44 protein-coding genes and 2 tRNA genes are annotated in these 47,444 nt (G+C 54.6%); 31 read left to right on the top strand and 15 right to left on the bottom strand.

Features of this window, described 5'->3' with window-relative positions; translation table 11 throughout:
• The first annotated feature begins 68 nt into the window (after positions 1–68).
• Positions 69–1,049, top strand: coding sequence for an IS5-like element ISEc68 family transposase (locus tag OGW13_RS23855; protein WP_000082736.1), 981 nt, complete (start codon positions 69–71; stop codon positions 1,047–1,049).
• Positions 1,050–1,535: 486 nt separating this feature from the next.
• A complete protein-coding gene (locus OGW13_RS23860) occupies positions 1,536–1,892 on the top strand; it encodes a KPN_00521 family repetitive protein (RefSeq protein WP_156595857.1) in 357 nt (118 codons plus the stop codon).
• Between the two features lie 76 nt (positions 1,893–1,968).
• On the opposite strand, the gene OGW13_RS23865 is transcribed toward OGW13_RS23860, so the two are convergent.
• The 3 genes from OGW13_RS23865 to tctD form a co-directional block, all read right to left on the bottom strand.
• Entirely contained in the window at positions 1,969–6,615 is a 4,647-nt protein-coding gene (locus OGW13_RS23865) for an autotransporter outer membrane beta-barrel domain-containing protein (RefSeq protein ID WP_287116568.1), read from the bottom strand.
• A 756-nt stretch (positions 6,616–7,371) separates the two neighbouring features.
• Positions 7,372–8,799 (bottom strand): sensor histidine kinase, encoded by a 1,428-nt coding sequence (locus OGW13_RS23870; protein WP_058586987.1) that lies wholly within the window; start codon positions 8,797–8,799, stop codon positions 7,372–7,374.
• Positions 8,786–9,460 carry a transcriptional regulator TctD gene (gene tctD / locus OGW13_RS23875; protein ID WP_044255134.1) on the bottom strand — a complete coding sequence of 225 codons (675 nt, stop codon included), beginning with the start codon at positions 9,458–9,460 and terminating at the stop codon, positions 8,786–8,788. The genes OGW13_RS23870 and tctD overlap by 14 nt, the downstream gene beginning before the upstream one ends.
• A gap of 152 nt (positions 9,461–9,612) precedes the next feature.
• Here tctD and OGW13_RS23880 point away from each other — a divergent pair, with 152 nt between their 5' ends.
• Genes OGW13_RS23880 through OGW13_RS23890 form a run of 3 tightly spaced genes read left to right on the top strand, consistent with a single transcriptional unit; the run spans position 9,613 to position 12,561 of the window.
• Positions 9,613–10,590 (top strand): Bug family tripartite tricarboxylate transporter substrate binding protein, encoded by a 978-nt coding sequence (locus OGW13_RS23880; protein ID WP_054176932.1) that lies wholly within the window; start codon positions 9,613–9,615, stop codon positions 10,588–10,590.
• A gap of 14 nt (positions 10,591–10,604) precedes the next feature.
• Positions 10,605–11,036, top strand: a complete 432-nt coding sequence (locus tag OGW13_RS23885; RefSeq protein ID WP_042999651.1) for a tripartite tricarboxylate transporter TctB family protein — start codon at positions 10,605–10,607, stop codon at positions 11,034–11,036.
• A 10-nt stretch (positions 11,037–11,046) separates the two neighbouring features.
• Positions 11,047–12,561 carry a tripartite tricarboxylate transporter permease gene (locus tag OGW13_RS23890; RefSeq protein WP_042999650.1) on the top strand — a complete coding sequence of 505 codons (1,515 nt, stop codon included), beginning with the start codon at positions 11,047–11,049 and terminating at the stop codon, positions 12,559–12,561.
• An 86-nt stretch (positions 12,562–12,647) separates the two neighbouring features.
• Here OGW13_RS23890 and OGW13_RS23895 read toward each other — a convergent pair whose 3' ends face one another.
• The gene (locus tag OGW13_RS23895; RefSeq protein WP_287116569.1) at positions 12,648–14,147 is read right to left on the bottom strand and encodes an alpha/beta hydrolase; all 1,500 of its coding nucleotides are present in this window, start codon (positions 14,145–14,147) and stop codon (positions 12,648–12,650) included.
• A gap of 273 nt (positions 14,148–14,420) precedes the next feature.
• Between OGW13_RS23895 and glaH the strand changes: the two genes are divergently transcribed.
• The 6 genes from glaH to csiR all read left to right on the top strand — a co-directional run bounded on the left by glaH (position 14,421) and on the right by csiR (position 21,735).
• Positions 14,421–15,398: a glutarate dioxygenase GlaH gene (gene glaH, locus OGW13_RS23900; RefSeq protein ID WP_042999649.1), complete on the top strand. Its 978-nt coding sequence runs from the start codon at positions 14,421–14,423 to the stop codon at positions 15,396–15,398.
• An 18-nt stretch (positions 15,399–15,416) separates the two neighbouring features.
• The gene (gene lhgD, locus OGW13_RS23905) at positions 15,417–16,685 is read left to right on the top strand and encodes an L-2-hydroxyglutarate dehydrogenase (RefSeq protein ID WP_042999648.1); all 1,269 of its coding nucleotides are present in this window, start codon (positions 15,417–15,419) and stop codon (positions 16,683–16,685) included.
• Between the two features lie 24 nt (positions 16,686–16,709).
• Positions 16,710–18,161: an NADP-dependent succinate-semialdehyde dehydrogenase gene (gabD, locus tag OGW13_RS23910; protein WP_042999647.1), complete on the top strand. Its 1,452-nt coding sequence runs from the start codon at positions 16,710–16,712 to the stop codon at positions 18,159–18,161.
• A 22-nt stretch (positions 18,162–18,183) separates the two neighbouring features.
• Complete coding sequence (gabT, locus tag OGW13_RS23915; RefSeq protein ID WP_125339070.1) at positions 18,184–19,467, top strand: 4-aminobutyrate--2-oxoglutarate transaminase; 1,284 nt, start codon at positions 18,184–18,186, stop codon at positions 19,465–19,467.
• A 129-nt stretch (positions 19,468–19,596) separates the two neighbouring features.
• Complete coding sequence (gene gabP / locus OGW13_RS23920) at positions 19,597–20,997, top strand: GABA permease (protein WP_044327460.1); 1,401 nt, start codon at positions 19,597–19,599, stop codon at positions 20,995–20,997.
• 45 nt (positions 20,998–21,042) lie between these two features.
• Positions 21,043–21,735 (top strand): DNA-binding transcriptional regulator CsiR, encoded by a 693-nt coding sequence (gene csiR, locus OGW13_RS23925; RefSeq protein WP_042999644.1) that lies wholly within the window; start codon positions 21,043–21,045, stop codon positions 21,733–21,735.
• Between the two features lie 6 nt (positions 21,736–21,741).
• Here csiR and lysM read toward each other — a convergent pair whose 3' ends face one another.
• Positions 21,742–22,191: a peptidoglycan-binding protein LysM gene (gene lysM, locus OGW13_RS23930; RefSeq protein ID WP_042999643.1), complete on the bottom strand. Its 450-nt coding sequence runs from the start codon at positions 22,189–22,191 to the stop codon at positions 21,742–21,744.
• A gap of 123 nt (positions 22,192–22,314) precedes the next feature.
• Positions 22,315–22,485 carry a YqaE/Pmp3 family membrane protein gene (locus tag OGW13_RS23935; protein ID WP_042999642.1) on the bottom strand — a complete coding sequence of 57 codons (171 nt, stop codon included), beginning with the start codon at positions 22,483–22,485 and terminating at the stop codon, positions 22,315–22,317.
• 180 nt (positions 22,486–22,665) lie between these two features.
• Here OGW13_RS23935 and OGW13_RS23940 point away from each other — a divergent pair, with 180 nt between their 5' ends.
• Together OGW13_RS23940 and OGW13_RS23945 are read left to right on the top strand one after the other, a co-directional pair.
• Positions 22,666–22,965 (top strand): ArsR/SmtB family transcription factor, encoded by a 300-nt coding sequence (locus OGW13_RS23940; protein WP_042999641.1) that lies wholly within the window; start codon positions 22,666–22,668, stop codon positions 22,963–22,965.
• A 9-nt stretch (positions 22,966–22,974) separates the two neighbouring features.
• A complete protein-coding gene (locus OGW13_RS23945) occupies positions 22,975–23,502 on the top strand; it encodes a rhodanese family protein (RefSeq protein ID WP_042999640.1) in 528 nt (175 codons plus the stop codon).
• Positions 23,503–23,545: 43 nt separating this feature from the next.
• Here OGW13_RS23945 and stpA read toward each other — a convergent pair whose 3' ends face one another.
• Positions 23,546–23,947 carry a DNA-binding protein StpA gene (gene stpA / locus OGW13_RS23950; RefSeq protein ID WP_042999639.1) on the bottom strand — a complete coding sequence of 134 codons (402 nt, stop codon included), beginning with the start codon at positions 23,945–23,947 and terminating at the stop codon, positions 23,546–23,548.
• A gap of 473 nt (positions 23,948–24,420) precedes the next feature.
• Here stpA and alaE point away from each other — a divergent pair, with 473 nt between their 5' ends.
• Complete coding sequence (gene alaE / locus OGW13_RS23955) at positions 24,421–24,870, top strand: L-alanine exporter AlaE (protein WP_042999638.1); 450 nt, start codon at positions 24,421–24,423, stop codon at positions 24,868–24,870.
• A gap of 34 nt (positions 24,871–24,904) precedes the next feature.
• On the opposite strand, the gene OGW13_RS23960 is transcribed toward alaE, so the two are convergent.
• Positions 24,905–25,249, bottom strand: a complete 345-nt coding sequence (locus tag OGW13_RS23960) for a DUF2002 family protein (protein WP_042999637.1) — start codon at positions 25,247–25,249, stop codon at positions 24,905–24,907.
• Positions 25,250–25,410: 161 nt separating this feature from the next.
• Here OGW13_RS23960 and OGW13_RS23965 point away from each other — a divergent pair, with 161 nt between their 5' ends.
• Positions 25,411–25,737 (top strand): ElaB/YgaM/YqjD family protein, encoded by a 327-nt coding sequence (locus tag OGW13_RS23965; protein WP_042999636.1) that lies wholly within the window; start codon positions 25,411–25,413, stop codon positions 25,735–25,737.
• A 55-nt stretch (positions 25,738–25,792) separates the two neighbouring features.
• Here the strand turns inward: OGW13_RS23965 and pdxR are convergent, their stop codons facing one another.
• Positions 25,793–27,136: a MocR-like pyridoxine biosynthesis transcription factor PdxR gene (pdxR, locus tag OGW13_RS23970; RefSeq protein WP_287116571.1), complete on the bottom strand. Its 1,344-nt coding sequence runs from the start codon at positions 27,134–27,136 to the stop codon at positions 25,793–25,795.
• Positions 27,137–27,224: 88 nt separating this feature from the next.
• Here pdxR and OGW13_RS23975 point away from each other — a divergent pair, with 88 nt between their 5' ends.
• The 16 genes from OGW13_RS23975 (at position 27,225) to OGW13_RS24050 (ending at position 43,384) form a co-directional block, all read left to right on the top strand.
• A complete protein-coding gene (locus OGW13_RS23975) occupies positions 27,225–27,656 on the top strand; it encodes a carboxymuconolactone decarboxylase family protein (RefSeq protein WP_287116572.1) in 432 nt (143 codons plus the stop codon).
• A 190-nt stretch (positions 27,657–27,846) separates the two neighbouring features.
• Positions 27,847–28,092, top strand: a complete 246-nt coding sequence (nrdH, locus tag OGW13_RS23980) for a glutaredoxin-like protein NrdH (RefSeq protein WP_042999633.1) — start codon at positions 27,847–27,849, stop codon at positions 28,090–28,092.
• On the top strand, positions 28,089–28,499 hold the full coding sequence (nrdI, locus tag OGW13_RS23985) for a class Ib ribonucleoside-diphosphate reductase assembly flavoprotein NrdI (RefSeq protein ID WP_042999632.1): 411 nt from the start codon (positions 28,089–28,091) through the stop codon (positions 28,497–28,499). Before nrdH ends, nrdI begins: the two co-directional genes overlap by 4 nt.
• Positions 28,472–30,616 (top strand): class 1b ribonucleoside-diphosphate reductase subunit alpha, encoded by a 2,145-nt coding sequence (nrdE, locus tag OGW13_RS23990; protein ID WP_287116574.1) that lies wholly within the window; start codon positions 28,472–28,474, stop codon positions 30,614–30,616. Before nrdI ends, nrdE begins: the two co-directional genes overlap by 28 nt.
• Positions 30,617–30,626: 10 nt before the next feature.
• Positions 30,627–31,586: a class 1b ribonucleoside-diphosphate reductase subunit beta gene (gene nrdF / locus OGW13_RS23995; RefSeq protein WP_042999630.1), complete on the top strand. Its 960-nt coding sequence runs from the start codon at positions 30,627–30,629 to the stop codon at positions 31,584–31,586.
• 355 nt (positions 31,587–31,941) lie between these two features.
• Positions 31,942–33,144, top strand: a complete 1,203-nt coding sequence (gene proV, locus OGW13_RS24000; RefSeq protein WP_042999629.1) for a glycine betaine/L-proline ABC transporter ATP-binding protein ProV — start codon at positions 31,942–31,944, stop codon at positions 33,142–33,144.
• A complete protein-coding gene (gene proW / locus OGW13_RS24005) occupies positions 33,137–34,201 on the top strand; it encodes a glycine betaine/L-proline ABC transporter permease ProW (RefSeq protein WP_042999628.1) in 1,065 nt (354 codons plus the stop codon). Before proV ends, proW begins: the two co-directional genes overlap by 8 nt.
• A 68-nt stretch (positions 34,202–34,269) precedes the next feature.
• Positions 34,270–35,265 carry a glycine betaine/L-proline ABC transporter substrate-binding protein ProX gene (gene proX / locus OGW13_RS24010; protein WP_042999627.1) on the top strand — a complete coding sequence of 332 codons (996 nt, stop codon included), beginning with the start codon at positions 34,270–34,272 and terminating at the stop codon, positions 35,263–35,265.
• A 195-nt stretch (positions 35,266–35,460) separates the two neighbouring features.
• On the top strand, positions 35,461–36,645 hold the full coding sequence (locus OGW13_RS24015; protein WP_042999626.1) for an MFS transporter: 1,185 nt from the start codon (positions 35,461–35,463) through the stop codon (positions 36,643–36,645).
• Positions 36,646–36,759: 114 nt separating this feature from the next.
• Complete coding sequence (locus tag OGW13_RS24020) at positions 36,760–37,497, top strand: AzlC family ABC transporter permease (RefSeq protein ID WP_058588281.1); 738 nt, start codon at positions 36,760–36,762, stop codon at positions 37,495–37,497.
• Positions 37,487–37,822, top strand: a complete 336-nt coding sequence (gene ygaH / locus OGW13_RS24025; RefSeq protein WP_042326037.1) for an L-valine transporter subunit YgaH — start codon at positions 37,487–37,489, stop codon at positions 37,820–37,822. The genes OGW13_RS24020 and ygaH overlap by 11 nt, the downstream gene beginning before the upstream one ends.
• A gap of 90 nt (positions 37,823–37,912) precedes the next feature.
• Positions 37,913–38,443 carry a transcriptional repressor MprA gene (gene mprA / locus OGW13_RS24030; protein WP_044326893.1) on the top strand — a complete coding sequence of 177 codons (531 nt, stop codon included), beginning with the start codon at positions 37,913–37,915 and terminating at the stop codon, positions 38,441–38,443.
• A 124-nt stretch (positions 38,444–38,567) separates the two neighbouring features.
• The gene (gene emrA, locus OGW13_RS24035; protein WP_044266594.1) at positions 38,568–39,740 is read left to right on the top strand and encodes a multidrug efflux MFS transporter periplasmic adaptor subunit EmrA; all 1,173 of its coding nucleotides are present in this window, start codon (positions 38,568–38,570) and stop codon (positions 39,738–39,740) included.
• A 15-nt stretch (positions 39,741–39,755) separates the two neighbouring features.
• On the top strand, positions 39,756–41,294 hold the full coding sequence (emrB, locus tag OGW13_RS24040) for a multidrug efflux MFS transporter permease subunit EmrB (protein ID WP_042999623.1): 1,539 nt from the start codon (positions 39,756–39,758) through the stop codon (positions 41,292–41,294).
• Between the two features lie 270 nt (positions 41,295–41,564).
• On the top strand, positions 41,565–42,272 hold the full coding sequence (locus tag OGW13_RS24045) for an RNA ligase family protein (RefSeq protein WP_042999622.1): 708 nt from the start codon (positions 41,565–41,567) through the stop codon (positions 42,270–42,272).
• Positions 42,269–43,384 (top strand): AAA family ATPase, encoded by a 1,116-nt coding sequence (locus OGW13_RS24050; protein ID WP_042999621.1) that lies wholly within the window; start codon positions 42,269–42,271, stop codon positions 43,382–43,384. Before OGW13_RS24045 ends, OGW13_RS24050 begins: the two co-directional genes overlap by 4 nt.
• A gap of 41 nt (positions 43,385–43,425) precedes the next feature.
• Here OGW13_RS24050 and luxS read toward each other — a convergent pair whose 3' ends face one another.
• From luxS to OGW13_RS24080, 6 genes are all read right to left on the bottom strand, one after another.
• The gene (luxS, locus tag OGW13_RS24055; RefSeq protein ID WP_003037312.1) at positions 43,426–43,941 is read right to left on the bottom strand and encodes an S-ribosylhomocysteine lyase; all 516 of its coding nucleotides are present in this window, start codon (positions 43,939–43,941) and stop codon (positions 43,426–43,428) included.
• A gap of 148 nt (positions 43,942–44,089) precedes the next feature.
• A complete protein-coding gene (gene gshA / locus OGW13_RS24060) occupies positions 44,090–45,649 on the bottom strand; it encodes a glutamate--cysteine ligase (protein WP_042999620.1) in 1,560 nt (519 codons plus the stop codon).
• A gap of 78 nt (positions 45,650–45,727) precedes the next feature.
• Positions 45,728–46,156 carry a YqaA family protein gene (locus OGW13_RS24065; RefSeq protein ID WP_042999619.1) on the bottom strand — a complete coding sequence of 143 codons (429 nt, stop codon included), beginning with the start codon at positions 46,154–46,156 and terminating at the stop codon, positions 45,728–45,730.
• The gene (gene yqaB / locus OGW13_RS24070; protein WP_042999618.1) at positions 46,153–46,719 is read right to left on the bottom strand and encodes a fructose-1-phosphate/6-phosphogluconate phosphatase; all 567 of its coding nucleotides are present in this window, start codon (positions 46,717–46,719) and stop codon (positions 46,153–46,155) included. Before yqaB ends, OGW13_RS24065 begins: the two co-directional genes overlap by 4 nt.
• Positions 46,720–46,972: 253 nt before the next feature.
• A tRNA-Arg gene (locus OGW13_RS24075) sits at positions 46,973–47,049 on the bottom strand.
• A gap of 192 nt (positions 47,050–47,241) precedes the next feature.
• A tRNA-Arg gene (locus tag OGW13_RS24080) sits at positions 47,242–47,318 on the bottom strand.
• Between the last annotated feature and the right edge of the window lie 126 nt (positions 47,319–47,444).

Consider the following 47,444-nt stretch of genomic DNA (forward strand, 5'->3'; position numbering starts at 1 on the left):
GGAAGGTGCGAATAAGTCCGAGATGTGAGATCATCGTGTTGTAACCTGAACCCAGAATGAGTAACCGGATGAGCCAGCAACTGACTTTTGCCGACAGTGAGTTTTCCAGTAAACGCCGCCAGACCCGCAAAGAAGTTTTCCTTGGCAGAATGGATGACTTGCTTCCCTGGGACAAATTACTTGGCGTTATCGAGCCTGTGTATCCCAAGGCCGGTAATGGTCGCAGGCCCTATCCGCTGGAAACCATGCTGCGTATTCACTGCATGCAGCAATGGTACAACCTGAGCGATGAGGCCATGGAAGATGCCCTCTATGAAATCGCCTCCATGCGCCAATTTGCTCGCCTGTCACTGGATAAAGCCATTCCAGACCGCACTACCATCATGAATTTCCGGCATTTGCTGGAGCAGCATGAACTGGCCCGCAAAATCTTCAGTACCGTTAATCACTGGCTAGCAGAGTGTGGCGTTCTAATGACCCAGGGCACCTTGGTGGATGCCACCATCATTCAAGCCCCCAGCTCTACCAAAAACAAACACAACAGCCGTGATGAAGACATGCACCAGACCAAGAAAGGTAACCAGTGGTACTTCGGCATGAAAGCGCACATTGGCGTGGACGCCAAAAGTGGCCTGACCCACAGTCTGGTGACCACGGCGGCTAACGAGCACGACCTCAATCAGGTTGGCAAGTTACTGCATGGCGATGAAGAATTTATCTCAGCCGATGCTGGTTATCAGGGGGCCGAAAAGCGCGATGAGCTCAGCGATGTCAGCGCAGACTGGCTTATCGCCAAGCGTCCCGGCAAAGTGAATGCATTGAAGCAACACCCGCGCAAGAACAAGCTGGCCATCCGTTACGAATACCTGAAAGCGAGTATCCGAGCGAAGGTTGAGCATCCATTTCGGATAGTAAAATGTCAGTTTGGTTTCGTCAAAGCCAGGTACAAGGGGCTGGCTAAAAATGACAGTCAACTGGCGATGTTATTCACCCTGGCGAACCTGGTTCGAGTTGACCAATTGATACGGGCACAGGCGAGATCTACCTGAAATGAGGAAATTAGCCTGAAACAGGGCCAAAATCAGCCACGAAGAGACGATTTTGGGCTGAAAATTGGAAAATTGAGCCACAGGACGTCGATAAAGGACGGTTTGGGGCGTCATATCGGGAGCTGCGGACCACTTAATCGCAACTTCCTTAAAACAGAAACACCGAAAATAAAGAGCAACACAGAAACAATAATAGGGAGAAGAGTGTTACGCATTGTCAGCCCCGGGCGAAAGAAAAGTTATTATTTTGTCGTTGACTCGCTTAACGCCACGAATCTAAAAAGCATGGTAGAAAGAACGATAAATAACCATAGTCATGTCGATATTTATTTGTCGCCGTCAACGCCAATCAGCATGACGCGCTCCTGACGTAACACATGGAAAAAAATCGATATTTCCCGCTTACAGTTTTTTCCTAAAGCCAGCGCTTCGTTTAGATGCCATGCTTAATCACGCTAATAACTTATAACGTAAAGCGAGGACATGATGAAAAAGACTCTAATCGCATTATCTGCACTTCTGCTGGCTTCTCCTGTTTTTGCCGCTACGACACACGCAACCGATAATGATGTCGCTGCCGCACATGAAAACGCAAATACAGCGAAAGAGAAATTACACCAGGCGCAGAATCAGGGTGAAGAGCAAAAACTGAAAGCAGAACACCACGCCGAAGGTAAACAGGATAATATCAGCAGCAAAGTTAGCGAAGGCTCGCAAGAAACCTGGCATAAAACCAAAGAAGGTACTGAAAAAGGCTGGAACGCCACGAAAGAAAGTGCTGAGCAGGGCTGGAATAAAACCAAAGAAGGCGCAGCCAGCGTAGAGAAGAAAATCAGCGAATAAATCTTTCGCCCTGATCATTAAAGAATAAAAAAGCCGCTTACGCGGCTTTTTTATTTCTGCTTTTCCCCGTCTGAACTTACCAGCTGTATTTCACTCCCAGCATGCCCTGGGTATCGCTGTAGCCTTTATCACCCAGTTGCACACCGACATTCCCCCAGACGCTTAAACGGTTATTCAGTTTACCTTCCACCCCGGTACGCACTTCACCCAGATTGCGCGCGCCGTCACGGCTGATTTTCACGCCATCCATCTTCACGCCGAAGGATTCGGTATTGTGGATCCAGTTCACTTCGACATAGGGCTGGAACTCACGCTGCTGTCCGTCATCCATTTTGTGATGACTGTTGAGGTACGTTTTCACCCCAAGACGCGTCTGAATGTTGCCATCACCTTCTGTTTCAATGCGCGTACCATCATGCCGGGTATGCGAATCCGATTTCACGCCCATCCAGGTGACCTGTGCCTGCGGCTGGATGTACCAGGTGTTCAGAGAACCCTGGCTGCCGCTGAACGTACCGGCTTTCAGGGTGTAACCCGCTTCCAGCGAGGCCGTCAGCCCTTTAGAGTCATAGCTGTCGCTCTCACGCTCGTCCGCATCCACCGTGTTGTCGAACCAGTTGTACAGCAACCAGCTATCAACATACGCCCCCGTGTTATCCACGGCATTCTGATACCAGGTTCCGTACAGACCGGCGCTGTAGCCGCTGGTACGTCCGTCTGAACCGTATCCTGCACGGTTACTCTGGGTGTTGCTGTGCTCATTGGCGTAACCGCCCATCACGCCGAGATGCCAGCGGTCCAGCCCATCCATACTCCACTGTGCAATGTCGCCGCCCAGTTGCAGCACGTAGCGATTGCTCTGTGTTTTCAGTTGGCCGTCCCCCGCCGAGGAACGTTCATGCCCGCCGACGTGGCGCATCCACATGCTGCCAGCCAGCCCTTCATCCTGGAGCGCATTGCTGTACTGCGGCTCGCCGAGACGATCGTGCAGACGGTGAGCAAACAGCGTGTTCGCAGCAGAAATATTGCTGGTATAGCTACCCGCTTCCGGTCGCAGAACATCCACCGTCCGCGGATCAACAACCGGCGGGTTGTCCGAATCAATCACACCATTCCATTTGCTGGTCAGATACCAGTTTTTCGCCGCCTCGCCGGTTCCCTTCGCCAGCGTGTAGACATACGCACCGGCCTCCACGGAGCCACGGGTCAGGGCGAATTGACCGGCTGAATTGCCCTCCACTTGCACCAGTTCAATGCCGTTGCGGGTCTGCGCGCCAATACCGCCGACATTATTGACGTCCACCCGCGTGTTACCGGAGGTATCGCCATGTACGGTCAGTTTGTCCGTGGCGGAATCATCACCGCCGAGGGCTGTGTTAAATACCATCAGACCGTCATTACCGTGGTAGTTACCGTTCACATCCAGGTGATTACCCGGCTGCATACCCGAACGCCCCAGGATCACAGTGCCGCTGTGAGTCAGATTGCCGCCGACTGTAAAGTCGGACACCTGCATCGTCCCGCCGCTCATCACATCCACATCCCCGGCGGTACGACCATACCCCGACAGGGTAGCGCCATCGTGAATATTTACCTGCTGGTTAGCCATATCGACGGCAGAATCGGCATCGCTACCCAGCGCAATCTCACCGTCGAGAATATCGGTGGTGCCCGTCCAGGAGGCCAAATCCTGTTTCAGTGTCAACACGCCGCTACCGGTCTTGGTCAGATTGCCTGTGCCGCTAATGGCATTGTCCAGCGTCCAGTCCGTGTCCGTCGCTACCGTCAACAGGCCGTTATCCGTCACAGAAGCAGTGCCAAGGTTCTGCTGTTCACTGACGGTCAGTTTGTTGTCTGTGTCGATATTGAACAGGCCGCTAAAACCGCTGTTATCCCCGCTGACGACCACATCTGACATGTTTGCCACATCAATGCCGCCCGCTCCGCTGAGGGTGTTCGTCAGCGTGCCGACAACGCCATTCAGGGTTAATGTCCCGCCGTCGACGATATCGCCGCTGCCTGCACCCAGCACATCATTTACGCTCACTTCCGCCCCGCTGCTGATGGTCGTTTTGGCCGTCAGGGCGGCGTTAGCACCATCAATCGTTAACAGGCCGCCGTTAACATTCAGCGCGCCGCTGCCGGTCAGACTTCCCTCGCTAAGCCCACCGTTCGACAGGGTCAGCGAGCCGCCATTTAGTGCTAAGGTAGAGTTTGACTGTCCTGTCAACGTACCCGCCGTCTGGGTTGTACCATTGAGATCGGCGGTCGCTCCACTACTGATGTGCAATTCGCTGGTCTCGCCCAACGCGCCATCGGCGTCGGTGCGCAACGTCCCTGCCTGTACCTGCGTGGCACCACTGTAGTCGTTCAGGCCGTTGGAGAGCGACACGACATCAGCCGTATTCACCGCCAGATTGCCGCTGCCGGAGATCGTCGCCGACATATCAGCGCCCGCACCCGTCGCCCCCGCATACGGCGACAGCACCAACGTTTGTCCGGAGAGAATATCCAACGCCTTCAGACCGTAGTTTACATACAGGCCATTACCCGGTGCAGTGGTCAGGCGAAAACCATACTGCCCGTTCGCCACGGTCGTCCCGTTCTGCGCTATCTGAAGGGTTTTATCTGCCGCAATCGGCGCACCGTTTTGATCGGCAAGCGTCAGTGAACCACCCGACCCAAGCACAATCGACGCTTTCACCAGCTGTACGCCAATCCCGGTGTCATCCTGCTGGAGCAGGTTTGCGGTAGTATCTGGATTCGCCGCCGCGCCAGTATCGTTCCAGGGATCGGCAAGGTTTACTTTCACCGTGCCGGTACCGTCTGCCTGGTGTTCGCGTCCGTTGTACATTACCCCCGCTGCGCCGGCAACCAGGGTATTGACCGACACCAGACTGTCGGAGATCGTTGACCCCGGAAGCGTAACGTCAAAAGCCAGCGTGCCCCCATTAAAAAGTAGCCCCGTAAGATCCTGCGTACCGCTGACGGTTGTGGTGTTCCCCGCACTGCTGATTAACAGCGATTGTGCCAATGACGAAGCGTTATTCCCGGAAAGCGCAAATGTGCTATTTCGCAACTCAACCGCTCCGCGAAAACTGTTGCCGACGGCAGGCGTAAAGGAAAAGACATCATCTCCAGCGTGCAGATTGACAGACATCAACCCCGTGCCGTTCAACACATTGCTAAAAGCAAAGTCATTAGTGCTGGTGTCGGTGGCACCGACAATTTCGAGCGTGCCATCACTGCCAATCGTCACTTCACTGCTGCCAAGGCCGGTTCTGTTAGCGCTAGATTGCTGAGCCGAGGTGAGCGTGCCGCCATTGACCAGGGTCTTCCCGCTGTAGGTATTGTCCCCCGTCAGTACGGTATGCCCGGCCTGATGAACAATCGTTCCCTGGCCGGTAATCGGCATAGCGAGCTGATATCCTCCCGCGGTGGAGGGATCGTTGGTGGTGTGATTGAGCACAAGAGAACCGGTACCCGAGCCAAACGTCACGCCGGTCACGCCGGAAATCACGCCCGCTCCGGCGGCGGCCTGTCCCTGAGCCGCGCCAATGTTCACTACGCCGGTGCTTGAGGCATTCTGCGCAATGAACAGTTTGCCATTCAGGTTAAGCGCGCCGCTGTTACTCAGGTTGAGAGTACCGTCGCCCACGGCGCCGACGGTGGCTGACGTCGCATCCAGACGCGATCCGGCGCCATTGATATTCACCGTCCCCTCGCCGCCATTTGCCGCCAGGCTCACCGCGCTGGCAACCACTTTCCCACCCGACTGAATATCCAGTATCCCTGTCGCGGAATGACCCACGTTGAGTTTTTTGGTGACGTCACTGGCGTCAGCGATCCGCCATTCCCCGCCGTTACTGATATTCACTCGCCCGTAACCAGCAGGCGAACGTCCCAGCATACTGTCGGCGCTACTGCGTACAATGGCAGAGTCAGAGATATTCAGCGTTCCCGAACCATAATCCCCGACCCGCAGCGCGCCGGTGCTCATTGTTGAATTCTGACCGCTAACGCTGACGGTTCCGACCCCGGCCTCAAAACTGCCAATCGTTGTCATACCGGCGTTCAGCGCACCGCCCTCTTCAATGTTAATCACTCCTGTGCCGCCATAACCAATATTCAGGTCCTGGAGCGCCCCCGAAGAATTCACTAAATTCCACAGTCCACCCGAACGGATCGTAGCGGACCCGTGACTGCCATTTGATCCGCCCAACACGCCCAACCCTGAAGTATTCACCACCGCAGCGTTGGAGATGGTCATGGTGCCGACACCGTACTCGGCAATGGTCATCGCTCCTGAACGTAACGAAGAGCCGGAACCATCGACGTTCACCGTACCGTTCGCCTGGGTGTTATCGCCGATAATGAGCTTGTAGACATCCGATCCTGCCACCACACCGCCCGCGAGAATATTCAGTGTGCCCACGCCGTTCATGCCGATGAAAGTGTAGTAATCCAGTGAATATCCCGTCGCCACGTTGACCACCTCGCCATTATCAATAATGGCCGAATAGGCGGGCAGAGAGGCCAGCAGCAGCAGTGACAGGGCACTACGTTTAAAAAGCGGTTGCAAAGCATGATGTTGTTGCGCGGAAGAGGACGTTGTTTTCAAAGATGAATGGGTTGATGACTGGCTTTTCCCTCTCACCAACTCGGAACAAACCTGAAATACCTTCAGAACTTCATTCCATATAACGCGATAATTTGTGTTCATAAAAAATGCTCATAATCTGATAAAATGTTTATATGCGGTGTAATTGTTTTTAATACGCAACATAGAATCGATAAGCTTCCCTCACCTGGAAATGGGAAATAGAGGGCTATTCAGAAATGAATTCTGAACAGTCTTAAATTAAATAATCTATTGGTGGTGTTATAATGATTTCACATATTGTCTCCGACAATAGTATCCATGCATGAGTAAATAACGAACATCCAGGTTCCACGATTTACTCTCCGGAGAGGGCGTTAATGAATCACAGACCATCGTCAGAAATAAAAAACAATATTATGCAAATATATAACGCGTATCCCTGTACAAAACATCCACTCATGCCAGTTGGTGACTGACAACACACGATAAATTCAGACCTTCTGGTGACGACCCGGGATCGGTTCGGCGGCAGCCATTGCGGCTTGCTGTTTGGTTAATAATGTTTATGTAATTCTTGCGCTCAGTTTTACACTCGCCTAAAAAGCTGTCAATACGCCCCCGGACTATTAGCCTGAACATTAATATCAGAAAATAATAATTAGTGAGCATAAATTCCTGGGAAGGACAGATGACGAAATTCTATTTTTCCGTATCATGAAAGGGGAAATAGAGAGGAACCCAGGATTTTTATATTGCGTAATAAGATTTTTAACATTTTGCCAGCGTGTAAAAACTACCTTTGAAAAGCACTTTTTGCTAAAAGCTTTTATGGCCCAATGTGGTAATTCCGGCTATCTGATTGTCTATAAAGAATATTTATGTTTTCATCGGGATGTGAGCGACCACTAAAAAGCGAACCCGAACATGTAAACCGCCTAACGTATTACTGCGTGAAAGATGAGGATGGGTGCGATGCAAACGGGCAATATCAGAAACCAGCGCCAGGCCAATGCCTGCTCCGGCTTCCGTTCCGGCATTTTCAAGACGATGGAACGGCAGCATTGCCTGATGAATCTGTTCATCTTCGATGCCAGGACCACTGTCTTCGACCTCCAGCACCACGGCCTCACCTTCCCGACGTAACCTGGCGGTCACCGTCCCTTGCGCCGGGGTATATTTCAGGGCGTTATCCAGCAAATTACCGCACAATTCCCCCAGCAGGACATCATCACCGTCTATCCATATCGCCTCCAGCACGCCTTCATAACCCAGGTCGATGCCTTTACTGCGCGCCTGCGCCAGTCGCGTGAAACAGCTCGTCTGCACCACCTCGAACAGATTGACCGGTGAAAACTGCCGCTCCCCCTGCTCTTTTCGCTTCACCGCTGAAAGCTGTAACAACCTTTCCGTCAGCAGGATGGTGTTGTCCAGCGTCGTACTCATCGCCCGTAAACTCTCGTGCCACTGCTGAGGCTGTTCGCTGGCAAGCGCCACGGCGGCCTGCGTTTTCAACACGGCCAGCGGGGTTTTCAGTTGATGAGAGGCATCGGCGCTAAACCGTTCCTGCCGGGAGATCAGCGCGCGCAGGCGATCGAGATAGCGGTTAAACGCGACGATCAGCAACCGCGTCTCCGACCAGGGCAGCAGTTCAGGTAACGGTGTCAGGAGTTCCGGTTCACGTCGCACCATCAGTGAGGAGAGCTGACGCATCGGCCGCAGCACGCGGCGCAGCAGCCAGCCGACCAGCACCAGCGTCAGCAGCACCAACAAACCCTGCGTTACCGATGACGAAAACAGCAGTTGTCCTGCCAGGTAACGCCGCGATTGTAGCGTCTCTGCGACGTAGATCTCCGCCATCCCGACAATGCCGCCCTCGTTTACCGGCTGCAACAGGCGCGCCACGCGAATGGCCTGCCCCTGATATTGCGTATGATAAAACCAGGCCAGCGCAGGGTAGAGTTGCGTGCGAGAGGTGGAAGGCGGCATTGCCGGCAGGTCGTCGTAACCCGAAATCACCTTCCCCGACGGGTCCACCACTTTATAGTACAGCCGGTCGTTCATGTTCAGTTCAAAGCTGTCCAGCACCACCCACGGAACATTGACCTCCAGCGTTGCATTGCGGACCACCAGCCGCTCCGCCACCGTGCGGGCAGACGACAGCAGCGTGCGGTCATAGGCCTGCGTTGCCGCCTGCAGGGCGCTGACGTAGCTGTTAAACGCCGACAGTCCCCACAGCAGAATCAACGGTAGACCAAGAAACAGCATCAATTGCAGGTATAACGACTGGGGTTTAACCCACCTCATTGCCGCACTCCAGCACGTATCCCAGCCCGCGGAGCGTGGTGATCCGCACATTGCTGCCCTGTAATTTTTTCCGCAGACGATGAATGTACAGTTCGATACTTTCGGGGCTGACCTCATCGTTCAGGCTGAAGACCTGTTCGAACAACTGCTGGCGCGATACCGGACGGGTTCTGCGATACATCAGCACCGTCAATAGCGCCAGTTCACGCGGGGTGAGCGCCAACGGTTGCTGCTGAAGCAAGAAATATCCTTCGTCATGGAATGCCAGATCGCCCAGTTGCTGAAGCTCCTGTACCTGTCCCGCACTGCGCCGGAGCAAAGCCCGCAGCCGGGCGTCCAGTTCCTCAAGTTCGAAGGGCTTGGGCAGATAATCATCCGCTCCGGCATTGAGTCCTTTTACCCGATCCGCCACCGCGCTACGCGCTGTCAGCAGCAGCACCGGCAGCGTCTGCGCACGCTTACGCAGACGCTGCACCACTTCCAGTCCGTCGATCCCAGGCATATTGATATCCAGAACCGCCAGCGCATAGGTTTCGCTATGCAGAAGATGGTCGGCAGCCAGTCCGTCGAACACACAGTCCACGGCGAATCCGTTCTGCACCAGCGCTTTTTCCAGCCAGTGAGCCAGCTCACGGTTATCTTCCGCCAATAAGAGACGCATATCACATCCTGTAAAGTTTCTGCCGCATTGAAAGGGAAATGAAAGGTTAATGTTTTAACAATCACGCAACTGAACCGCTACATGTTGGTTCACATAATCAAAAAATAATCTTCCGAACCCTACCATCCGGTTCTCCGGCGTGAGGATAAATAATGAAAAAACAGTTCGTTCGTACCCTTGCTGCAAGCGTTTTACTGATGAGCACCTCTGTCCTGGCGCAAGAAGCGCCGTCGCGTACCGAATGTATCGCCCCGGCGAAACCGGGCGGCGGCTTTGACCTTACCTGCAAACTGATTCAGGTAAGCATGATGGAAACCGGCGCTATCGAGAAACCGATGCGCGTCACCTACATGCCAGGCGGCGTGGGCGCAGTCGCCTATAACGCGATCGTCGCGCAACGGCCCGCCGAAGCGGGGACGGTCGTGGCGTTCTCCGGCGGTTCGCTGTTGAACCTGTCGCAGGGTAAATTTGGTCGTTACGGCGTGGATGATGTGCGCTGGCTGGCGAGCGTCGGTACGGACTACGGCATGATCGCCGTGCGCGCCGACTCACCGTGGAAGTCACTGAAAGATCTGCTCACCGCGATGGAAAAAGATCCCAACAGCGTGGTGATTGGCGCCGGGGCCTCTATTGGCAGCCAGGACTGGATGAAGTCGGCGCTACTGGCGCAACAGGCTCACGTCGATCCGCACAAGATGCGCTATGTCGCCTTTGAAGGCGGCGGCGAACCAGTCACCGCACTGATGGGCAATCATGTACAGGTGGTTTCCGGCGATCTCAGTGAGATGGTGCCCTATCTGAGCGGCGATAAAATCCGCGTCCTCGCCGTCTTCTCTGAAAACCGTCTGCCCGGACAACTCGCCAATGTGCCTACCGCCAAAGAGCAGGGTTACGACCTGGTCTGGCCCATCATTCGCGGCTTTTATGTCGGCCCGAAAGTCAGTGATGCCGAGTATCAATGGTGGGTGCAGGCATTTGAAAAACTCCAGCAGACCGACGCGTTCAAAAAGCAGCGCGACCTGCGCGGCCTGTTCGAATTCAATATGACGGGTCAACAGCTTGATGAGTATGTCAAAAAACAGGTGACCGGTTACCGCGAGCAGGCGAAAGCCTTTGGCCTGGCGAAATAAAGATGGAGGCTCCGATGAGCGATCGTATTTTCGCCGGTATCTGGCTGTTGCTGTGTATCGCCGGGCTGTTTATCGCCTGGCAAATTCAGAGTGAATACAGTTACGAACCGGTCGGCCCGCGTCCGTTTCCGCTGGGGATTATCGCCCTGATGGCGCTGTGCGCGCTGGCACTCCTGTTACGCCATCCAGATGTTGTGGACTGGCCGCGCCGGCACGTCCTGCAAAAACTGTTAACCATGGTGATCGTCCTGTTGATGTACGCCTGGGGCTTTGAGTGGCTGGGCTTCCCTGTCGCCACCGCCATTCTGACGCTGGTGATTGGCATTCTGTTTGGCGCCACATTACCCGCCGCGGGCATTTCCGGCGCGATCCTCGGCGTCGCCCTGTGGTATGCCTTCGACCGCCTGCTTGATGTCACCTTACCGCTCGGCGCCTGGCTGAGTTAACGGAGAAACGATGGATACCTGGATATATCTTTCTCAGGGTTTTGCGGTGGCGATGACGCCGGAAAACCTGGTGATCGCGCTGATCGGCTGCTTCGTCGGCACCATTGTCGGTCTGCTGCCGGGTCTGGGGCCGATCAACGGCGTGGCGATCCTGTTGCCACTGGCCTTTGCTTTGCATCTGCCAGCGGAATCGGCGCTAATCCTGCTGGCAACGGTTTACATTGGTTGCGAATACGGCGGACGCATTTCGTCGATTTTGCTCAACGTGCCCGGCGATGCGGCGGCAATTATGACCGCGCTGGACGGCTACCCGATGGCGCAACAGGGGCGCGGCGGCGTCGCGCTCTCTATTTCAGCGGTCAGTTCCTTCTTTGGCTCACTGATCGCCATCGGCGGAATCATTCTGTTCGCCCCCTTACTGGCGCAATGGTCGCTGGCGTTTGGTCCGGCAGAGTACTTCGCGCTCATGGTTTTTGCGATTGCCTGTCTTGGCAGCATGATGGCGCAAAATCCGCTGAAATCGTTTCTGGCGGCGCTGATTGGTCTGGGACTGGCGACCGTCGGCGTTGACGCCAACACCGGGGTGTATCGCTTTACCTTTGACAGCGTGCATCTTTCTGACGGCGTGCAGTTTATCGTCGTGGTGATCGGCCTGTTCTCGGTTTCTGAAATCCTGCTGATGCTGGAACATACCAGCAGCGGGCAGAAACTGGTACGCAAAACAGGGCGCATGCTGTTCAACGCCAAAGAAGGCGCGCAGTGCGTCGGCGCGACGCTGCGCTCGTCGGTGATTGGCTTCTTCGTCGGCGTGCTGCCGGGCGCGGGTGCCACCATCGCCAGCGCCATCACCTACATGACCGAGAAAAAAATCAGCGGCAACAGCGACAGCTTCGGCAAAGGCGATATTCGTGGGGTTGCCGCACCAGAAGCGGCGAATAACGCGTCGGCCTGTGGCTCGTTTATTCCGATGCTGACGCTGGGCGTGCCGGGTTCCGGCACCACGGCCGTGATGATGGGTGCCCTAACCCTGTACAACATCACGCCGGGACCGGCGATGTTTACCGAACAACCGGATATCGTCTGGGGATTGATTGCGGCTCTGCTGATTGCCAACGTGATGCTGCTGGTGATGAACATTCCGCTGATCGGCCTGTTCACCCGGATGCTGACCATCCCACTGTGGTTCCTGGTACCGGCTATCGCGGCGGTTTCCGCTGTCGGGGTGTACGCCGTACACAGTACAACCTTCGATCTGGTGCTGATGGTCGCGCTCGGCGTGCTGGGCTACGTTCTGCGCAAAATGCACTTCCCGATGTCGCCGCTGATCTTAGGCTTTGTGCTGGGCGAAATGCTCGAACAAAACCTGCGCCGTGCGCTGTCGATCAGCAACGGCAATATGGCGATTCTGTGGGAAAGTAGCGTCACCAAAGTGCTGCTGGTGATGGCGGTGGCAGTCATTGTGATCCCGCCGCTGTTACGGATCCTCCGTAAGCGCCACACCAAACCGCAGGTGGATGTCGGGTAATGCCTCGCCGGATGGCGCTTCGCTTATCCGGCCTACCCGCAACCCAGGCCGCATAAAACACGCCGCGTTGTCATCCGGCAACAGTCTCAATTCTTAACATTCCTTCCGATAACCGCCTCAATCCGTTCCTTCATATAGGGAAAGAACGGATTCGAGGTGACACGCATTAACGTATCCAGCCCCACCAGCAGCGTGGAGGTCTCTCCGCGCAGCGCAATCGTGCCAATGCTCAGCCCATAGCGATTCAACACATCCGGCTCCAACCCATACAACGAATCGGTCAGTGGAAAGGGCACCGCCACATGCGACAACGAATACATCTCCTGCGGCCAGGCCTCCTGTAACGGCTGAACCTGCACATCACGCGTTCCGGCGAGGGTGTCACGCGCCACCACGGCCAGCGTTTCTGCCGTGGCATTAGTGACCACCGTTGTGCGGTAAGCTCGCGGTACGGAGGGCAGCAACGTCGCGGCGGCGGTATAAGAAGATGTCCGCAGCAGAGGGCGCAGGTTAGCCGCCTGATTGATATCAAACAGCACCAGTTCGCTGCCGTTAGGTCCCAGATAGCGATACAACGACTCCACTACCGCCTGGGTGCTGACGGTGGAATCCATTACCGACTGGAAGGTCAGCACCGGCGGCAGATCGTGAAGTCGCATAGTCTGCGCATCCTGCACAATTTGCTGCTGTAGCGCTTTGGTCAGCAGATAAGACTGCCGCGCCGCATTGACAGGAAACGAATTGTATTTGAAGGGGTTAAATTCTGGCGTGACGTTGAGCCACGCGGCTTTGGCAAACGCGGGAAACAGCGCCGGCAGTCCCGCCAGCCCGGCAAAACGGGCGAAGGAGGTGACGCCAATCATCGGCGACAGCAACACCACCTGACGCGGACGTCGCAGCGTGGCGTCGTCCAGACTGTCCAGCGTGTATTTCAGCGCCAGCGCGCCGCCGTTAGAGTACCCCACCAGATGCAGCGGCACCTCGTTACCCGCCAGTCTCGTCGCCTCACGCACCGCCAGACGTGTCGCGGCCAGCCACGCTTCCCAGTCGACCGCCGTTAACGCGCCTGGCGCGGTACCGTGTCCGGGCAGGCGTGGCACCACGGCGATAAATCCCTGCTGCTGGTAGATCCGGGCGATATCTTTCAGGCTGTAGGGCGAGTCTGTCAGGCCGTGGAGCATCACGGCAACGCCGCGCGGTTTGCCTTGCGGCATCAACACGAATGAGCGGTTCCAGTTGGGGGTAAATTGCGCCGGAGCAACCCGACTGCCCAACCAGAAACGGTTGATCGGCGTCTGCTCATCCGGGCTCAGCGTATCGCCCACCTGTTTTTGTAGATCGGCAAACAGCGCCGCTTCCCGTACCTGATACTGCGCAAAGGTGGCGTTATCCAGCGCCGCCGCGCTCATTTCATTCCCGTGCCAGGTATGCCAGGAATGAAGATCAGGCCCACTCTCTGTCTGATACACCCGCACGCCGAGAAAAATAATCAGTACCACCAGCAGCGTCAGCACCACGTGTTTGATCAGCGCCAACAGGCCGGAACTGACCCACTTCACCCGACGGAAGAGGTTTTTAAGCAACATGTTTATCCCGAACCTCGCTCATCAGACACACCGCAACCGGCGTTAGTGTAGGCTAACCGGCGGTTTCCTCAACCTTTTCCGCCCTTTTCTCCCGATACGCATGCATTTATCCCTGCATTTAATAATGTTAAGTATTTGTTGTTTTTGATCACAAAAAAGAAACAAAAAGTTCATTTTGTGCGCGTTTTATAAAAATGTAGATATTTTTAATTTATGGCTACGAAATGAGCTTCGCCATGTCTCCCTGACCATCTACTGAGAGGATCGATTCTGATGAATGCACTGACTGCCGTTAAACCAAACGCTGAAGATCCAGGCCAACCTGGCAACGGATTTACGCTGAAACCGTCAGCCCAATCCCCACGTCTGCTGGAGCTGACCTTTTCCGCCCGGACGACAGAACACTTTCTTCGGCAGGTCGCGCAATGGCCGGTGCAGGCACTGGAATACAAATCGTTCCTGCGCTTCAAAGTGGGCAAGATCCTTGACGATCTGTGCGACAACCAGCTGCAGCCGCTGCTGCTGAAAACGCTGCTGGATCGCGCAAAGGGCGCGTTGCTGATCAACGCAGAAGGCATCGATAACGTGGCGCAGGCTGACGATATGGTCAAACTGGCAACCGCGGTGGCCCATCTGGTTGGACGCTCCAACTTTGATGCCATGAGCGGTCAGTATTATGCGCGCTTTGTGGTAAAAAACGTCGATAACTCAGACAGCTATCTGCGTCAGCCACACCGCGTAATGGAGTTGCATAACGACGGCACCTACGTCGAAGAGATCACCGATTACGTGCTGATGATGAAAATCGACGAGCAAAACATGACCGGCGGCAACTCGCTGCTGCTGCATCTTGACGACTGGGAACATCTTGACGAGTACTTCAGCCACCCACTGGCGCGCCGTCCGATGCGCTTCGCTGCGCCGCCCAGCAAGAACGTCAGTCATGATGTGTACCACCCGGTATTTGACGTCGACCAACAGGGCCGCCCGGTTATGCGCTACATCGACCAGTTTGTGCAGCCAAAAGATTTTGAAGAAGGTGTCTGGCTGAGCGAGCTGTCTGATGCGCTGGAAACCAGCAAAAGCATCCTGTCCGTTCCGGTTTCGGTGGGTAAATTCCTGTTGATCAACAACCTGTTCTGGCTACACGGTCGCGATCGTTTTACCTCGCACCCGGACCTGCGCCGCGAACTCATGCGTCAGCGCGGCTACTTCGCTTATTCCACCCACCACTACCAGACGCATCAGTAAGCGTGAAGGAACAAGCGGATGTATGATTTTGTGATTATTGGCGGCGGCATTATTGGCATGTCGACCGCCATGCAGTTAAGTGAGGTCTATCCGGACGCTCGCATCGCGCTGCTGGAAAAAGAGTCCGGCCCGGCCTGTCATCAGACGGGCCACAACAGCGGCGTGATCCATGCCGGGGTCTATTACACTCCCGGCAGTCTTAAAGCGCAGTTTTGTCTCGTCGGTAACCGTGCGACCAAAGCCTTTTGCGATCAAAACAGCATCCGCTACGACACCTGCGGCAAGATGTTGGTCGCCACCTCTGAACAGGAAATGGAACGGATGCGCGCCCTGTGGGATCGCACCGCCGCGAATGGCTTAGAACGCGAGTGGCTGAATGCGCAGGAATTGCGCGAGCGCGAACCAAACATCACCGGACTCGGCGGCATTTTTGTGCCGTCCAGCGGGATCGTCAGCTACCGGGAGGTCACGGCGGCGATGGCGAAAATCTTCCAGGCCAGAGGCGGCGAAATTATCTACAACGCCGACGTCAGCGCTCTGAAAGAGCACGCCTCGGGCATGGTCGTGCGTACCCGCCAGGGACAGGAATTTGAAGGGTCGACGCTAATTACCTGCTCCGGACTGATGGCCGATCGGCTGGTGAAAATGCTCGGCGTCGAGCCAGGCTTTATCATCTGCCCGTTCCGTGGCGAGTACTTCCGCCTGGCGGCGGAACACAACCATATCGTCAACCATTTGATCTACCCGATTCCCGATCCGGCGATGCCGTTTCTCGGCGTCCATCTCACCCGCATGATCGACGGCAGCGTCACGGTTGGGCCAAATGCGGTGCTGGCGTTTAAGCGCGAGGGCTATCGCAAACGCGACTTTTCGCTCAGCGATACGCTGGAGATCCTCGGTTCTTCCGGCATTCGTCGGGTTCTGCAAAACAACCTGCGCGCCGGTTTAAGCGAAATGAAAAACTCGCTGTGCAAGAGTGGCTATCTGCGACTGGTGCAAAAGTACTGCCCGAGCCTGACGCTAAACGATCTGCAACCGTGGCCTGCAGGCGTCCGCGCTCAGGCCGTTTCGCCGGACGGCAAGCTGATTGACGATTTTCTGTTTGTCACCACACCGCGATCGATCCACACCTGCAATGCCCCCTCCCCTGCGGCGACGTCAGCGCTGCCTATCGGCGCACACATCGTCAGCCAGGTACAAACGCTGCTGGCAAACCAGAGCAACCCCGGACGCACGCTGCGTGCGGCACGTAGCGTGGACACCTTACACGCCGCTTTCACCCGTTAACCTTTTTTCAGACAGGAAGCCATCATGCAACTAAACGATCCGACGTTGTTCCGTCAGCAGGCCTTGATCGACGGCCAGTGGCGCGATGCCGATAGCGGCGAAGTCATTGCGGTGACCAACCCGGCCAACGGCAAGACGCTGGGCAGCGTGCCGAAAATGGGCAGCGCGGAAACCCGCGATGCCATTGAGGCCGCTAACCGCGCGCTGCCCGCCTGGCGCGACCTCACCGCCAAAGAGCGGGCGAATATTCTGCGTCGCTGGTTCAATCTGATGCTGGAGCATCAGGACGATCTCGCCCGCCTGATGACCCTGGAACAGGGCAAGCCGCTGGCAGAAGCCAAAGGGGAAATCAGCTATGCCGCCTCCTTTATTGAGTGGTTTGCCGAAGAGGGCAAACGCATTTATGGCGACACCATTCCCGGACACCAGGCCGACAAACGCCTGATCGTCATTAAGCAACCGATTGGCGTTACTGCCGCCATTACGCCGTGGAACTTCCCGTCAGCGATGATCACCCGCAAAGCCGGTCCGGCACTGGCGGCTGGCTGCACGATGGTGCTTAAACCCGCCAGCCAGACGCCGTTCTCCGCGCTGGCGCTGGCGGAACTGGCAAACCGCGCCGGGATCCCGCCGGGCGTATTCAGTGTTGTCACCGGTTCGGCGGGCGCGGTCGGTAACGAACTGACCCACAATCCGCTGGTGCGCAAACTGTCGTTCACCGGTTCGACGGAGATTGGTCGTCAGTTGATGGAACAGTGCGCCAAAGACATCAAAAAAGTCTCTCTGGAGTTGGGCGGTAATGCGCCGTTTATCGTCTTTGACGATGCCTGCCTCGATAAAGCGGTTGAAGGCGCGCTGGCGTCCAAGTTCCGCAACGCCGGACAGACCTGCGTCTGCGCCAACCGTCTGTATGTGCAGGACGGCGTTTATGAGCGCTTTGCGGAGAAGCTGCAACAGGCGGTGGAAAAACTGCATCTCGGTGACGGTCTGGCACCCGACGTCACTACCGGCCCACTGATTGATGAGAAAGCGGTCGCCAAAGTGCAGGAGCATATTGCCGATGCGCTGGAAAAAGGGGCGCGCATCATCACCGGCGGAAAACCGCACGCGCTGGGCGGTAATTTCTTCCAGCCCACCATTCTGGTGGACGTGCCAGACAACGCAAAGGTCGCCAAAGAAGAGACCTTCGGTCCATTGGCTCCGCTGTTCCGCTTTAGTGATGAAGCCGACGTTATCAGACAGGCCAACGACACCGAGTTTGGTCTGGCGGCCTATTTCTACGCCCGCGATTTGAGCCGCGTCTTTCGCGTTGGCGAGGCGCTGGAGTACGGCATCGTCGGCATTAATACCGGCATTATCTCGAACGAAGTCGCGCCGTTTGGCGGGATCAAAGCCTCCGGTCTTGGCCGTGAAGGTTCCAAATACGGCATCGAAGATTACTTAGAAATCAAATACCTGTGCATTGGCCTTTCATAATAAATCAACTGGAGAACACCTGATGAGCACCAATAACGAATTAATGCAGCGTCGCGCTCATGCCGTCCCGCGTGGCGTAGGACAAATTCATCCGATCTTTGCCGCGCGCGCGGAAAACTGCCGGGTCTGGGATGTGGAAGGCCGTGAATTCCTGGATTTTGCTGGCGGCATCGCGGTGCTGAACACCGGACACCTGCACCCGCAGATCGTCTCGGCAGTCGAAGCGCAACTGAAAAAACTGTCCCACACCTGCTTCCAGGTGTTGGCCTATGAGCCGTATCTGCAACTGTGCGAAATCATGAACCAGAAAGTGCCGGGCGACTTCGCCAAGAAGACCCTGCTGGTCACCACCGGTTCCGAAGCGGTAGAAAACGCTGTGAAGATCGCCCGCGCGGCAACGAAACGCACGGGGACGATCGCCTTTAGCGGTGCATACCACGGTCGCACTCACTACACCCTGTCGCTGACCGGGAAAGTGAACCCGTACTCCGCCGGAATGGGGCTGATGCCGGGTCACGTCTATCGCGCGCTCTATCCGTGCGCCCTGCACGGCATTAGCGAAGATGACGCCATCGCCAGCATTCACCGCATCTTTAAAAATGATGCCGCGCCGGAAGATATCGCCGCCATCGTGATTGAACCAGTACAGGGCGAAGGCGGTTTCTACGCCGCCTCCCCGGCCTTTATGCAGCGCCTGCGCGCGATTTGCGACGAACACGGGATCATGCTGATTGCCGATGAAGTACAGAGCGGTGCGGGGCGTACCGGTACGCTGTTTGCGATGGAGCAGATGGGCGTGGCACCGGACATCACTACCTTCGCCAAATCCATTGCCGGGGGCTTCCCGCTGGCGGGCGTCACCGGACGCGCCGACGTCATGGACGCCATCCCGCCGGGTGGACTGGGCGGCACCTATGCCGGTAACCCAATTGCCTGCGCCGCCGCGCTGGCGGTCCTGAACATTTTCGAGCAGGAAAATCTGCTGCAAAAAGCCAACGAACTCGGCAAAACCCTGCGCAACGGTCTGCTGGCGATTGCCGAAACGCATCGTGAAATCGGCGATGTCCGTGGAATGGGGGCGATGATCGCCATCGAACTGTTTGAAGACGGCGACCATAACAAGCCGGATGCAAAACTGACGGCAGAGATCGTCGCGCGCGCCCGCGACAAAGGTCTGATCCTGCTCTCCTGTGGGCCGTACTACAACGTGCTGCGCATCCTCGTTCCGCTCACTATTGAAGAGGCGCAAATCCGCCAGGGGCTGGACATTATCGCCCAGTGTTTTGATGAGGTGAAACACGGTTAACACGCCTGTAGCGCTGCCGGACAAGATGCCTCGGCGTCTTGTCCGGCCTGGAAAACCTCTCCTCTGAAGGCCGGATAAGGCGGAGCCGCCATCCGGCAAACGGTTCAATAACAATAAAGAGGTCATAAGATGGGGCAACTGTCGCAATCACATGATTTAGGGGGCGGGCTGAAATCACGCCACGTCACCATGCTGTCTATTGCCGGGGTTATCGGCGCAAGTCTGTTTGTGGGTTCCAGTGTGGCGATAGCCCAGGCCGGGCCCGCGGTCCTGCTGGCCTATCTGTTCGCCGGATTACTGGTGGTGATGATTATGCGGATGCTGGCCGAAATGGCCGTCGCCACGCCGGACACCGGTTCCTTTTCCACGTACGCCGATAAAGCCATCGGACGCTGGGCAGGCTACACCATCGGCTGGTTGTACTGGTGGTTCTGGGTGCTGGTGATCCCGCTTGAAGCGAATATCGCCGCCATCATCCTCAATTCCTGGGTCCCCGGCGTCCCGATCTGGCTGTTCTCGCTGGTCATCACGCTGGCGTTAACCGGCAGTAATTTGCTGAGCGTCAAAAACTACGGTGAGTTTGAGTTCTGGCTGGCGCTGTGCAAAGTGATTGCCATCCTCGCCTTTATCGCGCTGGGTGCCGCGGCGATCAGCGGTTTTTACCCTTACGCTGAAGTCAGCGGTATTTCGCGCTTGTGGGATCACGGCGGCTTTATGCCGAACGGCTTTGGCGCGGTGCTAAGCGCCATGCTGATCACCATGTTCTCCTTTATGGGCGCTGAGATTGTTACCATCGCCGCTGCCGAATCCGACACGCCGGATAAGCACATCGTCCGCGCCACTAACTCGGTCATCTGGCGTATTTCGATCTTTTATCTGTGTTCGATCTTTGTCGTCGTCTCCCTGATTCCGTGGAACATGCCGGGTCTGAAAGAGGTAGGTTCCTATCAGTCGGTGCTGGAACTGCTGCATATTCCGCATGCCAAACTGATCATGGACTGTGTGATCCTGCTGTCGGTAACCAGTTGCCTGAACTCTGCGCTGTATACCGCGTCGCGAATGCTCTACTCCCTGAGCCGCCGTGGCGACGCGCCAGCCATGATGGGTAAAATCAATCGCAGCAAAACCCCCTGGGTGGCGGTGTTACTCTCGACAGGCGCGGCGTTTTTAACCGTAGTCGTGAACTATTATGCCCCGGCAAAAGTGTTTAAGTTCCTGATTGACAGCTCCGGCGCTATCGCCCTGCTGGTGTATCTGGTTATCGCCGTTTCTCAGCTGAGGATGCGCAAAATCCTGCTGGCGGAAGGCGGCGAGATCAAACTGAAAATGTGGCTCTATCCATGGCTGACCTGGCTGGTGATTGGCTTTATCATCTTTGTGCTGGTTGTGATGCTCTTCCGCCCGGCGCAACAGCTGGAAGTGATTTCCACAGGGTTGCTGGGGCTGGGGATTATTTGCACCGTGCCGATTATGTCGCGCTGGAAAAAACTGGTATTGTGGCAAAAGACACCGCTGCAAAATACCCGTTAAATGATTTCCCGGCGCAGGCCGGGAACACGATTCAGGAGTAAGACCATGACCGCCATTTCCCATCCGACGGCCATAGATGGATACCGCTGGCTGAAGAACGATATTATCCGTGGTGTTTATCAACCTGATGAAAAACTGCGCATGAGTTTATTAACTTCACGCTATTCTCTTGGCGTTGGGCCGCTCAGGGAGGCGCTTTCTCATCTGGTGGCGGAACGGCTGGTCACGGTGGTGAATCAAAAAGGGTATCGGGTGGCGTCCATGTCAGAGCAGGAACTGCTCGATATTTTCGACGCCCGGGCCAATATGGAAGCCATGCTGGTAAGTCTGGCGATTGAACGCGGCGGTGACGAATGGGAAGCTGAGATCCTCGCCCGCGCCCACATGCTCAGCAAGCTAGAGGCCAGCGACGCCAGCGAACACCTGCTGGATGAGTGGGATTTACGCCATCAGGCATACCATACCGCTATTGTTGCCGGATGCGGTTCGCAGTATCTGCTGCAAATGCGTGAACGGTTGTTTGATCTCGCGGCGCGCTATCGGTTTATCTGGCTGCGAAAAACGGTCTTGTCGGTTGAAATGCTGGAGGATAAACACATTCAGCATCAGACGCTAACGGAGGCAATTCTGGCGCGCGATGCGACGCGCGCCAGTGAACTCATGCGCCAACATTTACTGACGCCGATACCTATTATCCAGCAGGCCATGACCGGTAAACTACTGGCGCAAAAATCCTGACGGCGCTTATTCTTCCGGAATACGCAGCACCTGGCCGGGATATATTTTATCCGGGCTTTTAAGCATCGGCTTATTCGCCTCAAAAATTTTGTTATACAGGTTGGCATTGCCGTAAACCTGTTTCGAAATAGCGCTCAGGGTATCGCCGGATTTCACCGTGTAGAACTGACTCTCGGCGGCAGGCGCGTCGGTTTTAACCTGATCCTCCACGCTGGCAATCCCGGAAATATTCCCGACCGCAATCAGGATTTTTTCTTTCGCTTCCTGACTTAATCCGTCACCCGTCACCGTCGCCTTGCCATCAGCAATTTGTACATTCACCTTGTCAGCGTCCGGAATACCGGTTTTATGCAGATGGTCCTGCACCTTTTTTGCTAAATCGTCTTTATCGTGATTACCGGTTACTGCATCCCACAGTTTTTCCCCGGCGTCTTTTACAAAGTTGAAAAGTCCCATATCCACCTCGATCGTTGACAATAAACACTCAGGAAGTGTAGCAGAAAGTTTCGCTTAAAATTCTGACGGCGCGGCGACCGGTGTGGCCCGATAACGTCACGCTATCGGGCGGTATCATGGCGGTTAAGAAAGAGATGAAGGACGGGTTTGCACCCAGAACGCGTGAATCAAACCCGGAATATAGCCCAGTAACGTCAGAACTATATTAAGAATGAACGCCCAGCCGAATCCTTTACCCAACAGGACCCCCAGCGGCGGCAGAATGATCGTAAATACAATTCTCCAGAAACCCATATACACTCCAAAAAAAAAATTACTCATTGTTTAAAAAGGGATTTTATCCCTAAGCGTAGCGAGCTTAGCGGAGATCGCCAGTTATCACTCTCGCTTTTACCCTCTTTTACGATTTTTACACTGGCAGTCGCTTCATTTTTATTTTAGACTTTACTTAATTTAGAAAACACTAAAATAAAGATGAGCGAACTCGAACAACTCCAGGCCAGCGCGGAACAGGCGGCGGCCCTGCTGAAAGCGATGAGCAACCCTAAGCGACTGCTGATCCTGTGTATGCTTTGCGGCTCACCGGGCACCAGCGCGGGCGATCTGGCACGCGCCACCGGGTTAAGTCCCTCGGCCACTTCACAGCATCTGGCAAAAATGCGCGAAGAAGGGCTGATTGGCAGCCAGCGCGATGCTCAGCGCATCCTCTATTTCATTAAAAATGCAGCGGTGAATTCACTCATTGCCACATTGAAAAACGTCTATTGTCCATAAGGAGTGAACATGACCATCGGAACGATTTCCCCGCGCGACGCAAAGGCCCGTATTGAGCAAGGCGCCAGACTGATTGATATTCGCGATGCCGACGAATATCTGCGTGAACATATTCCGCAGGCCCATCTCGCACCGCTGAGTACGCTCGAACAGGGGGGCTTTCCTGCCAGGCTGCGAGGTGAATGCGTCATTTTCCATTGTCAGTCCGGAAAACGAACGCAAAACAATGCGGCTACCTTGCAGGCTCTTGCCGCACCGGCTGAAGTCTTGCTGCTGGAAGGGGGCATTGACGGCTGGAAAGCGGCGGGTTTCCCCACGGCAGAAGATAAATCACAGCCGCTTCCGCTGATGCGTCAGGTACAAATTGCCGCAGGCGGGCTGGCCTTACTGGGCGTGGTGTTGGGGTATAGCGTCAACAGCGGCTTTTTCCTGCTCAGCGGTTTTGTAGGCGCGGGGTTGCTGTTCGCCGGACTGACTGGTTTTTGCGGCATGGCGCGACTGCTCGACAAAATGCCGTGGAATCGCCGTCCTCAATAATGACGGGAAATACGCGGTGAGGAACACCTCACCGCTTACAAAATTAGATCAGAAAATCGTCCAGCGATTTACCTGCCGCCAGTGCCTGGGCAATCGGTTTTGGCGTACGCCCCTGACCGGTCCAGGTTTTACTTTCCCCGTTAAGATCGGTATAGCGATATTTCGCCGGACGCGGCTGGCGTTTTTTACCCACTCGCATGGCCGCGGCGTCATTGCTGAATAACTCTTCCGGGCTAATTCCGTCGGCCTTCATCATTTCCAGCAAAGTATTAATTTTCTGCTGCTGTTCAGCGCGCTGACGCTGTAACTGTTCTTCTTCTTCACGTCTTTCTTTAGTGACGACCCTGAATTTCTCCAGCATTTCTTCAAGAACGTCAATGGAGAATTCGCGAGCCATGGCGCGTAATTTACGAATATTATTTAAGTTCTGTAACATCAAATTCATAATAATTAAAATCCTTTAACGCAAAAACAAATTATTACACTGCGCAGTCTATTATATTGTTAGAACATTTTCCAGCCCCTGGAATATAACAGAGGAAATACCACCTCCCGTTAATATACGCTAAATAATATTCCGGCTCATTTTCTCATTCTCTGACGAATAACCTCCATATCGGCTCATCGAACATAGAATGCGGTTTTTGCCTTACAGGGAAATCCCTCAATCAGAACACCAACATAACATATTGATTTTTAATGATTTAAAATACACAAACAACAAAAACTCTATCCGGTACAAAAATCAGGCGGTTACAGAGTATTTTATCGACAAAAAGCGTCAAAATAAAAATATTTCGCTAGTTGATAGTTACAATACAGCAATATACTCTAGCATCAAGCAAAAACACCACAACAAACCACTAAAACGAACTTATTTAACGGCAATTTTACCCCTTTTTTACAAGGAGCATCAGCATGTTCTCACCACAGTCACGCTTGCGTCATGCTGTAGCAGACACGTTCGCGATGGTTGTTTATTGTTCTGTCGTGAACATGTTGATCGAGATCTTCCTCTCCGGAATGACCTTTGAGCAATCACTTTCGTCCCGACTGGTCGCCATTCCGGTCAACATTCTGATCGCCTGGCCCTATGGAATGTATCGTGATCTCTTTATGAAGGCGTCGCGTAAAGTGGGTTCTGCGGGGTGGCTGAAAAACCTGGCGGATGTACTGGCTTATGTCACCTTCCAGTCCCCGGTTTATGTCGCTATTCTGCTGACGGTGGGCGCTGACTGGCATCAAATTACCGCCGCAGTCAGTTCTAATATCGTAATATCGATGATGATGGGGGCGGTATATGGCTATTTCCTCGATTATTGCCGCCGCCTGTTTAAGGTGAGTCGCTACCAACAGGTTAAAGCCTGAAACGACTTTGCGACTGGCTGTGCCAGTCGCTTAATTAACTCGCCTCGCCAAACAGTCCATTCAAATAACGCTCAAGCGCAATACGCGAACTAAAGCCGTGAGGAATGCCGTAGTGTTCGTGGGTGTCCCCGGCTAAATAAAGCGGAAAATGCTGATAATGGTCGCAGGTTTTAATTTCAGATGCCGGTTCAGCCAGCGAAGAACTGCGCTCTTTTAATGTCGGATGAATCACCAGCGCAGTGCGTCCCATACGCGCTTCGCGATTAACATAGACATAATTCTCGCCACGTCGATAACCGTACGTTTTCTGTGTTACCACATCAACGGTAAACCCCACTTTTTCAAGTACGCGCGCCACCTCGTCAGGTCGTAAATACATATTTTTTCCTCGTTATCTTTTACTGCGGGCTTACCTTACCTGATTCAGCATTGGCAACGCTTTCAGAAAAGTCCATAAACGCGCAATAACGCCGTGAGGCGTCTCAGAAGTTAAAAATATCGACTAAACTGAAAGTCACATCGAAATCACTGGAGGATCATATGTTTAACCGACCGAACCGAAACGACGTAGATGATGGTGTGCAGGATATTCATAATGACGTCAATCAATTAGCCGACAGTCTGGAAGCCGTACTGAAGTCATTGGGCAGCGATGCGAAGGATGAAGCAGATACCGCACGGCGTAAAGCACAGGCGCTACTGAAAGAGACGCGTGCGAAAATGCACGGCCGGACGCGCGTGCAGCAAGCCGCCCGTGACGCCGTAGGCTGCGCTGATACGTTTGTGCGTGATAAACCCTGGTGTAGCATCGGTACGGCGGCGGCGGTGGGGATCTTTGTCGGTGCGTTGCTGAGTCTTCGACGCTAAGGATGAGGCCGGTGCCGGATAGCGTTTACGTTTATCCGGCCTGGCATAAACTCGACTAAAGCGCTGACTGAATGGCCTGTCGCAACCGCTTTGCCACCTGGCACGCGATTTCAGGCGAAGCGATGTTAGTGAACGACAGCAAAATCCCTCCCATCCCCGATGTATTCAACCGCCAGCGACTCAGGGCCTGGACCGCCAGGCCCGCCTCATTGGCTTTGCGTACCGGCGCGATATCGTCACCGTCAACAGTAATCACCAGCTGTATCCCGCCCTGTTGGGGCACAACGTGAAATCCCTGTTCGCCGAGTGCCCTTTCCGTCCATTGCCTTCGCTGCGCATAGTGCTGACGCATTTTTTTCAGATGCCGCCAGAAATGCCCATCACGGATAAAATCCGCCAGCGTTTGCTGCCAGAGCAGCGGCACGCTACAGGCCATCCGTACCGCCTGCTGACGAAAACGACTCACCTGGTTTACTGGCACCACCAGCCATGCACAGCGCAAGGCGGGAAACAGCGATTTGCTGAACGTACCGGCGTAAATTACCCGCTGTGGCGCATCCAGACTTTTCAGCGGCGGCAGCGGTTTACCGTGATAACGAAACTCGCTGTCGTAATCATCTTCAATAATCCACGCCTGGGTATGTGATGCCCACTCCAGCAGTTGATGACGCCGGGCTAACGACAGCGCGACGCCAAGCGGGCTTTGATGGGCCGGAGTGAGTAGCGCAAAACGCGCATCCGGATAATCGCGGATCCCGGTCGCCACATTCAACCCGTCGTCATCGATCGGAACCGGCAGCAGCGCGACATTTTCCTGCTCAATCACCGGACGGATCAACGGAAAGCCGGGATCTTCAATCCACATGCCATCGCCCGGCGTGGCCAGCGCGCGCAGGATGAGGGTCATCGATGCCGCATAGCCTGAGGTGATAAAAATCTGCTCGGGCAGACAGTCAATACTGCGCGACACGCGCAGATAGTCCACGATTGCCTGGCGTAACACGGCTTCACCGCAGACGTCGCCGAGAGCCAGATCAAAACGCGTCTGCGTGCGCAGTCGTCGCCCCATCACCCGCGCCCAGATGTCTCGCGGGAAGAGATCCAGCGCAGGAAGCCCCATCTGGAAGGGCTGAGGAACGGTACTTTCTCCGGCAAAGACCACCGGTTCGCTGTACGTCTGTTCCGGATGCAACTGTGCGCTGACAAACGTTCCCGCCTGCCCTCGCCGCTCCAGCCAGCCCTGTGCCACCAGCTCCGCATAAGCGTTTTCCACCGTCGAGCGCGAAATACCCAGCTCCTGTGACCAGGTACGACTGGACGGTAGTCTGGCTCCGGGCTGGAGTTCCCCACGTTCAATGACCGTTTTTAACTGACGGGCAATTTGCTGATAGCGCGGCATATGGTCTGCTTTTTTCGTAAAAATATGGCTCTCTTTTGCAGTCCATTATAGTGCTACATTGCCTGCCATCAACATGAGGAGAAGCACCATGACGACGTTACGCCAGCCCTACTATGAACTCAGCCCTGAAGTCTATAACGTCCTGGTACAAGCGAAAACGGCACTGGAAAACAGCGCGCTGGATACCACGCTGATGGAATTGATTTACCTGCGTATTTCGCAGATCAACGGCTGCGCATTTTGCCTGGAAATGCACAGCAAGGCGCTGCGTAAATCGGGTGTCACGCAAAGTAAACTGGACGCGCTGGCCGGCTGGCGAGTGAGTCATCATTTCAGCGCGCAGGAACAAGCGGCGCTGGCGTGGGCTGAATCGGTGACCGATATCGCCAGAACCCATGCTGAAGATGACGTTTATCTGCCGCTGCTTACGCATTTTAGCGCTCGCGAAATCAGCGACCTGACCTTTGCGATCGGTCTGATGAACTGCTTCAACCGCCTGGCCGTTAGCATGCGGATGTAATCCGGCGATTTTTCAGCACAAACTCCCGCTCCCCGCCAGGCTCATCGGTGGGGAGTAATCAATCGATAATTCCCATATCTTGTATGGTTGAAACTTATTTCAACTACATCTAGTATTCCCTCTATCAGTACACACCCAAACCGACGCGTCTTATCGCGCCGTTCTTTCATTTTAAATGGAAATACGAATCATGCGCATTACTATTTACACTCGAAATGACTGTGTTCAGTGCCACGCCACTAAACGGGCGATGGAAAGCCGTGGATTTGAATTTGAGATGGTGAACGTCGATCTGGTGCCCGACGCGGCCGAGACCCTGCGTGCGCAAGGTTTTCGCCAGTTGCCGGTGGTCATTGCCGGCGAAACCCGTTGGTCAGGATTTCGTCCGGATATGATCAACCGTCTGCATCCAGAGCCTCGGGTAGCCAGCGCATGAACCCGCTCGTCTACTTCTCCAGCAGCTCCGAAAATACGCACCGTTTTATGCAGCGTCTGGGGCTGCCCGCCATTCGCATTCCGCTGAATGAACGCGAACGGATCCGGGTAGACGATCCCTACATTCTGGTGGTGCCTTCCTACGGTGGCGGCGGCACGGCTGGCGCAGTGCCGCGACAGGTGATCCGCTTTTTAAATGATGCTCACAACCGGGCGTTAATTCGCGGCGTCATTGCCTCTGGCAATCGTAACTTCGGCGAGGCGTATGGTCGCGCAGGGGAAGTGATCGCCCAGAAATGTGCCGTACCCTGGCTCTATCGTTTTGAACTGATGGGAACCCCCGCCGACATCGACAACGTTCGAAAAGGAGTAAGCGAATTTTGGCAACGACAACCGCAGAACGCGTAACGCAGGAATCGCTGGATTACCATGCGCTGAACGCCATGCTGAATCTGTACGATAAAGCAGGCCGTATTCAGTTCGATAAAGACAGGCAGGCGGTCGACGCCTTTTTTGCCGCCCATGTTCGCCCCCACTCCGTCACGTTTAGCAGTCAGGAGGAACGTCTGCAAACGCTGGTGCGCGAAGGGTATTACGACGAAAGCGTTCTGGCACGCTACGATCGCGCTTTCGTGGTGTCGCTGTTTGCCCGCGCTCACGCCAGCGGTTTTCGTTTCCAGACCTTCCTCGGTGCCTGGAAGTTTTACACCAGCTACACGCTGAAAACCTTTGATGGCAAACGCTATCTGGAACACTTTGAAGACCGGGTGGTGATGGTTGCGCTCACACTTGCGCAGGGGGATGAAGCGCTGGCGTCACAACTCACCGATGAGATGCTCTCAGGGCGTTTCCAGCCCGCCACGCCCACCTTCTTAAACTGCGGTAAACAGCAGCGCGGCGAACTGGTCTCCTGCTTCCTGCTGCGGATTGAAGATAACATGGAGTCGATCGGTCGGGCGGTGAACTCCGCGCTTCAGCTCTCCAAACGCGGCGGCGGCGTGGCGTTTTTACTCTCTAACCTGCGCGAAGCCGGTGCGCCCATCAAGCGCATCGAAAACCAGTCCTCCGGGGTGATCCCGGTGATGAAGATGCTGGAAGACGCCTTTTCCTATGCCAACCAGCTAGGCGCGCGTCAGGGGGCGGGGGCGGTCTATCTGCATGCGCATCATCCGGATATTCTGCGTTTCCTCGATACTAAACGCGAAAACGCCGACGAAAAGATCCGCATTAAAACGCTCTCACTGGGGGTAGTGATCCCGGACGTCACTTTCCGCCTGGCCAAAGAGAATGCGCAGATGGCGTTGTTTTCGCCGTATGACGTCGAGCGTCTTTACGGTAAACCCTTCGGCGATATCGCCATAAGCGAACGATACGACGAACTGGTCGCCGACGAGCGCGTGCGCAAAAAATACATTAACGCCCGCGACTTTTTCCAGACACTGGCAGAAATTCAGTTTGAATCCGGCTATCCCTACATTATGTATGAGGATACGGTGAATCGCGCCAACCCGATTGCGGGTCGCATTAATATGAGCAACCTGTGCTCGGAAATTTTGCAGGTCAACAGCGCCTCTACCTACGAGGAGAATCTTGACTACGCCCAGACCGGGCATGACATTTCCTGCAACCTCGGCTCGCTGAATATTGCCCACACCATGGATTCTCCGGACATTGGCCGGACGGTCGAAACAGCGATTCGCGGGCTGACGGCGGTGTCAGATATGAGCCATATCCACAGCGTCCCGTCGATTGCTGCCGGTAATGCCGCCTCCCACGCCATCGGACTGGGACAGATGAACCTGCACGGCTATCTGGCACGCGAAGGCATCGCCTATGGTTCGCCAGAAGGACTGGATTTCACCAATCTCTACTTTTACACCATCACCTGGCATGCACTGCATACGTCGATGCTGCTGGCACGCGAACGTGGACAGACGTTTGCCGGATTCGCACAGTCGCGCTACGCCAGCGGCGAGTTCTTCACGCAGTATCTGGATCAGAACTGGACGCCGAAAACCGAGAAAGTCCGGGCGCTGTTTGCCCGTAGCGGCATCACGCTGCCGACGCGTGAAATGTGGCGGTATCTGCGCGACGAAGTGATGCGCTATGGCATCTACAACCAGAATTTACAGGCGGTGCCACCGACCGGTTCGATCTCCTACATCAATCATGCGACGTCGAGCATTCATCCGATTGTCTCGAAAGTGGAGATTCGCAAAGAGGGCAAAACCGGGCGCGTCTACTATCCGGCCCCGTTCATGACCAATGAGAATCTGGATATGTATCAGGACGCGTATGAAATCGGCGCACAGAAAATCATTGATACCTACGCCGAAGCCACTAAACACGTCGATCAGGGCCTGTCGCTGACGCTGTTTTTCCCCGATACCGCCACCACCCGCGATATCAACAAAGCGCAGATCTACGCCTGGCGAAAAGGCATTAAGTCGTTATATTACATTCGCTTGCGACAGCTGGCGCTGGAAGGTACTGAAATTGAAGGCTGCGTCTCGTGCGCATTGTAAGGAGAGCAGTATGACATTATCACGCGTGAGCGCCATTAACTGGAATAAGATTCAGGACGACAAAGATCTCGAAGTGTGGAACCGCCTGACCAGCAACTTCTGGTTGCCGGAAAAAGTACCGTTGTCTAACGATATTCCAGCGTGGCAAAACCTGAGCGCCGCCGAGCAGCAGCTCACCATCCGCGTCTTTACCGGCCTGACGCTGCTCGACACCATCCAGAATATCGCCGGGGCCCCGTCGCTGATGGCAGATTCCCTGACACCGCACGAGGAGGCGGTGCTGTCGAACATCAGTTTTATGGAAGCGGTGCATGCCCGCTCCTACAGTTCCATCTTCTCTACGCTGTGCCAGACGAAAGATGTCGATGCCGCTTATGCCTGGAGCGAAGAAAATGCGCCGTTACAACAAAAGGCGCAGATTATCCTCGCGCATTACGCCAGCGACGACCCTTTAAAGAAGAAGATTGCCAGTGTGTTTCTGGAATCCTTCCTGTTCTATTCCGGCTTCTGGTTGCCGATGTATTTCTCCAGCCGCGGTAAGCTCACCAACACCGCCGATCTGATCCGGCTAATCATTCGTGACGAAGCGGTTCATGGCTATTACATCGGCTATAAATACCAGAAAGGACTGGAAAAACGCTCTCAATCCGAGCGTGACGAGCTGAAGGATTTTGCCCTCGAGCTGCTGATGGAACTGTACGATAACGAAGTCCGTTATACCGAAGAACTGTATGCCGACACCGCCTGGGCAGAGGATGTCAATGCGTTCCTTTGCTACAACGCCAACAAGGCGTTGATGAACCTGGGCTATGAGGCGCTGTTCCCGGCGGAAATGGCGGAGGTGAATCCGGCAATCCTGGCTGCGCTGTCGCCCAATGCCGACGAAAACCATGACTTTTTCTCCGGCTCAGGATCGTCATACGTGATGGGAAAAGCCGTCGAAACGGAAGACGAAGACTGGAATTTTTAACGGAAATTAATAGGGGAAATATCACGGCAATCATGATGGTAATATTTTAAGCAGATCACATTTTTATCACCCAATTATTTCAGGGTGATCTACACTCAATAGTGGTTGTCATATTCGCCTGAATTGCTGAAATTCAGGCGCGTTTTTAGTGGTCTTGACAAAAAATATTCACCGGCCGTGGTTTGCTCTCAGCCCTTATATCATGGGAAGTCCCGGCAATTTGCCTTCCTCTCTATTTCCCCTCATATCGCATTCAGGGTTGTCTCAGATTCTCAGTATGTTAGGGTAGAAAAAGGTGACTATTTCTATCAGGTATCATATCGACATAAATAAATAACAGGAATCTTTCTATTGCATGGCAATTAAATTAGAAGTGAAAAATCTATATAAAGTATTTGGAGAGCATCCACAGCGCGCCTTCAAATATATTGAAAAAGGACTTTCAAAAGAACAAATTCTGGAAAAAACAGGGCTATCGCTTGGCGTTAAAGACGCCAGTCTGGCCATTGAAGAAGGCGAGATATTTGTCATCATGGGATTATCCGGTTCGGGTAAATCCACAATGGTACGCCTTCTCAATCGCCTGATTGAACCCACCCGTGGACAGGTACTGATCGACGGCGTCGATATCGCCAAAATATCGGATGCCGAACTCCGCGAGGTGCGCAGAAAAAAGATTGCGATGGTCTTCCAGTCATTTGCGCTGATGCCGCACATGACCGTTCTGGACAATACCGCATTCGGCATGGAATTAGCCGGTGTAAGTGCTGAGGAACGTCGCGAAAAAGCGCTGGATGCCCTGCGCCAGGTGGGACTTGAAAATTATGCGCACGGCTACCCGGATGAACTTTCCGGCGGCATGCGTCAGCGTGTCGGTCTCGCCAGAGCATTAGCCATTAACCCTGACATCTTATTAATGGATGAAGCCTTCTCTGCGCTCGATCCCTTAATTCGTACCGAGATGCAGGATGAACTGGTGAAACTGCAGGCGAAACATCAGCGCACCGTCGTCTTTATTTCCCACGACCTTGATGAAGCGATGCGTATTGGCGACCGAATTGCCATTATGCAAAATGGCGAAGTAGTTCAGGTCGGTACACCGGATGAAATTCTGAATAATCCGGCGAACGATTATGTGCGTACCTTCTTCCGTGGCGTCGATATTAGCCAGGTCTTTAGCGCGAAAGATATTGCCCGCCGTAGCCCGGTGGGACTGATTCGTAAAACGCCGGGCTTTGGCCCCCGTTCAGCCCTGAAATTATTACAGGACGAAGATCGGGAATACGGTTACGTCATCGAACGCGGCAATAAGTTTGTTGGCGTGGTCTCCATCGACTCATTAAAAGCGGCATTAGGTCAGGCTCAGGGCATTGAAGGGGCGTTAATCGACGAGCCGCTGGCCGTAGATGCACAAACCCCACTTAGCGAGCTGCTCTCTCATGTCGGACAAGCGCCGTGCGCGGTGCCGGTTGTCGATGAGGAACAACAGTATGTAGGCATTATTTCAAAACGCATGCTGCTACAGGCTTTAGATCGCGAGGGGACAAACAATGGCTGATCAATCTAATCCGTGGGATACCGCACCAGCGGCTGAGAGCGCCGCACCATCCGCTGACGCCTGGAGCACGCCGTCCGGGACGCCTGCCGATAGCGGCAGCGCAGACTGGCTGACCAGCGCACCTGCGCCAGCACCAGAACATTTCAACATTATGGATCCGTTCCATAAGACGCTGATCCCGCTCGACAGTTGGGTCACTGAAGGGATCGACTGGGTGGTTACCCATTTTCGTCCCGTCTTCCAGGGCATTCGTGTGCCGGTGGATTACATCCTTAACGGTTTTCAGCAGTTGCTGCTGGGAATGCCGGCTCCGGTGGCGATCGTCGTTTTCGCCCTGATCGCCTGGCAGATTTCCGGCGTCGGGATGGGCGTTGCAACACTTGTTTCCCTGATTGCCATCGGCGCGATCGGCGCCTGGTCGCAGGCGATGATTACGCTGGCGCTGGTGCTGACCGCTCTGCTCTTTTGCGTGGTGATCGGCCTGCCGATGGGGATCTGGCTGGCGCGCAGTCCACGGGCGGCGAAGATCGTTCGTCCGCTGCTCGACGCCATGCAGACAACGCCAGCGTTCGTCTATCTGGTGCCGATTGTGATGCTGTTCGGTATTGGCAACGTGCCGGGGGTGGTCGTGACGATCATCTTTGCGTTGCCGCCGATTGTGCGTCTGACGATCCTTGGGATTAACCAGGTTCCGGCTGATTTGATCGAAGCGTCACGTTCATTTGGAGCCAGTCCGCGTCAGATGCTGTTCAAAGTTCAGTTACCGCTGGCGATGCCCACCATTATGGCAGGGGTCAACCAGACGCTCATGCTTGCGCTCTCGATGGTCGTGATCGCCTCCATGATTGCCGTCGGTGGTCTGGGCCAGATGGTACTGCGCGGTATCGGTCGTCTCGATATGGGACTGGCCACCGTCGGCGGGGTCGGCATTGTGATCCTCGCCATCATTCTGGATCGTCTGACTCAAGCCGTGGGTCGCGACTCACGCAGCCGCGGTAACCGTCGTTGGTACACCACCGGTCCTGTCGGGCTCGTTACGCGCCCTTTCATTAAGTAATTCACCTGTTGCCCGGTGGCGCTGCGCTTACCGGGCCTACACGTCCCTCCAATAATTAAGGAACAACGATGCGACAGAAAATCATGATTGCCACAGCGTTTGCCACCCTTGTCTCTACCAGCGCTTTCGCTGCCGACCTGCCAGGCAAAGGCATTACCGTCCAACCGGTACAGAGCACCATCACCGAAGAAACCTTTCAGACGCTGCTGGTGAGCCGCGCGCTGGAGAAATTGGGTTACACCGTCAATAAACCGAGCGAAGTCGACTATAACGTGGGTTACACCTCTATTGCCTCCGGTGACGCTACCTTTACCGCCGTCAACTGGCAGCCGCTGCACGACGATATGTTTTCTGCGGCAGGCGGGGACAAGAAGTTTTACCGCGAAGGCACATTCGTCACCGGGGCTGCGCAGGGTTACCTGATCGATAAGAAAACCGCTGAACAGTACAAAATTACTAACATCGCCCAGTTGAAAGACCCCAACATCGCTAAAATCTTCGATACCAACGGCGACGGTAAGGCGGACATGATGGGCTGCTCACCAGGCTGGGGCTGTGAAGCCGTGATTAACCACCAGAACAAAGCGTTTGATCTGGAAAAAACCGTCGACGTCAGCCACGGTAACTATGCAGCGATGATGGCCGATACCATCACCCGCTTTAAAGAAGGTAAACCAATTCTGTATTACACCTGGACGCCTTACTGGGTGAGCGACGTGATGAAGCCAGGTAAAGATGTGGTCTGGTTACAGGTGCCGTTCTCCTCACTGCCGGGCGAACAGAAAGATATCGATACTAAACTGCCGAATGGCGCGAACTATGGCTTCCCGGTAAACACCATGCACATCGTTGCCAACAAGGCCTGGGCAGAGAAAAACCCGGCGGCGGCGAAACTGTTTGCCATCATGAAACTGCCGCTGGCGGACATTAACGCGCAAAACGCGATGATGCATGAGGGCAAAGCGTCGGAAGCTGACGTTCAGGGTCATGTTGACGGCTGGATCAAAGCCCACCAGCAGCAGTTTGACGGCTGGGTGAACGACGCGCTGGCGGCGCAGAAGTAATTGCCTCCTGAATGCCGGATGGCGCGCGATGCGCTTATCTGGCATACGATAGCCGGGAACGCGGTTCCCGGCCTGCTCCCTCCGTTCCCTCCCCTGATCGCACAATCCGGCACGCAACAAATCCCCAACATTCATAAATGTCCACTATGATTGATTCCCAAAGAAATCATCACCTGACTCACGATTGCGAACATAATGACAAAAACCTCTCACGGGCTGAGCCCGGCACTGATCGTTCTCATGTCAGTGGCTACCGGTCTGGCCGTCGCCAGCAACTATTATGCACAGCCACTGCTCGAAACCATCGCACGCCACTTCTTACTTTCTGCCAGTTCAGCGGGGTTTATCGTCACCGCCGCTCAGCTTGGCTACGCCGCCGGTTTACTGTTTCTGGTTCCGCTTGGCGATATGTTTGAACGCCGGACGCTGATCGTCTCCATGACGCTGCTGGCGGCGGGCGGGATGCTGATTACCGCCAGCAGTCAGTCGCTGGCGATGATGATCCTCGGTACGGCGCTGACCGGACTTTTTTCCGTGGTTGCACAGATTCTGGTGCCGTTGGCGGCGACGCTTGCCACGCCGGATAAACGCGGCAAAGTGGTCGGGACCATCATGAGCGGCCTACTGCTGGGCATTTTGCTGGCGCGAACCGTGGCGGGACTGCTGGCGAATCTCGGCGGTTGGCGCACTGTCTTCTGGGTCGCCTCCGTATTGATGGCGCTGATGGCCATCGCGCTGTGGCGCGGCTTGCCAAAGGTGAAGTCAGACACCCACCTGAACTACCCGCAGTTGCTGGGTTCGGTATTCAGTTTGTTTACCCGCGATAAACTGCTGCGCACGCGTGCACTGCTGGGCTGCCTGACCTTCGCCAATTTCAGCATTCTCTGGACGTCAATGGCCTTTTTACTGGCCGCCCCGCCGTTTAACTATTCTGAAGGGATGATTGGCCTGTTTGGGCTGGCGGGTGCCGCTGGTGCGCTCGGCGCGCGTCCGGCTGGCGGTTTTGCGGATAAAGGACATTCTCACCTCACCACAACCTATGGCCTGCTGCTATTGCTGCTTTCCTGGCTCGCTATCTGGTTGGGACACACCTCAGTGCTGGCGCTGATTGTGGGGATTCTGGTTCTGGATCTTACCGTTCAGGGGGTTCACATCACTAATCAGACGGTGATTTACCGTTTGTATCCGGAGGCCCGAAACCGTCTGACCGCCGGGTATATGACCAGTTACTTTATCGGCGGGGCAGCAGGGTCATTGATCTCCGCCTCGGCCTGGCAGCATGCCGGATGGCTGGGCGTTTGTCTGGCAGGGACGACCGTTGCCGTACTGAACCTGCTGGTCTGGTGGCGAGGATTTCACCGACAAGACGCTGCAATTTAAGCGCCCGGCAAGCGTTTGGGCTCCTGAGGGTGTTAAGGAGCCCCCCAGTCTGTTAAGGTGATAGAGATTATTAACCCTGATAATTTTAACATTGGTGATAACGCGCAAAACTCTATGGAAAGGCCCGCATCTCTGCCCAATACCCCTCCGGCTACCTGTGCGGAAGGATTCAAAGACAGCTTACCCATCGTCATCAGCTATATTCCTGTTGCCTTTGCATTTGGTCTCAATGCCACCCGTCTCGGGTTTAGCCCGGTTGAGAGTGTGTTTTTCTCCTGCATTATTTATGCCGGTGCCAGCCAGTTCGTTATCACAACCATGCTCGCCGCAGGCAGCACATTATGGGTTGCCGCCCTGACCGTCATGGCGATGGATGTACGCCATGTTTTATACGGTCCTTCCCTGCGCAGTCGTATCGCCCAGAAACTCAGTAAACCGAAAACCGCCCTGTGGGCGTTTGGTCTCACCGACGAAGTCTTTGCCGCTGCCACTGCAAAGCTGGTGCGGGATAACCGTCGCTGGAGCGAGAACTGGATGATTGGCATCGCGTTTTGCTCCTGGGCCTCCTGGGTGCTGGGAACCGTACTCGGCGCCTTTTCCGGCAGCGGTTTATTGAAAGGATTCCCGGCGGTCGAAGCGGCGCTCGGTTTTATGCTCCCCGCGCTGTTTATGAGTTTTCTGCTGGCGTCATTCCAGCGTAAACAGTCCCTGTGCGTGACCGCCGCCTTAGCGGGCGCACTGGCGGGCGTGACGCTGTTTTCCATCCCTGCCGCGATTCTGGCGGGGATTGTGAGTGGTTGTCTGACCGCGCTGATTCAGGCTTTCTGGCAAGGAGTTCCCGATGCGCTATGAGGTGCTGCTGCTCGGATTGCTGGTCGGCTGTGTAAATTATGGGTTTCGCTATTTACCGCTACGTCTGAAGATGGGAAATACCCGTCCAGGCAAGCGTGGTGCAACCGGCGTTTTACTCGACACCATCGGCATTGCATCAATTTGCGCCCTGCTGGTTGTGTCAACGGCCCCTGAGGTCATGCACGATGCCAGTCGCTTCGTGCCGACGCTCGTGGGCTTTGCTGTACTGGGTGCTAGTTTTTATAAAACGCGCAGTATCATCATTCCTACGCTATTAAGTGCTCTGGCCTATGGATTAGCGTGGAAAATGTTGGCGGTTTTATAGGTTGGAAAAATCATTTTAATTTAATAATACATTTACTTTATTTGTCACCGTCGTTACTATATCGGCTGAAATTAATGAGGTCATGCCCAAATGGATAGTTCGTTTACGCCCATTGAACAAATGCTAAAATTTCGCGCCAGCCGCCACGAGGATTTTCCGTATCAGGAAATCCTGCTGACTCGTCTTTGCATGCATATGCAAGGAAAACTGCTGGATAACCGCAATAAAATGCTGAAAGCTCAAGGGATTAACGAGACGTTGTTTATGGCGTTGATTACGCTGGAGTCTCAGGAAAACCACAGCATTCAGCCTTCTGAACTGAGCTGTGCCCTGGGATCATCCCGTACTAACGCGACACGTATCGCTGATGAGCTGGAAAAGCGCGGTTGGATCGAGCGCCATGAAAGCGACAACGATCGTCGTTGCCTGCATCTACAGTTAACCGATAAAGGCCATGCTTTTTTGCGCGAAGTATTACCGCCGCAGCATAACTGCCTGCATCAACTGTGGTCCGCTCTTAACACTGCAGAAAAAGAACAGCTTGAGCACATCACTCGTAAGCTTCTGACGCGTCTCGATCAGATGGACCAGGATGGTGCTATCCTTGAGGCGCTGAGCTAACGCGTCGACTCGCTCAATAATCCAGATTACCAAAGAAAACTGACTGGCCAGCACTTGAACGTGCTGGCCTTTCTGATAAACAGCTCGGCTCAGCCGACGAAAAAATAAGATCGTGGAGAACAACATGAGCGCAAATGCGGAGACCCAAACCCCGCAGCAACCGGTTAAGAAGAAAAGCAAACGTAAAAGTACGCTACTCCTCCTGACCTTGCTCTTTATCGTTATTGCCGTGGCATATGGAATTTATTGGTTTTTGGTACTGCGTCATGTCGAAGAGACCGATGATGCATACGTGGCAGGGAACCAGGTTCAAATCATGGCACAGGTATCCGGCAGCGTGACGAAAGTCTGGGCGGATAACACTGATTTTGTTAAACAGGGTGACGTTCTCGTCACGCTCGATCAGACGGATGCCAGACAGGCATTTGAAAAAGCGAAGACCGCGCTGGCCTCCAGCGTCCGTCAGACGCATCAGTTAATGATCAACAGCAAACAGTTGCAGGCGAACATTGCGGTGCAGAAAACGGCCCTTGCCCAGGCGCAAAGCGATTTTAACCGTCGCGTACCACTGGGTAACGCCAATCTGATTGGTCGTGAAGAGCTGCAACACGCACGGGATGCCGTGGCCAGCGCTCAGGCGCAGCTTGATGTTGCCATTCAGCAATACAATGCTAATCAGGCGATGATTCTCGACAGCAAGCTGGAAGATCAGCCCGCCGTCCAACAGGCCGCCACCGAAGTGCGTAACGCCTGGCTGGCGCTCGAGCGAACGAAGATCGTCAGCCCAATGACCGGCTACGTGTCGCGCCGCGCCGTGCAGCCTGGTGCGCAGATCAGCCCTACCACGCCGCTGATGGCTGTGGTTCCGGCCACCAATCTGTGGGTTGATGCTAACTTCAAAGAGACGCAGCTTGCCCATATGCGCATCGGCCAACCGGCAACGGTGATCAGTGATATCTACGGCGATGATGTTAAGTACACCGGTAAAGTGGTCGGTCTTGATATGGGGACCGGTAGCGCCTTCTCACTGCTGCCAGCACAGAACGCAACCGGTAACTGGATCAAAGTGGTTCAGCGTCTGCCTGTACGTATCGAACTGGATGCACAGCAGCTGGCGCAACATCCGTTGCGGATTGGTTTATCGACGCTCGTCACCGTCGATACCGCGAACCGCGACGGTCAGGTGCTCGCCAGCCAGGTGCGCACTACGCCGGTGTCTGAGAGTAACGCCCGTGAAATCAGCCTTGCCCCGGTCAATAAACTGATCGAAGAGATTGTGCAGGCCAACGCAGGCTAATCTGAGGTGCGTGTGATGCAACAGCAAAAACCGCTGGAGGGCGCGCAGCTCGTCATTATGACGATTGCGCTGTCGCTGGCGACATTCATGCAGGTGCTGGACTCCACCATTGCTAACGTGGCGATCCCTACGATCGCCGGGAACCTGGGCTCATCGCTGAGCCAGGGGACGTGGGTGATCACCTCTTTCGGGGTGGCGAACGCCATCTCGATTCCCATTACCGGCTGGCTGGCAAAGCGCGTTGGGGAAGTGAAGCTCTTCATGTGGTCAACGGTGGCGTTTGCCATCGCCTCCTGGGCGTGCGGCGTCTCCAGTAGTCTGAACATGCTGATCTTCTTCCGCGTCGTTCAGGGGGTGGTTGCCGGGCCGCTGATCCCGCTTTCGCAAAGTCTGCTACTCAATAACTACCCTCCGGCAAAGCGCTCTATCGCACTGGCGCTGTGGTCGATGACAGTGATTGTCGCGCCGATTTGCGGCCCGATTCTGGGCGGCTATATCAGCGATAACTATCACTGGGGCTGGATTTTCTTTATCAACGTGCCAATCGGTATTGCCGTCGTTCTGATGACGCTGCAAACCCTGCGTGGACGCGAAACACGCACGGAACAGCGGCGGATTGACGCCATCGGGCTGGCGTTGCTGGTCATTGGGATCGGTAGCCTGCAGATTATGCTCGACCGGGGGAAAGAGCTGGACTGGTTCGCCTCACAGGAGATCATCATTCTGACCGTGGTGGCGGTGGTCGCCATTAGCTTCCTGATTGTCTGGGAGCTTACCGACGATAACCCCATTGTCGATCTCTCACTGTTTAAGTCGCGAAACTTTACCATCGGCTGTTTGTGTATCAGTCTGGCTTATATGCTGTACTTCGGGGCTATTGTTCTGCTACCTCAGCTTTTGCAGGAGGTTTACGGCTATACCGCGACGTGGGCGGGTCTGGCGTCCGCGCCGGTGGGGATTATTCCGGTGATCCTGTCGCCGATTATTGGCCGCTTTGCCCATAAGCTGGATATGCGCAGGCTGGTGACGTTCAGCTTTATTATGTATGCCGTCTGCTTTTACTGGCGCGCGTGGACGTTTGAACCGGGAATGGACTTCGGCGCCTCCGCCTGGCCACAGTTTATTCAGGGCTTCGCGGTGGCGTGCTTCTTTATGCCGCTAACAACCATCACGCTGTCTGGCTTACCGCCTGAGCGTCTGGCGGCGGCATCGAGTTTGTCTAACTTTACGCGAACGCTGGCGGGGTCAATCGGGACATCGATCACCACCACCATGTGGACCAACCGGGAATCGATGCACCATGCACAGTTAACCGAGTCGGTGAATCCGTATAACCCGAATGCGCAGGCAATGTACGATCAGCTACAGGGACTGGGCATGACGCAGCAACAGGCGTCTGGCTGGATAGCCCAGCAGATAACGAATCAGGGGCTGATTATTTCAGCCAACGAGATCTTCTGGATGTCGGCGGGGATCTTCCTGGTGTTGCTCGGTCTGGTCTGGTTCGCCAAACCCCCGTTTGGTGCGGGCGGTGGCGGTGGTGGCGCGCACTAAGGTTTGATTTAAAGGGATCCGCGGATCCCTTTTTTATTGCCTGAAACTGCAGGTGGTTGTTTTATCATCATAAGAGGTGTATCTTTACGCCGCCCCAAATACTTCCATTAACAACTAGCCGGTTCTGAGCGCTTCGCTCAGGTTGTCAATCCTCTTTATCTACACCCTCGCCTTGATGGGTGAAATTCACACTATCCCTTTTAACCCGTTAACCTCACAACTCGCCTCCCCGCGGGCGTAACTTTATAACAACATAAATAATGAATTATCATGAATACGCAACGAAAATACGGGAGAACCTGGCACTATCCTTTCTCCCCCGGCACTACTAGCGATGACCGTATCAACGCCGACTACTGGCGAGATTTGCAGGTTATTCCTCTACTGGTGCACACCGAAAAGCTGGATGGTGAAAATAACTGCCTGAATCGCCACGGCGTTTTTGCCCGCTCTCATGCAGCCCCAACGCAATCCGCGTGGACGCATAAAATTCGCCAGCGCTGGCAATTGCTAAAAAACGATCTTGGCGATTTAGAGCTTTTCGGCGAGAACCTCTATGCCGTCCACTCGATTGAATATCACGCGCTGGAGCAGGACTTTTTCCTGTTTGCCATCCGCTGCCAGGATATGTGGCTAAGCTGGGAAGAAGTGCAGTTCTATGCCGCGCTGTTTGATTTTCCCTGCGTCCCGGAAATCCCAGGACCGCAGCCTGGTCAGGATGAAAAAGCGTGGCAGCGAGAATTTCTTGCGCTAACCAACGGACGCGGCGCGTTCGACCCATGGGATATCCAGGCCGGTCAGCCCTGCACCCTTGAAGGCATCGTGAGCCGTAATCGCAACGAATTTCCTGTGGATGATTTCGCCCACCAAGTGTTTAAGTTTGTCCGTAAGAATCATGTCAAAACAACGGAACACTGGAAGCGCAACTGGCGACGGGCTCGTCTGGCCCATGAATTTGCCTTTGGAGGCCAGTTATGATCTGGCAGCTTACTGGTGACAAAAGCTGGTCGGCGCTGCGACAACAATTCCGCTGGGTAGAAGAGATGCACGATGTACCACAGGATCCCGTCCATCATGCCGAGGGGGACGTTGGCATTCATACTGAAATGGTGCTCAACGCGCTATCAACCATGTCTGACTTTCAGCGATGCTCACCACAGCAACAAGAGCTGCTATGGGCTGCGGCGCTGCTACACGATGTGGAAAAGCGCAGCACCACGCAGCGTGATGAACACGGTCGCATCCAGTCATTGGGCCATGCGCGCAAAGGTGAACTCACGACACGGCAGATCCTGTGGCGAGATATTCCCACACCCTTTATTCTGCGTGAGCAAATCGCGGCGCTGGTTCGCCTGCACGGACTGCCGTTGTGGCTACTCGAACGTCCCGCCCCTGAGCGCCTGCTGCTTAGCGCGGCTATGCGGATTGACACCCGCCTGCTGACGCTGCTCGCCCGTGCCGATATAGAAGGGCGACGCTGTCAGGATAGGGAGGAGATGCTCGACCGGATCGCCCTGTTTGAGCTTTTCTGTCAGGAACAACAGTGCTGGGGACATGCCCGTCACTTCGTTTCCGATGCGGCTCGCTGGCATTATCTGACGCATTCGAACAGTTCAGCCGATTTCATCCCCTGGGAAACAGAAAGCTTTGAAGTGATTATAATGAGCGCTCTGCCCGGAATGGGTAAGGATCGCTATATCAGCGAACACTGTCCCGGCATACCGGTAGTGAGTCTTGATGATATCCGCCGTCGACTTGGTGTCAGCCCGGAAGACAGGTCGGCAACCGGTCGCGTCGTCCAGCAGGCAAAAGAAGATGCACGGGCTTTGCTGCGACAAAAAACGGCTTTTGTCTGGAATGCGACCAATATTACCCGACAGCTACGAAGCCAGCTCATCGACCTTTTTACTGCCTACGGTGCACGGGTAAAAATTGTCTACATTGAAGTTCCATGGGCGCAATGGAAGCAGCAAAATGCAAACCGCCAATATGCGGTTCCGGACGCGGTTATAATGAGAATGGCGTCAAAGCTGGAAGTACCTCAGTCTGATGAAGCGCACTGCGTGGAATATCAGGTGAGAGATGAGTGAACAAACCGGACAGAGCCACCTCTGTCCGGCTACAGCACTAACTAGATATGCAATTCCTGCAACTTCTCTTTTGGCAGCGCCAGCTCTTCATTGCTGTTGACGCGAACGTCGCGCTCCAGAATATGACGCGCGATATCCTGTGCTTCACTCAGGGAGTGCATCTGATATGTACCGCACTGGTAGACGTTCAGTTCCGGGATCTGATTCTGATCCTGAACTTTCAGCACGTCGGCCATCGCCGCTTTCCATGCATCTGCCACGCGCTGCTCATCCGGCGTACCTATCAGGCTCATATAGAAACCGGTACGGCAACCCATCGGGGAGATATCGATAATCTCGACGCCGTTACCGTTGAGGTGATTACGCATAAAGCCTGCGAACAGATGCTCCAGCGTGTGAATCCCTTTCTCCGGCATCACCTCTTTATTTGGAATGCAGAAACGCAGATCAAACACGGTGATGGCGTCACCGTGTGGAGTGTTCATCGTTTTCGCCACACGGACTGCAGGTGCTTCCATCCGGGTATGATCGACAGTGAAGCTATCTAACAACGGCATTTAGCCACCTCCGATAATTTTTTATAAATAAACTGAACTCTTTGTTCCGGTGCGAGTCTGAGTATATGAAAGACGCGCATTTGTTATCATCATCCCTGTTTTCAGAGATGAAATTTTGGCCACTCCCGAGTGGCCTTTTTCTTTTCTGTCAGGCCTGCTGCTTTGCCAGCCAGCTGTCAAACGGTTCCGAATCTGCCGCTTCAACTTCGCGCTGACGACGTTTTGAGGCGTCACGTTCAGCCACAAAGTCTTCTTCCTGCAAAATTTCCAGCGGCTCTTCACGCAGCAGATTGCGGTAAGCTTCGCCCAGCGCCCTGCCCGTACCGCCAATACCCGTATCAATCATAGACCGCAGAATACGTGCAGAGAACGTTAATTCCGGGTTATCAAAGCAGGCAACCAGTTCGTCACAGACTTTCTGATAATCCTCTCCGCCGTGGATGCTGTCCAGCGTTTGTGCCACACGCTTCAGATCGCGGAACAGATCTTTACCCACTTCGGGCAGCGGGAACTGTGCAGTTTCACAACCAATCCCTAACGTCAGGCCCGGCTTACGCCCTTCCAGAATCACCCGATTCCAGTTGGTACGCGTACATAGCAGCTCACTGCTGCTCATCTCCGGTGCATCGGCCAGCACACACCAGACCATAAACAGGTCAAGGAAACGCACCTGTTGCTCGTCCACGCCAATTGGCGAGAACGGATTGATATCCAGCGAGCGGACTTCGATGTATTCGATACCACCACGCAGAAGCGCATCTGAAGGCGACTCACCGCTACGCGTAACGCGTTTCGGACGAATCGGCGCGTACAGCTCATTTTCAATCTGCAGCACGTTGCTGTTGATTTGCAGACGCTTACCGTCTTTTTCCAGCCCTACTGCCGCATACTCTTCAGAAGGCGTTTTAATCGCCCGCTTCAATCCTGCCACATACTCGTAGAGATCGTTAAACGTAATTCCGAGATTGCTTTGCGACTTATTGGTATAACCCAGATCGCTCAGTCGCAGCGAGGTCGCGTACGGCAGGTAGTACATTCCGCAGTCGGTTTTCTCAAACGGCAGCGTGGTCGGTTTGCCCTGCAGGAAGGAAGCGCAAATCGCCGGGGACGCACCAAACAAATAAGGAATGACCCAGCCAAAGCGGTAATAGTTACGGATCAGGCGGAAATAGCCGGCAGAGATTTTCTCTTTTGCCTCTTCGCCTTCCACTACGCCACATTTCGCCTGCCAGAATGCCATCGGCAGTGAAAAGTTGTAGTGCACACCGGAAATAGTTTGCATCAACGCACCGTAACGGTTTTTCAACCCTTCACGGTACAGCGTTTTCATACGACCAATATTTGAAGTGCCATATTGCGCCAGTTCAATGTCCTGACCTTCGGCAATGTAGCAAGGCATGCTCAGTGGCCACATGCGCTCATCACCCATATTTCTGGCGGTATAACGATGCAGGTCACGCATGAAGGTCAGCATATGCTGGATATCGCCGTCTACCGGTGTGATAAACTCCAGCAGCGCTTCCGCGAAATCCGTGGTAATCCATTTATGCGTCAGCGCTGAGCCTAACGCTTCAGGATGCCCCGTTGTCGCCAACGTGCCATCCGCATTCACGCGCAATGTCTCGCGCTCCAGCCCGCGCTGTATCCCCTGTAATGCCTGAGGATGCTTTTCCAGCCAGGCCAAAGCCTGTGATACGTCCGGGATCAAATTGACCTCCCGCCTGTCAAAATCGTATTAATTAGCATAATTGTAGTGGTTAACCTAAAGGCTAATCCCCAGGCACAATTAGTGCCACCAGGTAATGCCCTGAACGGTAGCAGCCGCGACGACAATATAACGCAGCGCTTTGCCAAGGCATAAAAAAAAGAGCACCGGCCCCCACGAGAGGCGCATCCATCCCGCTAACAGGCACAGTAAATCACCCACAACCGGCATCCAGCTTAATAATAGTGTGACCGCGCCATAGCGTTTAAGCCAGCCTGTGGCTTTCTCCTGCCAGCGCGATGTCTTGCGCAGCGGGAAGAAACGCCCAAGGATAACGTTAGTTAACCCTCCAAGGCTATTACCCATTGTTGCTGTTAAAACTAAGACCCAGGGATGACTGAGTCCGGCCAGTAACATGGCAATCAGAACGACTTCCGAGTTGCCGGGCAACAGCGTAGCGCTGAGGAAACTGCTGGCGAACAATGAAAGGAGCGACAGTCCGTCACTCACAGGAGTCGAACGTCCACAGCATCCATTCCGGCGGCGCGTGCTGCCTGGATACCAAAGTCCGCATCTTCAAATACCACGCACTGCGCCGGAGGCACGCCCATACGCTCCGCACAAAGCAGGAAAGTATCTGGCGCGGGTTTATGGTGCTGGACATGATCGGCAGCAACGACGGCATCAAAATAGCGACGCAGCCCCAGATGAGCCAGCAGCGCTTCCGCTACTGCGCTTTCACTGCCGGTTCCGACGGACATCGGGCGACGACCATGCCACGCTTTTACCACCTCAACCAGCGGCAACGGCTCGACGCTGTCGAGGAGCATGATTTTTACCGCGTCGGTTTTTTCACGGGCTAACGCGTGAGGATCGAGATCCGCATGATTCAACTCAATAATGGACTGAGCAATACGCCATGTGGCTGAGCCGTTAAGGGCAATCATCGCCTGAAGATCAAAATGCATACCGTAACGACCTAATACTTCAACCCACGCCTTACGGTGCGTCGGTTCAGTATCCAGAAGGGTACCATCCATATCGAAAATCAGACCCGCATAACGTTCGTACATAGCGCTCTCACCGGCAAGTAAACAGACGTTACTTTATCGTAATTGCTGGATTTTGTCGCTGACGACGATGCTGAGGATTGTTCAGGAGATGAATGCAAAGGAGTAAGGAAAAGAAAAAAATGGTGCATCCGGGAAGATGACTCGGCGAAGCCTCGCCCTTCGGGCCGTTGCTGGCGCAACGCTATCCCCCCCTGGTACTCGCGATACTCTCGCAGACCATGAAACAACAAACTCGCTGTTATCCGGGAGAAGATGGTGCATCCGGGAGGATTCGAACCTCCGACCGCTCGGTTCGTAGCCGAGTACTCTATCCAGCTGAGCTACGGATGCATCGAGAAACTTATTTTACTGCTGATACTGATACTGTACAAAAGCGGTATCAAATAAGAGATGGTACATCCGGGAGGATGACTCGGCGAAGCCTCGCCCTTCGGGCTGTTGCTGGCGCAACGTTATCCCCCTGGTGCTTACGATGCTCTCGCAGACCATGAAACAACAAACTCGCTGTTATTCGGGAGAAGATGGTGCATCCGGGAGGATTCGAACCTCCGACCGCTCGGTTCGTAGCCGAGTACTCTATCCAGCTGAGCTACGGATGCATCGGAAAACTTATTTTACTGCCGATATTGATACTGCACAAAAGCGGTATCAAGTAAGAGATGGTGCATCCGGGAGGATTCGAACCTCCGACCGCTCGGTTCGTAGCCGAGTACTCTATCCAGCTG

Origin of the sequence: Citrobacter sp. Ca225, from assembly GCF_030337175.1 — a bacterium.
In the GTDB taxonomy this organism is placed as follows: domain Bacteria; phylum Pseudomonadota; class Gammaproteobacteria; order Enterobacterales; family Enterobacteriaceae; genus Citrobacter_A; species Citrobacter_A amalonaticus.

What these genes read in the sequence shown, in the direction of transcription:
- gabD (WP_042999647.1), top strand. Translation starts at nt 16,710, where the DNA reads ATGCAACTAAACGATCCGACGTTGTTCCGTCAGCAGGCCTTGATCGAC.
- OGW13_RS23965 (WP_042999636.1), top strand. Translation starts at nt 25,411, where the DNA reads ATGTTTAACCGACCGAACCGAAACGACGTAGATGATGGTGTGCAGGAT.
- proX (WP_042999627.1), top strand. Translation starts at nt 34,270, where the DNA reads ATGCGACAGAAAATCATGATTGCCACAGCGTTTGCCACCCTTGTCTCT.
- OGW13_RS23885 (WP_042999651.1), top strand. Translation starts at nt 10,605, where the DNA reads ATGAGCGATCGTATTTTCGCCGGTATCTGGCTGTTGCTGTGTATCGCC.
- lhgD (WP_042999648.1), top strand. Translation starts at nt 15,417, where the DNA reads ATGTATGATTTTGTGATTATTGGCGGCGGCATTATTGGCATGTCGACC.
- OGW13_RS23865 (WP_287116568.1), bottom strand. Translation starts at nt 6,615, where the DNA reads ATGAACACAAATTATCGCGTTATATGGAATGAAGTTCTGAAGGTATTT.
- OGW13_RS23880 (WP_054176932.1), top strand. Translation starts at nt 9,613, where the DNA reads ATGAAAAAACAGTTCGTTCGTACCCTTGCTGCAAGCGTTTTACTGATG.
- OGW13_RS24020 (WP_058588281.1), top strand. Translation starts at nt 36,760, where the DNA reads ATGGAAAGGCCCGCATCTCTGCCCAATACCCCTCCGGCTACCTGTGCG.
- nrdI (WP_042999632.1), top strand. Translation starts at nt 28,089, where the DNA reads ATGAACCCGCTCGTCTACTTCTCCAGCAGCTCCGAAAATACGCACCGT.
- OGW13_RS23855 (WP_000082736.1), top strand. Translation starts at nt 69, where the DNA reads ATGAGCCAGCAACTGACTTTTGCCGACAGTGAGTTTTCCAGTAAACGC.
- OGW13_RS23870 (WP_058586987.1), bottom strand. Translation starts at nt 8,799, where the DNA reads ATGAGGTGGGTTAAACCCCAGTCGTTATACCTGCAATTGATGCTGTTT.
- OGW13_RS24045 (WP_042999622.1), top strand. Translation starts at nt 41,565, where the DNA reads ATGAATACGCAACGAAAATACGGGAGAACCTGGCACTATCCTTTCTCC.
- OGW13_RS24015 (WP_042999626.1), top strand. Translation starts at nt 35,461, where the DNA reads ATGACAAAAACCTCTCACGGGCTGAGCCCGGCACTGATCGTTCTCATG.
- glaH (WP_042999649.1), top strand. Translation starts at nt 14,421, where the DNA reads ATGAATGCACTGACTGCCGTTAAACCAAACGCTGAAGATCCAGGCCAA.
- lysM (WP_042999643.1), bottom strand. Translation starts at nt 22,191, where the DNA reads ATGGGACTTTTCAACTTTGTAAAAGACGCCGGGGAAAAACTGTGGGAT.
- tctD (WP_044255134.1), bottom strand. Translation starts at nt 9,460, where the DNA reads ATGCGTCTCTTATTGGCGGAAGATAACCGTGAGCTGGCTCACTGGCTG.
- emrA (WP_044266594.1), top strand. Translation starts at nt 38,568, where the DNA reads ATGAGCGCAAATGCGGAGACCCAAACCCCGCAGCAACCGGTTAAGAAG.
- OGW13_RS23960 (WP_042999637.1), bottom strand. Translation starts at nt 25,249, where the DNA reads ATGTATTTACGACCTGACGAGGTGGCGCGCGTACTTGAAAAAGTGGGG.
- OGW13_RS23945 (WP_042999640.1), top strand. Translation starts at nt 22,975, where the DNA reads ATGACCATCGGAACGATTTCCCCGCGCGACGCAAAGGCCCGTATTGAG.
- OGW13_RS23890 (WP_042999650.1), top strand. Translation starts at nt 11,047, where the DNA reads ATGGATACCTGGATATATCTTTCTCAGGGTTTTGCGGTGGCGATGACG.
- OGW13_RS23935 (WP_042999642.1), bottom strand. Translation starts at nt 22,485, where the DNA reads ATGGGTTTCTGGAGAATTGTATTTACGATCATTCTGCCGCCGCTGGGG.
- stpA (WP_042999639.1), bottom strand. Translation starts at nt 23,947, where the DNA reads ATGAATTTGATGTTACAGAACTTAAATAATATTCGTAAATTACGCGCC.
- mprA (WP_044326893.1), top strand. Translation starts at nt 37,913, where the DNA reads ATGGATAGTTCGTTTACGCCCATTGAACAAATGCTAAAATTTCGCGCC.
- gabT (WP_125339070.1), top strand. Translation starts at nt 18,184, where the DNA reads ATGAGCACCAATAACGAATTAATGCAGCGTCGCGCTCATGCCGTCCCG.
- proW (WP_042999628.1), top strand. Translation starts at nt 33,137, where the DNA reads ATGGCTGATCAATCTAATCCGTGGGATACCGCACCAGCGGCTGAGAGC.
- OGW13_RS23940 (WP_042999641.1), top strand. Translation starts at nt 22,666, where the DNA reads ATGAGCGAACTCGAACAACTCCAGGCCAGCGCGGAACAGGCGGCGGCC.
- OGW13_RS23895 (WP_287116569.1), bottom strand. Translation starts at nt 14,147, where the DNA reads ATGTTGCTTAAAAACCTCTTCCGTCGGGTGAAGTGGGTCAGTTCCGGC.
- gabP (WP_044327460.1), top strand. Translation starts at nt 19,597, where the DNA reads ATGGGGCAACTGTCGCAATCACATGATTTAGGGGGCGGGCTGAAATCA.
- pdxR (WP_287116571.1), bottom strand. Translation starts at nt 27,136, where the DNA reads ATGCCGCGCTATCAGCAAATTGCCCGTCAGTTAAAAACGGTCATTGAA.
- alaE (WP_042999638.1), top strand. Translation starts at nt 24,421, where the DNA reads ATGTTCTCACCACAGTCACGCTTGCGTCATGCTGTAGCAGACACGTTC.
- emrB (WP_042999623.1), top strand. Translation starts at nt 39,756, where the DNA reads ATGCAACAGCAAAAACCGCTGGAGGGCGCGCAGCTCGTCATTATGACG.
- csiR (WP_042999644.1), top strand. Translation starts at nt 21,043, where the DNA reads ATGACCGCCATTTCCCATCCGACGGCCATAGATGGATACCGCTGGCTG.
- OGW13_RS23975 (WP_287116572.1), top strand. Translation starts at nt 27,225, where the DNA reads ATGACGACGTTACGCCAGCCCTACTATGAACTCAGCCCTGAAGTCTAT.
- luxS (WP_003037312.1), bottom strand. Translation starts at nt 43,941, where the DNA reads ATGCCGTTGTTAGATAGCTTCACTGTCGATCATACCCGGATGGAAGCA.
- OGW13_RS24050 (WP_042999621.1), top strand. Translation starts at nt 42,269, where the DNA reads ATGATCTGGCAGCTTACTGGTGACAAAAGCTGGTCGGCGCTGCGACAA.
- OGW13_RS23860 (WP_156595857.1), top strand. Translation starts at nt 1,536, where the DNA reads ATGAAAAAGACTCTAATCGCATTATCTGCACTTCTGCTGGCTTCTCCT.
- yqaB (WP_042999618.1), bottom strand. Translation starts at nt 46,719, where the DNA reads ATGTACGAACGTTATGCGGGTCTGATTTTCGATATGGATGGTACCCTT.
- proV (WP_042999629.1), top strand. Translation starts at nt 31,942, where the DNA reads ATGGCAATTAAATTAGAAGTGAAAAATCTATATAAAGTATTTGGAGAG.
- ygaH (WP_042326037.1), top strand. Translation starts at nt 37,487, where the DNA reads ATGCGCTATGAGGTGCTGCTGCTCGGATTGCTGGTCGGCTGTGTAAAT.
- nrdH (WP_042999633.1), top strand. Translation starts at nt 27,847, where the DNA reads ATGCGCATTACTATTTACACTCGAAATGACTGTGTTCAGTGCCACGCC.
- nrdF (WP_042999630.1), top strand. Translation starts at nt 30,627, where the DNA reads ATGACATTATCACGCGTGAGCGCCATTAACTGGAATAAGATTCAGGAC.